This window comes from Domibacillus antri (genome assembly GCF_001936625.1).
Taxonomy (GTDB): Bacteria; Bacillota; Bacilli; order Bacillales; family Domibacillaceae; genus Domibacillus; species Domibacillus antri.
On sequence record NZ_MSDU01000034.1, the window covers coordinates 1 to 40,556 of the forward strand.

The following is a 40,556-nucleotide window of genomic DNA, read 5'->3' on the forward strand; positions in this document are numbered from 1 at the left end:
GGGCGTACTTACATTTTACAAGACGGCATCGCTTTTTTGGCGTGTATTTCTGGAAGTTTATTCATAATCAACACGCGTGCAATCCCGCCATTAATGGATGGGATTGTTTTTTATCCATGCATCGCTGTGTCTTGCATATAAAATGCACATATTATTGTTTGTCGTTTATTTTTGAAAGATTATTTAAGATCAGCATGCGTGGTATATTTTATCCGTTATATATGACCATTTGAAAAAAGACACGCACGAAAACGTTCATGTCTGAATGGATTTAAGCGTATAAATGAAAATTCGTCTTCCACTTTCCCGGCCATTATTGCCTGGAAACCGGCCCAAAATTAAATTTTTTGGATCTGGGAATTAATTATTAGAATCGGACTTTTTGACATGATGGTCCACATCACTTAGGATATCCAAGACCCCATCTTTAAATTAATGGTGATGATGGTGTCCTTTAGAGGAATTGGTAATAACAAATCCTTCTTGAGGGACAAAAAAGTACTGAACAAAGATACCGTCCAGAAATTCTTCTCTGCTGTCTAAAAGAATATCAATATCTTTGTCCGTTTTGACAACAACATCGTGTTCTTTTTGCTTATCCAATTTGATGCCGTAATGAGCATGGTTGCCGTGCAGCTCCGTCACCTCTACCCGGATCATCTTTCCTTCTGCTTCGGGAATTTCAAGCATTATTTTTAATGCTTTTGCCGCTTTTTGATTCACTTTGCACTTCATCGTTTCGATCTCCTATTCGTTTGTTTATTTCAAAAGCAATTTCTTCTTGTATTCTATACCTTTAAGATTCAATTTACCAAATTCCTGCTTAAGTTCATTATCCCTCTGCTTTTTCAGCTAAATACTCCCATCGCTCCAGCATATGATCGAGTTTTGCTTTCCATTCCGCTTCTTCCTCCATCAAAATCCGCAGTTTGTCAAAATCACTGCCTGCTGTGGTCATTTCCGCCGCAATCTCTGTTAAGCGCTGTTCGGCCGCCTCCATTTCATCTTCAATGGTTTCCCATTCTCTCGTTTCCGAATAAGACATCTTCTTTTTCTTTTCGGGACGAGACTGCGAAACAGGTGCCGTCTTCACTTCCGGTTCAGCCGGCGCTTCTTTTTCCTCCAAAAACTCGGAGTAGCTGCCGTAATAAAAATCGACGACGCCTTTCCCTTTAAAGACAAGCAGCTGATGACATACTTTATCGAGGAAATAGCGGTCATGTGAAACAGTAATGACAACCCCCGGGAAGGCCTCTAAATAGTCTTCAAGAATGGTCAAGGTTTGAGTGTCAAGATCATTTGTCGGCTCATCCAAAAGCAATACGTTCGGCGCGGACATTAAAATATTTAATAAATACAGTCTTCGTTTCTCCCCGCCAGACAGCTTGCGGATCGGAGTGCCATGCGTATGCATTGAAAATAAAAAACGCTCCAGCATTTGTGCCGCTGAAATGTGGCTGCCATCTTTCAATTGAATTGAATCTGCCGTCTCACGAATGTATTCAATCATCCGTAAGTTATCATCCATATCTGCGTTTTCCTGCGTATAGTAGCCAATTTTTACTGTCTGTCCTGTATCTACTTCCCCCGAATCGATTTCTTCCCGTTCGGAAACGATATTTAAGAGCGTTGATTTGCCGCTCCCATTTTGGCCGACGATGCCAATCCGGTCACCACGTTTAAATAAAAATGAAAAGTCATGTAAAATCCGCTGGTTTGCAAACGATTTCGAGATGTTTTTCAGCTCAAGCACTTTTTTCCCGAGCCGCGCCCCACTGAGTTCAATTTCCAGCGACTCTTGCTTCGCCTTATTTTTCACATCCTCATCAAGTGCTTCAAAACGCTGAATGCGCGCTTTTTGTTTCGTGGTCCGCGCTTTCGCCCCTTTTCGCATCCAGGCCAGTTCTTTTTTAAACAAACTTTCCTTTTTGCTCTGCTCAAGTGATTCATTTTCTTCTCGGATCGCTTTCGATTCAAGGAAGTCGGCGTAATTCCCTTTATATTCATACAACTTCCCGCGCTCTAATTCCCATATTTTATCGGTTACTTCATCTAAAAAATACCGGTCATGCGTCACGAACAGCACAGCATTCTTATACTTTTTTAAGTATTCCTGAAGCCATTTAATGCTGTCATAATCAAGATGGTTTGTCGGTTCATCCAAAATCAGCAGATCAGGCGTTTCAATGAGCGTTTTCGCCAGAGCAGCCCGCTTCTTCTGTCCGCCTGACAGCTCCGATATTTTTTTTGAAAAATCGGGGAGGCCAAGCTTCGTCAAAATGGTTTTTGCATCCGCACTCGTATCCCACGCGTTCAGCTCATCCATTTGCTGCTGGTGTTTCATTAATTGATTCTGTACATCCGGATCATTCGGATTTTCTTGCAGCTTCAAAAGTGTTTGTTCATATTGTTTGATCACGTTAAATACAGGCGAGTCACTTGCGTAAAGAAAATCCATAATGGTCGATTGTTCATCGAAATGCGGATTTTGCGGCAAATATGAAATGGAGTAATCATTCGGGTGGTCTTTAGAACCGGCATCGTAATCGTCCAGCCCGGCAATCACATTAAGCAGCGTCGATTTCCCTGTTCCGTTAATGCCGAGAACGCCGATTTTATCCCCTTCTGAAATAGAAAACGAAATATTGTTAAACAGCGTTTTTTCACCAAGCGTTTTGATGAGTCCTTCTATCGTAAAAACTTTCATTATGTGCTCCTTCATTGATATAGTCTCTTTATTTTACCATACCGCGGAGCAAAAAAAGCCAAGAGGAGAGAACGAATTAAGTTAAGTGTATAATTAGCTATGAGGTGATTCAATTGATTAAAACCGTGCTGCTGTCCGGCTATAAAAGCCACGAGCTTGGCATTTGGGATACAAAAAATCCCGGCATTTTCATCGTTAAAGCTGCGATCGAAAAACAGCTGCGATCGTTATTGGAAGAAGGGTTGGAATGGGTCATCATCGGCGGCCAGCCGGGGGTGGAATTATGGGGCGCCGAAGTCGTTTTAGCATTGAAAGATGAATTTGCCGATTTGAAGCTTGGCGTATTAATGCCTTTTTTGGAACAGGAGAAAAACTGGAAAGAAGAGCGGCAGGAGCATTACAATATGATCATAAGTCAAGCGGATTTTGTGGATGCAGTGTCAAAAAAACCATACATTGCACCATGGCAGTTTAAGGCCAGAGATGAATTTTCCCTCGATAATACGGATGCCCTACTGCTCGTTTATGATGAAGAAAAAGAGGGGTCGCCAAGGTTTTTAAAAGCCGCTGCTGATAAACGGGTGGAATCAGGAGAGTATTCACTATTCGAGATTACCATGTATGACTTGCAGACGGCAACCGAGGAAATGCAGGAAAGAGAAAGGCCGGACTGGTAAAAAACAAGTCCGGCACTTGAACTAAATCCCTGTTTTATCATATAATAAAATAAATGTAAACGCTTACTTTATTACGGAAAGAGGTGTTATTATGATTGAACATAAAAACTTGTCTCTTCACGTTTCAAAGGAGCAGTTAAAAAGCATGGTTCACGAAATGGCCCAGCAGCACTACTTAATTTTTTGGGGATTTGACCAAGGCACAATGATTTTAAATGTATATCACGCAAAAGCGAATAACCAGTTTGCTTTTATCCGCCACAAGAACACGATGGAAATGATTTATGCGAAAATTATTGATGAAGACATCTTACTTCTATTAAATAGAGATATTCAGTTTGAACTCCGTACAGAGCAAAATCATAAGAAAACGATGATGCTGACAAAAGAAATGCAGTATAAAGAAATTGATTATTATTTGAGCTTGCTCCATGATTATATGGAGCAAGGTGATGAGCAAAAAATAGCGGAAACGAAAGCGATTTTGAAAGCACTACAGTCAGATGCATCATAGAAAAAGGGGCTGTCTCAATAAGATTATTAAGACAGTCCCTTTCGCATTTCACCAATAATCAGAAATGGTAGTCAACTTTGATATAAGAAGCCGCTTTGTCAGCTTGTTGACGTGCTTTTTCTGTGGTTTCTGCTGCATTCAGCACAACAGCCATCCGGCGGCCGACTTTTGTTTCCGGTTTCCCGAAAACGCGCACCTGCGTATCCGGTGTCTCCAATGCTTTTTCGATGCCATTCACGCTGTAAGATGCATGTTCTTCCCAAGCTTTGATTGTACGGCTTGCTCCAGGTGAGATAAGCCGTATTGCTGGAATCGGATAACCTAAAATCGCCCGGATGTGAATCGCAAATTCAGAAAGACCCTGTGTCACCATCGTCACCATGCCTGTATCATGAGGCCGTGGTGATACCTCACTGAACACAATGCCGTTTGGTGTAATAAACAATTCCACGCCGAACAATCCGTAGCCGCCGAGGGCATCTGTAATTTTTTTCGCAATGTCTTCCGCTTCGGCAATTTGCGCTTCCGTCATATCATGCGGCTGCCATGACTCAATGTAATCACCGTCCTGCTGAATATGACCGATTGGCGCGCAGTATGTAGTTCCTGAAACAGAGCGGACGGTCAAGAGGGTGATTTCGGATTCAAAAGTAATAAACTCTTCAACGATTACACGTGTTTTCTTCGCCCGCCCCCCTTCCATCGCTGCATCCCACGATGTTTCTGCGTCATCGATTGAGCGGCACACACTTTGTCCTTTTCCTGAAGAACTCATAATCGGCTTAATAACACAAGGTGTGCCAATTTTCTCAACCGCATCTTTCAGCTCATCCAGCGTATCTGCAAATGCATAGTTTGCCGTTGGAAGGCCAAGTGTTTCACTCGCCAAACGACGGATCCCTTCACGGTTCATTGTTAAATTCGTCGCTTTTGCAGTCGGAACAACATGATAGCCTTCTTTCTCCAGTTCCATCAATGTTTCGGTCGCGATGGCTTCAATTTCGGGAATGATATAATCGGGCTTTTCCTGCTCCACAATCGCGCGCAACGCTCCCCCATCGAGCATATTGATCACATGAGAGGCATGGGCAGCCTGCATTGCCGGCGCGTTTTCATACCGGTCTACCGCAACCGTTTTCACCCCTAACCGCTGCGCTTCAATGATCACTTCCTTACCAAGCTCGCCTGATCCTAACAACATCACTTTTTTTGCCTGTAATCCACTCATTGTTCACTCTCCTCAACATCCGTTATTTGATCATAATATCGTATCATTTTAAACGTTTCAAGTACATTTAACATCAAAATAGCGAACGTAACAGAAATTAACGATATAATAATTCGTTTTTTAAGCAATGATGCATTATTCAAGTTCTAAATCAAAAAAGACAATGAACAGGATGAGTAATCAACTTGATGATTGGAGGCCAATCATGATCCATAGCGTTAAAGCTGGAGAAACTCTTTCATCCATTGCCGAAGATTATCGCGTTTTATTAGCAGCAATTATTACCGCAAATCCAAGTATACACCCGAACAGGATCTACGTTGGACAGAAAATAATCGTGCCAGGTTTTTCTTCTGCAGGCCAGATTCCTTATTCCATTATTATTTCTCTATCAAATAGAACACTGACTTTACGATACGACCAACAACTGAGAAAAGTTTATCCAATCGGAGTTGGCAGAATGCTTCACGAAACACCGACAGGAGATATCATTATTATAAATAAAGCACCCAATCCAGGGGGCTTATGGCACAATGTGGATGAGTTTATCCAAAAAAGGATATGGGATTCATGGAACAAAAAATCCAAGCTCAATCGGGAAATATGTTTCACTGAGGTGTGTCCGCATGTACAACAAGGATGTGGAGGAATTGGCAAGAATAGTTCCCGTCGGCACACACGTCCGCATCAGGCCATAGATTGCGGGGCTGCCAGACCTTATATTAAATCCCATTCACTAAAAAAAGTAGAGAATGATTTATTCCGTACTTCCCTCTCTATAGATTGATTTTCTGCTATTTAAAGATCGATTGAAAAAAACAGACCAAAAATCGTTATTTGGTCTGTTTTTTTATCTTTCTTTCCCAGTGAAAATCCGTTTTCTTTTTACAGCGTTCTCATAATCATTTGACAGCCGATTGATTTAAAACAAGGTTTTCTTTCGGTTCCATCCCTAGCTTATCGAAACTTCCGTATTTTTCTTGAATAAAAAGAAGCGCGATACCACCAAGTATACTGGGAACAGCGAACGCCATAAACGCATTTTGCGGTTCAAGATTAGCCGCAAGGAGGAATCCGACAAGAATCGGTGCTAAAATGGCTCCGATCCGTCCGAAACCAAGTGCAATGCCCATGCCGGTTGCCCGTACTTCTTTCGGGTAAAATTCGGAAATGTATGGATTTGCGAGGTTTTGTGTCCCAACTGTACACGCACCTCCAATAGCAATTAAAATGTATAACAACATTAAATTAGATGTCATACTCAGCGCAACAAAAGTGACAGCACCAATGAAGTACATGGAAACAAGCACTTTCCGGTGGCCGATCCGGTCTACAAGATAGCCGCCAAACAGTGATCCGCCGATCTGTCCGACACAGAGGACGAGAGTGAATGAAAGACTGGATGTCAATCCGTAGCCGGACGCCTGCATAATTTTAGGCAGCCACGTATTCAATCCGTACACCATAAGAAGGCAGCAGAATACGGCTGTCCAGAAAGCAAATGTGCTGATCATGCGGTTTTGCTGGAACAACTTTTTCACAGGAGATCCTTTTGCATTTTCTTTCGCACTGGCAAACTCATAATCATCTGTTGCTTTATAATTTCCTGTCGGATCCACTTTATTTAAAATGGACGCTAACTGTTCTCCTTGATTTCGGACAATGTAATACGATAAGGATTCAGGAAACTTTTTCATGAAAAACGGCAATGTGAAGAGCGGAATAATACCGATCCAGTACAAAACTCTCCAGCCAAATCCCTCCATAATATACATACCGATGAGAGAAGCAAGAATGCCTCCGATTGAATAACCGCAGTACATCGTTGCCACAATAAGTGCACGATTCTTTTTCGGTGAATATTCCGTCATTAATGAGATGACATTCGGCATAAGGCCGCCCATTCCCAGCGCAGCGATAAAGCGCATAATGGTAAATACCGTAATGGATGGGGCAAGTCCCGCCAAAAGGGTAAAGACGCTGAATAAAAACATACAGATGGCCAATACTTTTTTTCGGCCGATCATATCTGCAAGAGGGCCAAAAACGAACGCACCGACCATCATGCCAATGAGGGTATAGCTGCCCACCGCACCTGCTTCAACCGCTGTTAATCCGAAATCCTCCATCATCAGCGGGAGCCCGACACCATACATGGCGATGTCATACCCATCAAATGCAATAGCATAAACACACCATAAAAAAACCAATAAATGAAAACGATTAAACTTACTTTGAGCCATTACATCTGTTGCATTTACTTTCCGCACTTTGTCCTCCTCCTTTTATGTAAGCGTATTCAAAATACATTTTTAGCTTAAAGAATTTGAACTTGTTAGCCAATTTTATTATTCCTCTATATGGAACTTGAGAATATTTTTCTTATTTTAAACGTCTTGTCAATTGCGATAAAAATGTTCAGATGACAATTGTTTCCTTTTATAAGAAAAGTTTCCCCAACCGTAAAATAGCGTTCTTCAGCTGCGAAAGAACGCTATTTTACCACATCTCCTCTTTACTGCTCAACACATAAAGAAAAGGCATAAATAACTCACGATTAAGATAATGACGCTGATCCATGCCGGAAAATGAAAAGCAGACAATAGAATAAACAGTGCATACGGAATGACATATAACACACCGAGCCGCCATGGTTCATGGAGACGGTCATATTGAATGCGCTGACAAGTCGGACACGTCACTTTCCGTCAAAATGGCCAAAGCGATTTCATTTTCTGCCAGTATGTCAGCTTGTACCCGCAATGTTGGCAAACCATCTCATCCCTCCTTTCCCTTTATATTACATAGGATTGCTTTTTATGCAGCGGAAGGGTACAATAATAAAGTCAAGATAAGGATAAAGTATATTCATAGTCTTTTTCGGTGTTTTTAACTATTTTGTATATTATCAAATAATACTGTTATACCAACAATTATACCGAATATTAAGAACAGGTGTTTCAAGTGATTTTAATTGTTTGGTCACCTATTTGGTCACCTATAGTCACTCAGTAAACCGTTATCATCACTATGAATCACAGTTGCGTTCCTTCATTAATATAGAGAACTTATTTTTAAGAGGTAAAGAGTTGATTTATCGCGACTTTACGTATAAACAAAGGTCCTGCTATCTTTTACGTAAAGGAGCTGATTTTATGTGGAAGAAGAAAGAAAAGGCCGTTATGTTTTGTCCTCGTTGCCGAGAAGAAATACGGGAAACCGATCATGTGGGGATAACTTAAATGCACAGTGTCGTTCATTTATATTGTGGAGCCTGGCCGCGTCCTGGTGAGCAGATTGTTAATGAAGGTTCTTTCAAGGATATATCGAAAAAATATTTATGACTGGCTGCGGCCGGTCACACTTGTTTTGAAAGTTACAATGTTTAATACTTTAGAGACTGTCAGTATAGATGTATAAATATCATAACGGATGACCAAGAATCTTAAAGAATCATTCCCTCAAAACAGCTTCATATCACGGTTTTAAAATATTGACTCTGAATCTTAAATAAAAAAACGCCCAAATTAGGGCGGGGAAATGGCGGGGAAACTCGTCATTTTTTTATTTGGGTTGTATTGTTACTGTGTTGTTGACAATAGTGACTAATATGAGTTCGATTCCTATCGAGGACGTTACCACAAAAAGATACGTTCATTTTAAAAATCCCTGATTCCTTTAACAACAAGGTTTCAGGGATTTTTTTATTTTTTTTGATGACGAATGGAATGCGTTGATAATCCCCCCAGCTCCCCCAAGCCCCCAAAAACGCGTTTCTTCTATATATTTGATTCCGTTCGATTCAATTCATTTTCTTGCCGATATCTACATGCCTACATATAGACGTCGGCAAATAACAGTCGCAGCATTTTGCCAGGCATTAAATATCAAAGATGTTAGTGAACTTTTAGAATTTAGATAACCGGCTCCTTACTGTCGATATTTGTCGAACGAAAATGATAGATTTCTGATCTGCCTAATAGGAAAATAGAATCATGTTTAATTAACTATTTAATAAAGGGGTAGATTTTTTGAAGAAATCTTTAAAACAAAAAGTAGTAATATCATCGTTAGCTTTGTCTGTATTTGGATCTGGGGTATACGCAGGAACAGTAGTAAAGACATATAAAACACCTCGTGGGGACTTCGCTACAGTTGAAAAAGAAGAAATACATAAAAACCGAATTTCTCTTGAAGTGGATGGGGGAAAAGTCAAAAAACCAACTTGGTATGTAGATGGAACAACATATGTGCCATTACGCGATGCTGCAGAAATGTTGGGAGCAGAGGTTTTATATGATCCCATAACAATGGGTGCAAAAATCACCAACAAACCGCAGCATACTGAACAAGAGATCATTAAGAAAAGCGACCTTCCTTATACATTACATTCAAGTTTAACTGGCATGACGATCACTATCATTTCTATCAGTGAAATCAACAATACAACTGCTTTCAAAATCAAGATAACAAATAATGGAAATAGAAACGCTTTTTTAAGAGCAAGTTCTTGGAGTTTTTATGCTGATAACATGCTAGTTGATTATCTTGGAAAAGATGATTATCTCGACAGTTTTGATTATAACGGTATAAAAGTTGGTCAAACTGTTGAGGGGGAAATATACTTTGATTCATTACCTTCTGTCAATAATTCAATTATTTTGACTCCATATGTAAGTAATAACTACAACGATGAAAAATTCACTCTGCATTTAGATTTAGATTCATAACGAATTTGAGCCCCGATGTCGGGGCTCTTTCTATTTCATCTACTTTCGCTGTACGATTTAATTCTTGGGTTGTATCCATGCTCCGCTTCAATAAGCGCCCGTGCTTCTTCTGCAGATTCAAGCGATACATAAGAGATATTGTATCTACCAAATTTGTTGATTGATTTATCGTGATTTTACATATTAAGGTGCTTCCTGTTACCTTATTTGTAAAGGAGCTGATCGTATGTGGAAGAGGAAATTGTTATGGTGTGCCCGCATTGCCAAAATGTGATCCAGGCGAGTGATCGTGTAGGTATCACCCACATTCATAGCGTAGTGCACTTTACGTGCGGCGCCATGCCAATGCTGGGTGAAAGGATTATTGACGTTTGCTCGTTTGAGGAAGCTTTAGACAAATATTTATGAGCAAATGTTCAAGTCCCCTCTTACATACCTTCTATTTTCATAGTATTATAGATGGAAAAGGAGGGATTTTATTGAAAATAAAAGTGAAATTATTCATTATGCTGTCTGCGGTCTTCGCTTTGTGTTTTAGTACATATCACCCAGCAGAAGCAGCAAACCCGATCAAACCGAGTCAAAGCCGTGTAACGTACACAATTAAGGATGCAAACGGTAAGCCGTACACCATTTATTTTGCACCAAGCAGCAAAGAAACAAATGCGAAAGCATCAAAGAATCCGCAGTATAAATGGTCAGGATTAAGATTTAACACAAAAGAAGGCGATGTGCTTTATAATGCGAATTACAAATTATACACACGCGATCCGAAACTAAGTCATATTAAAGATGCTAAAATTGCATATAAAAACTATACAGTAAACACTCGTAATAAATCGGTCCATATCTACCCTGCGCAATTCAAAGGGCAACCGGATCTTTTGGCGATTTCTAACGACGACGGATTCGAATCGGAGTCGGCTGATCTCTACTATATGAGAAATGGTAAGTTAACGTATATCGTTGGTGCTACTTATACGAAAAGACCAATGATTAAAGGGAAGAATCTATATTTAATTGCAAACGATATACCGGGTTACGGACCGATGTTTTTTGAGCTTTACTTAGACCCTAAAACAGGTATCTGGGATGATTACGACGGTATACAGTTTAGTGACCCAGATTGGGTGCTTAGAAACTGGAAGAAACACTGGAGATAAAGAAAGGGCCCGGTACTCGTTTGAGTGCCGGGCTTTATGTTTAATTAGCTGTTTTTTCTCCTTTAATTAATCCGCGCTCAACAGCTACAAACAGCAAGCCTGTCGCATCAGATTCAGTCAGCGTTCCCTTATCCAATTTTTCTACCCACGATGGATCAATACCATTTGGATCTTTCTCTACTAGGCGAGTTAATACTGTACGAGTAGAATTTTTAATGGCGTTATTTGATGGAACAAACAATTTGGATTCCTCCTTTTTTGGTGCAGTACTTGTCGATGGAGTACCTGCTGGCGAAGTGCTTCCCGTATTGAAGGTGATACCGTAATGTTTGCACACTGTACGGGCTGTCACAAGGGCACAACGCTTGCGGTAACTGTCCGATTTAAGAAGGGCAAGGTCCTCTACGTTCGTCATAAACCCCCACTCAACTAACAGAAAAGCCGCATCTGTTTCCCGGCACATATGCAGGTTTGTCCATGTTCCCGGTACAGATGGAAAAAGTCCGGATCCCCAAATAGGAAGATCCGGAAACTCTTTTTTGTATTCCGATAAGAGCGATTCAGCCAGTGCTTTCCCCGTCTTACTTGTGTGCCAATAAAAAACACCGAATCCACGTCGTGACGGATCCGCGTTTGCATTGGCATGATGAGAAATACCAATAGCGGTTTTATCTTTGGCGTACTGAGCATTATATTGACGAGTCCGCTCATTCAGGGAAACGTCTAATCCCCCGAAAGGCTGCGCTTCATACGTGGAAACTTTACCGGTCAGCAGCCGTTTTACTTCCTGGCCAACCGCTGCATTAAAAGTGTGTTCCGGCAGTCCGGGCACTCCCTTGCTTGGCGGGTATGTGTTCCGGCCATGTCCAACATCGTTTAAGAGTTTACTCATCTTCATCCGCCCCTTTCGTGTATCCTGTCCGCTGATTAACAAGCTCAAAAAGACCGGTTGCAGAAAGACCGGCGAAAACGCCAGCCCACAACCGGTACACAATATCTAATGTTGTAAAAGGTGTAGCGGTAATACCAACCACTAAACCAACCAAAAGAGCAATTAACGGCACAAAATTTCTCTTTAATGCAACCGACCGTTTTATTAGCTCGACAAGACCGACGATAATAGGTGCGATAATCGTCGCTAATACCATAATTTCCTGCATTCCATTCATTCTGCAGTTCTCCTCTCACCCATGTTATCCAGGCGTTTATGTGCTTGCTTTGCTGATTCTTCTACCCTTGTTACACGCTCTGTTAAGTCCTCTACTCTTTGAACAGTTGCTTTGAAATCCACTCGAATGCTGTCCACCCCTGAGCTGATATGATCCAGCTTGGTGCGAATGGTAGCGGCATCTGCCGCATCCTGCCGTATATCTTTATCTCGGTTTCGGCCAAATGTGAGTATTCCGAGCAAAACACCCACGACTGTACAGACAAGTCCAACTAAAGCCATAGTCACTTTCAACACATCCTTTTAAATCGTTTATCTATTTAAAAAATGCCGCCCAGAGGCGACATGGTTTTTGACCATAAAAAATACACCTACGAGGGTGTTAGTAATTGATTTTATAATCACCACTTGCAAAGATCGTCACACGCAGCTGGTCATTAAAAGGGTATTCGTAATCGTAAATGGTCGGATGCGCAGCTTTTTTCCAAGTTCCCCGCATATCCATTTGCGAAACTAAATCTCGTACCTCCAGCGTGTCTGTCACTTCTTCTGCTGACAGCAGATAGGCAAAGCGCACGGTGTCGCTTGTTCCCCGCAGTTCTGTCCATTCCACCGTTGTAAGAGCATTTAATACAGCCGGTGTCATGCCGTCAGCTTTCATACTTGCTAAGTCCATCGGAATTACGGCCCATACGGTTCCTGACCTTGTGTACCATGTAACCCCGCTGTCGAACGATACGGCTGTTTTGACAATAGCTTGTCCGCTAATCAGAGTGTTAAGCGAAAAGGAGTCGATATTTTCAATACTGCGTATGTTAATGTCCCTTGTCATCTGGACAAGTTGATCTTGCGGTATTGCTGATTTGCTAACATTTCTAATCGCATTATCTTCATCTGTCCAGGTGACAACTTCAATATTACCTGCAAGCAGACTTAAAGCTGACCAGTCAGGAATTGAATCCATACCATCTGACTCAAACTGCGCCTGTGTCGGCGTGGTAGTTGAAACGGATACCCAAGATGTTGTTGCATCATCGTATTTCTTGTATTCTCCACCATTAAAAATGAGCGTTTTATTGGAGGTATTCAATTCTATATACCATTCTGAATCCATGCGTAACGCTGAACTGTATTCAAATCGATATTTCCCTTTAGGTAAATCTGAGATAGTTTTCTCCCATTGAGTTTCATTTATCGCAGTGATTGCTTGTGGATATGAAGATGTCACATCGTCATACACTAAAGTTGATTCATTCCATTTTTTTATTACAAAAGCACCCGTGTAAGTTGGCCATGTTGTTGTCCCACTTCTCCAAATGTTCACTTTATTCGACAGAATGTCAACTTCTACGTATGTGCCCGCCGCATTCCAATAAGCGACTTTATTCGTATTCCACTCATTAACTTGTGTTCCATCAAACAAACCGGAGCCTGTTTGAACATCATAAAGATCACCTCCAATATGAGTATATTGTGCCTCTTGTTTCAAACCACTCACAATAGGTTTTGCTGTACCAGCCATTTTTCCACCACCCTATTTCTAGATGAAAAGCATATTGTTTCAAGAAATAACAATTTTGTCGATTTTCTTAAAATTCCCCATATTAATTGCGCATTTCAGGAGCGTACCGCTCTCTACCCATGTTGCGTCTTCAGTCATCTGATAAGTATAATTTGTCTTCAGATTCATCGCCCCGTCAAAAATGACATATTCCGATTCGTCAAAATCAGCTGCGTCAGAATTATCAAATCCAACTTCTGTTTTTACAACGTTTTGTATACCGCCTTGAAATATTAATACTTCAAGCGGTGCACGCAAAAACGTGGATGTTGGCTCAATCGTAATATCATAAACGCGCGGGGCTGTTGAGCTGGCCACTACGCCAAGCCGTGTGATTTGCTGATAGATCTGCGCGCCGCCACCCCCTCCGCCGCTTCCGATCATTTCATATTCAAGCCCATCAAAATGGTAAATAGATGGCCTATTTTCATTTGTTTCGTCTATTTTCACAAGGTAGAGTGCATCTTCCTGCCCGGTCAACGGCAAAGAGGCGCGATTCGGTACGGTAATCACGCTGTTAATACCGGGCAGATCAATGTTTAATTGTGCTTTTGTCATATCCTCGCCCCTTAATCGTGTTCAAGATGGATGCTGAAGAATACCGAATCAATATTTGTGATGGCAGTGTTTTGCTGAATTCGAACCCAGAAGGGAACTGTCTGTACCCCATCTATTGTCGGGATGTTTAATATATCTGCATAGGTACCCGGAACGCCCGCATTATCCGGCGCTATGTCGGCCCATTCGGAGCCGAATTGACCTAGATATTGTTCAACCTTCATCACGATGTTCGTAACCGGTGAAGCTGTCGGATTATACAATTCCAGTTTCGCTTCCAGCACGCCTCCTTGTATACGGCCGAGTTCATTCGGGTCAGATTCTGACAGCGACACACCATTTTTACGTATTTCGAGGAATGTCCCGTAATAATAAACATCCCCGCCGACAAAATCTGCAGTCTGCTCGCCGATTAAAACGCCCTGATCGTCGTATAGTCGTAACGTGCCATTCATGATCAAATGAGGCAATGCTAATTCTACAGTGCCGGAAGTTCCCGCTAATGCGCTTAAAACGACTGTGCCGCTTGTCAGTTCAATACTATGTCCGCTCAAAAGGTTCTTTACCTGCAGACAGTCGTTCTTTGTCGCAATAAACCGATCCGCATAAAACGGAACATACCCGGATGAATTTCCTTTTTTAAGCACAAAGCCGATTTTTAAAAAGTTGTACTTTACCGTATCGATGAACTCAAATACGCCGCCACGCTCCATGTAAAAATCATAGGCATCCCCGTTTCGGACGACTTTTATATTGTCGAGAGGAGTTAAAGCAGCATCCGCCATTTCCAGTAGCTCTACTTTGCGGTTTGCCGCGTTAAATAAAGTTAATCCCCCTTGATCTCCTTCTACAGTCGGCGTATAATTGACGGTTGCTTCAAATGCATTCGCATCGGCCGGAACATCTCGTAAAACTGTTACATCGCGTATAGTCGAATGCAAAAGTTTAAGAGATCCATTTTCAATCGTCGTGTTGGCTGGATCGGTGCTGCTCCAATCCGGACCAAGACTATTAAAGTTCTCGTCAATTACCAAGCCGCTTGAATATCGATATAAGCGCATCGTATCCCTCCTATCTTGTTTTCTTCGTAAACCATTTACTGTACCAATTAGCCCGTGCGGGGATCAGCCATATTTTTTTCTTTCTTGTTGGATCTCTCATTCCATCGAGGTCTGATAGTTCACCTTCGATTGGCGGCCCGATCAAAAATTCCGCTTCAGTTAAATGGATGGCTTCCGTTTCGATCATTGGATTCGCAGCTAATTGGTCAAAATTTATCAAGTCCGCTGAAAATAATAGTTTCGATTCAAATGCTTCAGTATCCATCAAAACCGCGCTATCAACTGGATGGCTTTCAAACTGGTCAAGATCATTAAAAATTGTTTCGGCAAAAGAGCTGGATGTTAATTTGTCTTCTTCGCTCATATTCGCTTCAAAAATCATATTTGATAAGAGGACATCGTTCTCGCTTAAATGCAAATCAAAAACGGTACCTGCGTTCAGCTGCGCCGGCTCATCCAGTACGGCAGCAATTGAATTAACAGAGGTTAAATCGCTCGGTAAATTGATTTCAGAATCAAATTCCGTCACATCCAGTAGAAAATCTGACGTGTTTTCATCAGCTTCAAGCATAGTTCCATCTTCGAAAGCGTCATGCCTATATATGGATGACTCTATTTCCTGATCATTTGAAAAATCATCCTGGCCAGAAAGATATGTTTCGAGTATTTTTTGAGAAGAAGATGACACATCATTGTCTGTGACAATCAATTCAAGCTGCTTATTTCCCGCCGAAGCCTCAATACTTTCAATCTGCTCGTCATTTACTTCTGATGCAATGTATCCTGTTGCTTCGAAACCTATGTCTGTGGCAAAATATTCTTTTTCGTTAATTGATGTATCCTTATCAACAAAAGAAGCGCTTAATGTGTACTTATCCGCGCTGAAAGCATCAAGAATACTTTCTTCAGCTGGTAGTGCGTATAAGTTAAGACCGTCCAAAATTGTTTCATCAATAGTTATCGTCTGTATTTTGACTGATGCATGATCAAAGTTAGGTAACGTTACTGCCTCTTCAACAATTCGTTTTGATATGTCAGCAAGTGAAACAATATCAACCTCACCCAACCCGTTTTCCGTAAAAGAATCACTATTCGGTACATCTGCATCGATAATGAAAGTTTCTTTTAAAACTGCATCTTTTTCGGGTATGGCAGCATCAATTTGCTTTGGAATCCCTATCCCCTCATCCATTTCGGGCCCATATGTTTCATAAATGAACAATCGGTTTTTAAGCTGATTGGATGCCTTTTCCTGAACAATCATAACATGCGCTTCATTTGTTCCTGAGTCATTGCTGATTTCTGTTGATTCAATTGTTTCTGGAAGAACCGTAATGCTTGCCCTATCCGTTATTTCTGCATCTTTTCTTTGGTCAATCGAGAAAGATTCGTTCTCTCTTAATTCTCCCGAAATAGTACTATCTGCACTTAAATCGGCACCTTTACTCAGCTCTACAGAAAGATCAGGAAAAATTTTTATGAAGTGATTGTATTCAGCGTGAGCCGCCTCTTCTTCAGCTGTAGGCAATAATGCATCTTTTTGTGCGCCATCAACCTTCAGTATTGTCGCATCGGTTAAATCACTTGTCTGTGCCCATTCCACGTGAATGACGGTTGATATTCTAGCAAACTCAATCGGCACTAAAACGACTGGAATAACCTCGTCAATAATGACTTCAAACGGATACAAAGTTTCCTTGCCGAAAGCATAAACCGGATAGGCCGAAAATACATATTGTTTGGTATTGCGTGCTACATAAAACGGATACGATTGTATGATCCGTCGCGGTACCGTCGCCGCGAAATGATAAGTACGCCCATCTTTAACCGGCAATGTGGCAAATACATCATATTTACCGCTATTGACTTGATAGGCCGCCGAAAATGGATACCGGCGCTCATTAAGCGTCACCCGGAAACTATAGACGTACTTATTCATTCTTAATCACCTCACAGGCTCTCTTTAAATACACCCCATCCGATTGGCGCATACGGCGACGCCTCTTCCCTGCGCATGGGCGTTACCGGCGTCATTGCCAAGTTATATTGATAAAGTTCTTTGACTGTATATGAGGCAGTGACCTCTATTCCCGCAGCTGGCGCTATTGCAAATTCCACTGCTTTATATGCAGGATCATACGTAAAACCTGTCTGTTCGACGCAATCGAAGTAAATCATCGGGTTTAATTCCTGGCATTGATGGAATAAATGAAACATTTTCGTTTCCCCATCTCCGACACCGATCACTTGATGCACGACAGTTTTTGTTACTTCGAGCTCATCCCCTTGTTCAAGCCCCTTGGGATGGACAGCGTAAATACCATCCAGGACACCGATTTCTTTATCGAAAGGATGGACAATCGACATGAATGATTGATGATACTTGTCCGTGTAAATAGATGGACCATTTCCGACTTCCGGTTTCTCAATTTCTCTTGAATGTGTGATGAAAGAGAGATAATGCTTTTGATAATAAGCGCCGCCTACGGCCTGATGTAAATTGACAAAATCATTTCCATTCGTTGTATCAGGACCATAATCAACCGATGTTCCCCCGAGCATTTTTTCAGCAAACCATGTGCCAGTTACACCTGCTCTCGATCCTCCGATCAAAACAGTATTTTGACGTGGTTTTTTACCGCTGTTATTAACACGGCCGAGATAAAAAGGAACAACCCATACATTGTCCGGATCTGATGTCGCATCTGCTCTCATAAAGATAGCAATACGGTCTTTATTAATCGATCCCCATATACTCATGAGTGAATCACGCCCGAAGGATAAATTGAAGTTTTCCTCATTCGTGAATGTAAACACTGTCGGGATGGACGGTCGTAAATATGTTGCCGCCGCAAAAGCAAGATTGCCCATCCCGTCTGCAGTATCCGGCAGACCAGCTACTGATACGTCGATGTCGCCATAATCATAGCCTTCAACCGGCGTTTTGGAATACGCATAATCTGCCGTAATCGCACCAGATGCCGGCGCCGTATAAAAGGTTACGGTTCCTGCCGTATTATCAACAACATAAGACAGGTCATCCGCCGCTACCCCGTCGATATATACCGTGACCGAACCTGGTTTAATACCTGTTTGTCCGATGTTAAAAATAGTCGTCGTACCGTCACCTGTCCCTATGCTGATACCTGTTTCTGTTAAATCGAATGAAACAGAGTCAAACAAAAAGACACCCATTGCATTTGTCGGCTCAAAAGCCTTCGATGACAAATGATAGGATGCCTTGATAAGTCCGTTTGGTGCAACGGAAAAAGTAATCGTCCGCCCTTTTGGATCAATCGTGTAATCTGTATTAGCGACCGGTGTATCATTTACCGTGACCACTTCTGAGCCCGGCAATATATATTCGGCTGGAAATTCGAAAGCGGTCTGTGTACCATTTCCAATCCCGATAATTGCCAGCTTCGACGTATCCGAAATAAAACGATTATCCGGAAAGGTCGGTACGGCTAAGTCATAAGCATTGATAAGCCCGAATTGCCTCTTAACTTTATCGGAACCGGTCGCACGAAACAATCTTACTTCCGCACTTTTCTGACCATCTTTTGCCCGATATTTGGCGAATTCTTCCCACCCTCCGCTTTCAAAAATAGTCTTTAGTGTTGCCGGAAATCGCTGCAGTATCATCTGTTCATTAATCCACATACTTATACCCCCTCTCTTTCAAAAATGCCGAATCCCATTGGTCTGTATGGAACCGATGGCCGTTTTGTTAACGGAGAAACAGCATCGACAACAATATATTTATAGTATTCAAACACGTCCGGGCAGGCGGCTTTTTTCAGTTTCAGCCTTACGCCATTTCGTGGTCCCACGGAAGAAGCAACGATCATGTGTTTTAAATAGCCACGCTCTCTTTCTTCCGGATGCACAACCCATGCACGGCTGACAGTTGCCTTATTTGTGTATGAGCTCGTAGCAGGATACGTATATTCGTCATTCGCTTCATTCCTCCATGCAGAAGGAAACTGGCGACCTGCATCATCTTTACGGTCCGGCGGCATTTGCTCCGGTCCTGTACTGACGGACAAAGAGTATGCTTGATAATAGGCACCGAGTTTTGAGCGCTTGACGATAATGTTATCAATGCCGTTTCCCGGATTCTGCGGATACTGCTTTTCAGTAGGCAATAAAATAGCTGTATCCGCTATGAACGGCGTCGTCGAATCATATTGATAGGTCGGCAACCCGACTGCGCTCCCGGCAAAAAGCGATGCATGGTCTGTATCAGCAGGATCAAGAGGCACTAACGGACCGAAATAAACAGGAATCATCGGCACTTGATTGTCATCGTATGCAGCAGTGTTGTCTGCTCGAATTAGCAGAGATAATACTTCACCATCAATAAACCCTTCAACTTTTAATTTTGAGTCCGGCCACCAGTTCGTCATCCATCCATTATCTGATGTTCCAATATTTCGTGTTGAAACAGGCGTCATCGGCGACTGCATGATCAAGTGCTGCACGTCCGTCCGGATGATTTCGTAGCTGGTTCCCCCTTCGATTAATTTAGGTTCATACCCTAGCAGTTCAATATCCAGTACATCACGAATGGAAGCTGCAGACGTCGGGAATACGACTTCGTTGCTTACTGGTATGGTCGGCGCTGAATTAAGCATGTAAAAATAGATTTTTGATGTATCAACCAACTGCTCATTCCATTGATCATGCATCCAAGCGTGCAAGCTTTCTCTTAATACTGAATCTGTTCCGAGCTGTTCCTGATTCGGAAGTTCGCCGGTTTTAAATTCTGCCGGTATATCTCCCCACGTCAATTCTGGTTCACAGATGCGCGCAATCGCGTAAATGTCACCACGGCTATTTTTAAGTAGTGCATGATCGGCAATCTTTAATTCTAACGGGAGAGTCGATGGTTCAGGTATAGAATTTGTTCCGTAAAAAATATCAGTAAAAACATAAGTCACTTTTTTAAAGCGAGCGACTTCCAACCATCCATTCGCAACAGCTAAAGCGACGAAATCCGTCTGTAATGTCTGTTCCGTAAACATTGAGCTTATATATGGCATGTGTTCCCCTCCTTAATCCGTTAAAAATTGGTAGTTTACATATACATTTTTCGCTCGTCCTGATTCGTTTTTATATCGTAATTCGATAATGTCGGCAGGTACTAACTGATGTGCGACCATAAAAAAAAGCCCTTCTGGGAGCTCTTTTGTGTAAATGGATTCGACGATTAGCTGATTGTTTATCGCCAAATCCCAGTTATCCGGATCATCGTACCGTGAGCAAGCGATGGCGATACTGATTAACTCTGATTCACGGTCGATTGTGTGTTGGTGAATAGCGACCGTGGAACCTGCCAAGGCTTCTACACGGATGCCTTTGAAAAAAGGTTGTGATTTTGTCGGGTAAAAGGGCGCATCCAGTCTGCCGCCGCCAAGATAGGCAACATTAAACTGTGACATAACATCATTCCTTTATAAAATATTGTCAATGTTTTCGTTCACCGCCGGCGGTCCAGATGCTTCATGAATGATTTCGTAATTGTAACGGACGAGCTCGGTAAAATTTGGAGTCCATTCGAGCGACCATTTTTCCACTTTGCCGTTGATTCGATTAAGCACAATAAACACATGTAAAATCCCTTTTTCATTATAAAACAGCTCATATGTGAAGACATCCTCGCCTTCCACTTCAACAAGAAAGTTTCCTTTCCGTATGAGCTGTCCGCCTTCTTTTATATTTTCTAGTTGAATAGTTGAAGTTTTTTCACCAACGCTGTTTGAAATGCGCCGGCGCAGCCGCTTCATCATATATAGGACAGGCTCGTATAAATTGCGGTTGATTACGCCTTTACTCATGTTTGAATCCCCCTCACAACCCACGTAATGCGCGGCCGTACCCGATAATAACCGGTTTGCTCATCCACGTTCGTCCGGTCAAAATTAAGTGGGATCGTCGATGATTGAACACCAGCCGCATCAACAAGGACGAGGCTTGCATTCAGTCCGTTTTGTGTTCCGGCGGATATGCCTTCAATGATAAAGACGTTTTCTCCTGGGACGAGATCAAAGAAATAAGGCCGGCCTGTTGCAATCAGCTTCGCAAATGAGATAACAGGGTTTCCGTTAAGCCATACCGTTATGCGGTCGCCGTCCTCTAAGCCGGTATCCCTCAGCGTGATATATCCACGCCCAACAGCGGCATCAATTGTCGGTATATCACTGCCGTTCGGACTTTGCGGCGGCTGGTTAAAGCCGATATTGGAAAACATCTCAAGTGTCTGCGTGAATCCCTGCTCGTTAAATGTCGTCCGGATACCGCGGACATGATACGTCTGTGTTGCCGTTGAAATCTTTTCTCGGACGCTTATATTGTCCCATAATTCAATCGCTGGATTAGCTGGTATCGTCAATGAAACCCGGCGCCATCGCTGTAGCATTTGTGTAAACTGCGATTTTGCGACAAGCCGTCGGCGGGACGGGGAATTTGCCCACGGGATGTCAAACTCCAATGTGCGCCGCTGATAATCCAGCAAGTCCTGTTCGATATAAGCGGAAGTAAATGCGTTGACCGCATCACCGCATTTGACGTATATCCGGCCGGCCAGACCTATATCTCCAAATTCGTATTCAAGGCTTATGATATCTTTATAATCATCCACCATAACGTCAGCGGGTTCATCGCGGGTATACTCCGGGATTTCATGAAAATGAATGTTTCCGTGCTGATCTTCCGTTAAGGTCCATGCCACGGAATCAGCGATTTCTCTTACAACCGCATCATAGCTTTCGCCGCGTTTTCCGTGCGGGACGACCGCATAATATAGTTCGCCAGTGAACGGCACTTTGACCAAATCGCCTGTACAGGTTAATCCGGCATCAGTAAGCACTGCTTGCACAACATCACGCATATTTAAATTAGGATCTGTCGTAATGTACTCCTTGCCTGGATCCGGAACAATGTCATTCGAAATAGCCCTTTTGTATTTTGAGCGGCCATTGATTGCGATTGTCTGCGACTCAGCATCAATGCGGATGTCATCGATGTAACCAGTGAGCACCTTAACCACATGCCCATCATAGCCCCAGTGAATCTGAATTTCCGTGTTTGGATAAATCTGCCGGAACCAGCTGCTGTCACCGGAGCCGCGCCATTGAAAACCCGCCGGCCGTTTTGTTTTCGCGTAATCCGGCGAGAATAATCCGTCCTTATTTTCAATTGTGATCGTAAACGACTTCGCGGCCGTATCCACCGTTTCGTCAATGTCGATACTCAAGACATTCGGCAGGCGGGCCCATTCAATTTCAAACTGACTGTTTATCTGATCTTTGCCAAAGAAACGATTCCGCACCATTACATATTGCTCCGGCCTGCTTTGTATCGCATTCTGTGCGGCTGCTCTTAATTCATCACTAACCGTTCTCATGATCCTAACACCCCGACACCAGCACGCTCTGAGCTATGCATTTTGCATTTAACAATGTAAAGCGGTCCCTTTCGCTGTGAATCACTGTCCTGTGGAATCAGCAGCCCGCCAAAAACGCCGACAGAATATTTAAGAATACAGAAATTATCAACTTCAGCTATGAATGTGTTGTAATCTGCTGCGTTTGTAAATACAAGCTCGAAATCAATCTGTGAGCCGACTGGTCCCGTCCGCTGATAGCGCGTATAACCGTCCAATATAGAAAAGTTTGTAATTTGCTGAAGCGGTTTTGGTGGTGTGATGCCTCCAATACCAGCAATATAACTCTGCTCAATAAATCGTGTTAACACAATGTTGCGTATTTTGGCATAATCACCCGCCTGGTAAGCGGAATCTGTGCGGAATATGATCATATTCTCACCTGCACCTACAAACATATAATGCCGTGTCCATGTATACGATGCGCGAGCTCGGTACCGCTCAATGCCGTTTACCTCAACGATGAAGTGCCCCATGCCAAGTTCACCAGAACTGCTAAATGCGACATTCGTTAAAAAATCAAAAGACACCCAGCCTGGTTCGCTGAATGTCTGTGTAAGGACGTATGATTGATTCGGACCGGTACCGACCACAGTCTCCGCAGTATCACTGTAAAAATTCGTGCCTCGTCTATATAACTTTGCCATTTAATCACCTCATTCCATCTGCACTGCCCGTCTAAAGAAAACGTTCGTCGCTTGGTTTTGCAGTTCTTGTTTTAAATTTTCAAGCTCCTGTAATGTTGGCAGGTTTTGTACTTGTAAAATCAGCTGTTCAATCGTCATGCCACCATTTCCGCTGCTTTCTTGATTCGACTGTCTGTAAACCGGGTTAAAAGATGGATCAACCGGAATATTACCGGCAATCGCTTGTGCAAAATCCGTGTCCGGCTCCGGAATGTTCCATTTGAAATCTGCTTCCGCATTCGTCAGGTCTACCATATCGCTCATGGCCTGTTCGACAGCCGGCGCTCCATCGTCAATTCCTTCAGCAGCACCAACTGGCACCCATTTCGAGAGTGACTTCATGATCTTAGATGGGGAAGCGATGCCGAATTTCTTCTTGAATGAGCTGATCGCGCCATCGACAATGTCACCCATTGCTTTTTTAACCAGCTTGGCTCCTGATTTTATACCGCGGACAATCCCGCCGATGACATCCGAACCAAGCTGTTTGGCAACATTAATAAATTTCTTGGCTGCATTTAGCGCTGTTTTAAAGGCGTTGACAATGCCGGATATAATGGCCCTGCCCACGGCTTTTGCCGCTGAAATGATGCGGTTAAAGACACTGACAATGAAATTGCGCATGACCGTTAGTACCTGCACCACACCGTTTTTCAAAGCGGTGAAGGCTTGGACAACCGTATTTTTAATTCGGGCGGCAATGGTCCGCAAGAAATTAAAAATGACAGTCCAAATCATCTTGAGCCAGTTCCACAAAATGGTGATGATGTTAACGACCGCATTTTTCAACGCCAAAAAAGCAGACCGGATAGCGAAAAGGATTTTCCGTGCGGTTGCTGCTAAGTAATTAAATATTGAAGTCCATACAGATCGTAAAAATGAAGCGAGTGCTTGAGTGAGTGCCTTCAGTCGATTCCAGGAAGCGGCGACAAAACTGATCAAAGCATTTAAGGCTGTTGAGGCGGCGTTTCGCATCGTATTGAATAAACTGCTGAAAATGCCGGCTACAGCACCAATCAATGATCGAATGCCATTTATTAAACCCTGGATAATCCAGACGCCGAACTGGTGAAACAGCTTAGACGGGGAAGCGATGCCAAGGAATGATTTGAACGCCTCTATCCCTTTTCGAATTCCGTCTAAAAGCCATGTTTTGAAATTACTCAAACCAGAAAGCCCATTCTTCAGTCCAGCCACTATGTCTTTTCCAAAGAAGGTAAATAGTAAAGAGAACGCTGTGATGGCTAAACCGGCTGGTGTTAGTAGCCGCGGAATCATCAAAGCAAACCTAACGATCGCTGGTCCGATTCGGCCGAACAAACCAGGTATTCCCTTTAAAAATCCGAATGCTTTAGAAAAAGCGCCGGCCACTTTTCCGATCATCCCAATGAAACCACCAAACAGTCCAGCTATTCCACTGAAGGCACTAATAAACGCTCCCAGCCCCATCATGACAAAGCCAAGCACTGTCCCAAGACCAGCCAAAATACCAATGACAGCTGTGATGATTACAATATTTTTCTTAACTGCGTCTGGTAAGGCAGTGAATTTATTCGTTAAATCTGTAAGCCACTTAGCTGCCTTCTGAACATAAGGAACGAGTTGATCACCGTAAGTAATAAGAAAAGAATCAAATGCACCTGATAAATTTTCAAGCGCACCACCGATGCCTGCTTTCATTTCGTCCGCTGCTTTTTTTGATGCGCCACCGCTTTTTTCAAGGGAAGCGGTCATCTTATCAATCTTTTCTGGCCCAGCATCCATAAGCGATAGCATACCAGACACCGCTTCGGTACCAACTAAGGATGAAAGAGTTGCTGCTTTTTGTGCATCGGTCATCCCATCCATCGAAGAAGAAATATTTTCAATCAGTTGAGAAATCCCGACGAAGTTTCCTGAAGCATCCGTAATTGCAATACCCATTGAATCCATCATTTTAGCGTTTTCTTTTGATGGGTCTAATAAAGCAAGCAACGCGGCACGTAACGTTGTACCCGCCTGCTCGCCTTTCATACCTGCATTTGTCATTAAACCAACTGCCGCTGATGTTTCTTCAAGTGAAACACCCAATGCGGCAGCTGGGGGACCCGCATATTTCAACGCATACTGCATATCCGTAATACCTGCAGCTGTAGAGTTAGCAGTTTGCGCAAGTATATCGGCAACCTTATTCGCGTCGCTAGCTTTTAACCCGAAAATGTTTAAAGCGGATGCAACAGTGTCAGCCGCAATGGCTAAATCTTCACCAGATGCTTCAGCGGCAGAAATGACTCCTGGCATTGCAGAAATAACTTGTGTAGCAGTAAAGCCTTTAGCTGCCATTTCAGTCATCGCATTGGCGACTTCACTAGCGGATAAGGATGTTGTAGCACCTAAATTAAGTGCTGATTCACGCATCTTATCCAACTCTTCTGCTGAAGCATTGGCTATTGCTCCAGCTTTTCGCATAGCGGTATCAAAGTCGGCCGATTTTTTCACCGCTACTATTAAGGCACCGCCGATTGCCGCAGCTGCAGGTCCCATTCCATCACGCATGTTTTGCCCGGTCTGATTGATAGAGTCTCCGGTCTGCTGCATACGCTCCTGAACGCTTTTTGCTTTCTGTTCGACTTTATCGAGAGCTGCAACAATTCGACTTGCTCCTGTTTCAGCGCCCTTGCTGTCGATCGTCACTTTCGCTTTAACATCTTTTGCGGCGGATTCAACCTTTTTAATCTGCGAAATTACGTCATTCAGTTCCGCTTCAGCGTTGCCAACATCCAGACCAAGCCGCATATCTTTTTCAATCTGTTTGGCAAGATCCTTTGCTTGTTGCTCCAGCTTTTCTGTTTCTTTTAAAGCCTTCTTTACATCGATATCAACGACTTTTCCATCAAGCGATTTTAATTCCACACCGGTTTCTACTGCCGCTTTTTCGACTTTCTCCAGCTCTTTCAAGACGTCTTTGGCATCCATATCGACAGACAGATCAATATCTTTCAGGTGATCAGAGAGCTTATCAAATGCCCGCTCCATTTCTTTCGCGGTATCCTGACCAGCTTTTTCAACCTTCTCAAATTCCTTCATGACCGAGCCGGTGTCGACGCCGATCTTACCAAATAAATCAAACAGTTCTTGCATTTTTCTTCACCTCCTCCGCCATCGCGGCGAGGATGCTGTCTGCTGTTTTGTACGCTTCTTCTGCCGTAACGACTTGTCGCTTGTCGCCGAGTCCGAGTGTGTTCAGGAAGGAAGAGAAGTCCATGCCTTTTTGCGTTTTGGTCCGGTACGTAATCCATGCATTAAATGCCTGCTCTTTATACCGTTCCTGCTGCTCATCATGTCTATACTCTGTAATATCCTTAAAAAGCTGCATCACACGGGCAAGTGGAAGCTGATAAAGCACGTAATCATCTGTCCAACCGTATCGCGCTTGAATGCGGTCAATCGCCCGGCGTAAGACTCTTTCGTTTAGCTGTGCGTTACCGGCACTGTCATCGCTGCTGTGCTGTCCACTCCCGCGGCCTGCGGCATCACTTTGATTAGACCCGCGACCGCTTTGGTAAAAGCCTTTAAATCCGGATGTTCAAGAACTCCTTTAATAATTTCAACAAGCGCAACAGGCGGCATTGATTCGACTGTTTCTTTTTCTGTACCGAGCACTTTAGCGAAAAACGAAAACAGTTCTCCTTGTGCATCTTGAAGATTCAAAAATAGAGCAAGAGCGGCACCGATCATGGCGTCGTTGTCGCCGTCTTTTTTGTTTTGAGTGAAAGAAGAAAAAGCTGAGATAGAGCGAGCGAGGCCCACCTTTTTAATCACACCCAGGAACGTAAACGCATCTACGGTTGTGAGCCGCTTCATTGTGTATTCTTTTCCGTCAATCGTGATAACAGGTGTTTTTGCAATAATTGATTCCATCAAAAATTCCTCCTTGAATTAAATAAAAGGAGCCTCATTGGCCCCTTGAAATTAGACTGTATATGTGAACGAAACAACTGAAGATGAATCCGGTGCAACATAAGCAATTGCGTTGATCGTTGTGGTTGCATTGATCGTGATTGGACCGCTGTAGAGCGTGCCTGTTGCCGGCGTCGGTGTAGATCCATCTGTCGTGTAATAAATCTGAGCACCAGCTGTAGCTGTTAATGTAACCGTGGTACCGGCTGTTACTGTTCCCGGTGCCGGTGAAGCGGCTGGCGGCGCAACCGGCGAGCCGCCTTTCGGATAAAGAATGTAAAACGGGATGAGCGTCGGATTATCTTCAGTGTAAAGCGCCTGAAATTCCGCATCTGTTGTAACATCTTCTTTTCCGTCACCAAGGGGCAACTCAAATCCACTGATAACCCGGGCGTTTTCCAGAACAAAAATAACCGGCAAGTCACTGCCGATTAAGTTTCCTACAACCGCCAAGTTATTCGTTTCAGGCGGTGCAATGCTTCCGTTGTGACGGATGATGTCATAATCCGTATTGTGGGATGCTTTTTCAAATGACGGAAGCATTGACAAATAATTTTCTGGTGTCATTTCAAGCATGGTCACACCGAGCTTAGCTGCAGCACTGACCAGCCATGCCGCTCCCTGCACCTCGCCGAGTGTTCCATCGATTTCGACTACATGGTATTCGGTATCAACCGAAACCGTGCAGCCACCTTTCGTTGCGCCTACACGCTCCCCGAATCCGTTTGCTAAATTAGCCAGGTCAAAATTTCGGTACATGGCGCCCGGTCCGATCATAAAGTTCTTCGTTGATCCAGGCTTTAACCCAGTCTGATATTTATAACCCATGCTTCATTCCTCCTTTAAAGTACGTCCTCACGACTGTGATGAACGATGATTTTTACATTGCGACCTGATATTGATGGATCTCCGCTTTCAATCGGATATTGTCCATTCATAAAAGCAGCTGCCGCATAAGGCATTAGCTTCTCCCTGTGCAACAGCTGGTCAATTCGATTCGATATTTGTTTAACACCGGCTGGATCATTTTCCGCAAACACGTCGAAGCTAAGCGACAAGCGGTTCCGGTGATCGCCGTCCGGGACATCTGATTCTGTCCGAATAACGATATAAGGCATCGGGGTGCCTTCCGGTGCAAAATCCTGCATGATAGAGGGATACTTGACACCGGTCATTTGATCTTCCAATTCGGACACCCAGCCGCGGACGGTCGGGTCACTCTCTAAAATCGATTGAATATTATCGACAACGGTCATCTTATCCCTCCCTCATGATTTTTTTAATTTCGTTCCGTTGCTGTTCGTACGTGACATAAAAATAAGGACGAGGCTGCATGTTGTAAGCTCGCCCCAAGCTGTCTTTGCCGGTGAAACCTAATTCCAAGCGACGTGCATATGGCACACCGCGGACGCCAACATACGCCTGTATATATTTTTTATCTCGATCAAACTCTACAGCAAAGCTATTCCGTAACTGCCCGAATAAAACGGCCGGCGCTTCTCCTTCTGCAGACGCACGATGCTTAGTTTGCTTGGTACCAGGCACTTTATATTCAAGCCCATGCCCTTCCTGACTGACCGATTCGATCAGTTCGCCGCGTAAATGAAACGCCGCTTTCGCCACATTCTTTTCAACCTTCGAACGAATAAATTGTTCCAGCTTTTTTGTATCCATCTTAAATTGAAAATCCGAGCGGCTCATGATGACACCTGCATATAAACAGCTGTGCCGGAATTGACAAATTCTACTGTTAAGTTGATTTCTTCAAGCGGTGTTTCGTAATGATGATCGAGAAAAGATGGATTACGTGGGCTGGAAACCGCTTCGTACAGCGTATGTCCACGGCTATGGTAAAAAACAAACCGATCATCCGCTTTAATATCATCGGGCAGGCTGTATAGCGTGAATGGCGATAAAAAGCGCTGTTGATTTTCTGTCAGCACCTCATCGCCGGTCTTGCTTGGCGTGTTCGTGGATAAACGGCATTTGATCTTCTTTAGAAAAACAAATTCCTCTTTCCATACCGAGCCTTCACGAAAACGCTTCTTGCGATAGATTTCAACCTCATGAATCAGCTGCCGTTTGAAAATGCGCTGGCTTTTCGTAAGATTCATACGAGCACCCGCCGGTACATATCCAACGTCGAACGGATGTCATCAGGAATAAATCCCCCTGGTACCGCTCCTTTTTGGTTAATGCTCCAGTCGCCGATTTTAATGGCGGATGCTTCACCGATAAATCCGTCAGCATCCACATAAAGTGTATCAATCAGTTGCAAGCAGGCCCGCTCAATGTCGTATGGCAACGTGTGGGGATTGTCAGCTGTTTCATCTTTCGGAAGGACGTAGCCCGCAGTATAAACGATTTCCCCGCTTCTGCAGGTATCAATCAAGCCGCTGACTTTATCGATATAGACATCATCCGGCAGCGGATCACCGTTAAAAGACAAGACATTGATAACCGGATAACCATCCAGCCCGAAATCTTGATGTGAAATACGCTGACTGTATTCACGAACAGAGAATGAGCGCCGGCAATGTGTTTCAATTATCGAACTGGCCTCATTTATCGCCCGCTCAATGCCGGTATCCTCAGTCAATCCAAGGAACCGCCGTGCCTCTTCAACTGTTGTTAATGCGTTTCGCGCGAGCATAAACTCACCTCATTAAAAAAGGCGCCGATTACTCAGCGTCCTCATCTATTTTCTTTTTCGGCGTGCGCCGGCGAGTAGGCTTTTCATCTGCTTCTTTATCCTCGTCCGGCTTCACCATTTTATTTTCATGCGCCGGCTTTGCTTTTGATTCTGCTTGATCCGCTTCTTCTGCCAATTCTGCTTTAATCCAAGCGGCTGCCACTTTTTCTTCCAAGTCGACAATATGCCCAGGCTGATGAACACCATTAGCACTTCCAACGCTTTTTAGCATCTTCACTTTTACCATAAAAAAAGCGCGGCACCCTTTAAAAGATGCCGCTTCCTCCCTTCGAATTAGACTGCTTTCACTTTCAATACACGGAACGCTTTCGGACGAACAACGCCGCCACCCACACGCGCTTTAGCCTTAAATCCAACAAGACCTTCTTCAGCGTAAAGCTCGTTGATGCGAGTAAGCGTTAAGCCTTGACAGTCAAGGATTTGATACCCCGCCTTGAAATCACCGAATACCGCAATATCTGCACCCGCTGCCATTGCGTCAAAGTCATCCTGCGTATAAACCGGACGGCCGAACAATGTATTTGGTGTGCCCGCTTGAGCAGATGGCTGCCATACGTAGTCACCGTTTCCGTTTTTCAGTGTACGAGCTGTCATTTCAAGCTCAGATGGCATTAAGAAAACGCCTGTGTTGCGGTACTGGGCTGGTGTCGCGTACATAAGACGAATCACATCGTCAAGTGTCACAGCGCCCACAGCGGCTGTTTCAGTACGCTGTACATCGGCATTAGTCAGGATACCTTCCGGTTGTAAAGTCGTGTGTCCTGTACCGCGCAAGAACGCATAAGCTTCTTTCTCCGCGCGAGCCCGACCAAATGAATCCGCAAGGTATGCTTGTAGGTTCAAGTCGGTATCATCCAGCTCATCTTCACCGATCTTCGTCAAGCCGTAGAGGTTTTCAACATACAAGTATGCTTCATCAGGTGTAAGTGTGGACTCAAAATTAGAAAGCGTTTGGGTTGTCGACGTTTCAAGCTTACCCCATCCCATTGTGACTTCGTTCATTGAGCGGCGGCGCACACGGTTTGATGTTGTGTTGCGTGTGCCTGCCAATTGGCGCATCACCACAAGTTTCGGTAATTCGCGGTAAATGGTTGTGTCGAGGTCCTCTGGTACAATAATTTCACCTGTCGCATCCTCAACAAGTGCCTTTTGTTCTTTCGTCAATCCCGTTTTACCTTCACGCAAGAAGGTAAAGAAAGCATTCTTCTTTTCAAGTGCCTTCTCATCCGGTGTCCCTTTACCTTCGCCGCCATCCGGCTGGAATCCGCGGTTTGCTTTCACTTCAATTTCGTCAAGACGAGTTTTTGCTTCGTCTAACGCTTTATTGATTTTTTCAAGCTCTGACTTTGTTTCTTGTGTAACCGCACCGAACTTCTTGATTTCATCGTCCTGTTTTTCAGCAGCTGCTTTCATCGCTTCAAAACCAGATTTGATTTGATCGGCCAGCGATTTTGACTCATCTCCAGCACCAAAAAACTGAATGTCCAACTTCAACGGAAACTTCGGCTTCGTGATGCTTTCCAATTTATACTGTTCCATTCTCTTTCCTCCAGTGTATGTGTTTTATTTTTTTGCGGCTTTCTCATTTCACAAGTGCCGGAGCGGCTTGGTACTTTGCAGAAAGTGCATGAAAAAAGCCCCTCAAATGAGCGACTTAAAGTGTATATCCGATAATGCGAATGCCTTTCGCATGTTTGTGATTCAAGTTTTCGTCATAGGTTGCTTTGTAATATTCGAGCTTCTTAGGCAAATTAGCCGGCGGATTCGTAATTAATTCGGGCTGTTCAAATCCCGGCATTTCGATAAAGAGACCAAGACCGACACCTTTATCGATGCACTGATAGGTTACCCTCTCCAACTCATCAATTGTACTTAGTTGCGCGTTTTCATCACGCGGCGCCTCAGGCTGATCATTGTATTTAGCATCAAGCATCGCTTGCACATCTTGAATAAACTCGGCCTGCATGAAAGCTACAGATTCTGCACACATATCGGGCACCGGCATTTTTAATTCAACGCTGAACTCGACCATCTTATTTCGAATGTCGAGCGCATCTGTTTCGTAACCGGAAATATGAAAGTAATTCCTGTTTTTAATCTTCATGCTCATCGCTCACTTCCGCAAATGCCTTCATTTCTTCAATCATCGAAAGAATATCCTTCTGCTCATCGTCAGTGAAGTCTTTTCCTTTACCGTTATCATCGGGTTCATCCGGGTCCACAGCAGCAAGTAATTCTTCGAGCGGTTCGATCAAGGATTTCACAGCGTCAAGCACTCCTCGAACCAAGTTCTCATTTTGCTTCGACAGCACACGGCCCGCTTTTTGTTCCGGCGCATTTTTGGCGTTTGTGATTACCGCATTGTCGTTTGCCGGAAAAGTTACTGCGCTAATTTCGAACAAACGTATTTCTGTTAAAATACGGATATTATTCTCATTATCGTATTCTGACTTAACAGTGCGATAACCGATGGAAACGCGGTCAATCACTTTATCTTTCATCAACTGCATCGCTTCTTGCCCTTTTGTCGTGCTGCTAATCTTTGCTTTGAAATACAAGCCGATGTCATCTTCTCGCACCTCAACGACTTTACCAATCGGATGGTTCCAGTCATGCTGCCACAAAAACTTGATACGATCGCCGCTTTCCTGAATCGTTTTCGTAAATGCGCCTTTTTTGATGACATCACCGTATGCATCTGGATCGCCACCGAATGTGCTGGCATAACCTTCAATGATATTCGTTTCATCGTCCACCGCTTTGATCTCAAATGTCAGCGCCTTTTGTTCAATATCAATTGGAGCGGCGGCTGATTTTGTTTCAATAAATGCTTTCAATATTTTCACCCCTTCTTAAATCACATCATGCCTTTCAGCACAGCGGCATTTAATTCGTTCTTTCGCCGGAAGGCTTGGATCTCCAGGATACATCGCTTCTGCACCGCCGATGTCGTATGGCTCGTCCATTGGTCGTGTCTGACCATTTGCGGTCTTATGCGAATCCCTTGAACGTTTGTCACCGACGGAAATCCACTTTTTTTCAAGGTCCAGCCCCGTTGCCTTTGCACCCATTCGGTTCCCATAATTTGCGGCTGATATGACCTCAGTCCGCGCAATGGTAAGCGCCCGGGCTTTTCCGAATTCTTCGCTGTAAAGCTCCTCAATCCGCTTCGCTGTCTGCTGAATGGTTTCACCGGCAGCTACACTGTCCCCGATTACCGCTTTTAGTCGCTCAATAGAAAAGGTTGATATGAGCACGACAGCTTCAGCGACCTGCTCGGAAATGTATTCATGCATAAACGCAAGAATCTCTGGAAACTCTTCTTCAAAAATAAATTTCTTTTCGTGGACCTTACCTTTTGCCTTGGCCTGTTCTGCAAGTCTGCTATAGTTCGCTTCGGCAAATGCTTCAGACGCGGCAAGCCAAGCTGCTGTAAGTGTCTTTTCCCACTCCCGCTTTTGCTGATTGACTGCCTTCTCAGCGCCGCTCTCACCGTCTTTATTAAACGCGGAAAGGACTACCTTCTGCTCAGCAATAAAACGCTTTTTCACGAGGTTTTCAGCCGATTTAATGTAACCGGTGCGGCGGCGCTCAATTTCAGCAACGTAACGGGCATCTGACGCTTTCTGTTCAATATCAGCAGCAGCCTTTGTAAAAATGGCGCTAGCCCGCTTCATGGGATCTTCTTCGGCCGCTGGATCATCAGCCGGCTCTTCAATCACAGGAGCTTCCGGTGCATCTTCTCCTTCTGGATAAACACCAACCGGAACGTAACGTACATTGCCGCCATCAATTGCTTCATAGCCAATCGCCTCCCGTATTTCATTGACTGTCAGAATGTCTTTCATTCCTCCAAGCCGCGTCCATTTTGTATCTGAGATTTCCTGCAATGCTTCGATACGGTCAATGTCATAACTGATCACAAGGTTATCCCCGAACAGCGGTGCAAGCTTGTGATTCCAGCCGCTAATAAGTTTTTCCAGTGTTGGGAGAACCGTTTCCATATAGAAAGCGGTCCGTGCTTCCTGGTAGTTTGAATACGTCGAATTATCCTGTATTCCGACAATCTGCGGCGGCACTCCGAACACAGCACATATTTCTTCACGCGTCATTTTGCGAGAATTGATAAAGTCCATGTCTTTCGGTGACAGACCTAGTTGTTGCCACTCAAGCCCGCCTTCAAGCAAATGCGCTTTTCCGGCATTCTGCTTCCCGCCGAACATTTTACGAATCATCATCTTCAACCGGTTGTATTGCGGCTCAGATAAAGAGCTTGCCGTTTTTAAAAACCCGCTGGGTGCTGCATGATTCTGCGTTAATGACGTATTCCATTCAGCGGTTGCATTATCCATGTCAATGGTCTGCCGCGCTACTTGAATCGGGCCCATGCCGTAAAAATCATCAAGCGGTGCAAAAAACTTGCTGTGAACAATTTTTTCATACGGAATATCCGTCTCTTTACCACTAACCGAATAGCGGAACGCACGAATGTAGTCGCCGCCAGGCACGATTGTCACGCGATCCGGACGCCATGACCATAACTCTGTCGGCGCGCCACGGTTCGGCCCGTTCATCTCCATGTAGGCATTCCCCGACAACAACAAAAAAGCAATCAGCTTCTCACGGAAGTCGATTGCAGATTCATGGTTATTCGGTTTATTCAGCAATTCCAGAAGCGGGTGCTGTTCAATTTCAACAAGTTCCTTGCCTTTTTTCTGATACAGCAGAATCGGAATCGATGCAGCTGAACGCGCTGTTGCCATCACACATCGGTACACCCATACATTCCGCTCGAATCCTTCTTTCGCCAGTTTGTCAAATCGCACCGGTGTTTGAGCAGGCTGCCCATTGTACAGCATCAAAATAGCATTCGAGACCATCGACGCTTTGTACTGCATGCCTAACAGCATATTCTTATTTATGTCCATCACCCCCTTTAATCGTCGAATGGATTGCGGATAACAGGTACTGCTTCTGTTTCGCGCGTAAAAATCCCATAACGCACAGCATCAAGTGCATGATCGTGTTGTTTAACCGGCTTGTCTTCACCGCGCTGTGCCGCTTTTTCGTCCCATACGTATGAAGCAAATTCTCGTAAGAGATTTTTACATGAGCGGTGCACAAAATGCCGCATTTCAGACAACGTGGAAGCAACCGTCCGGATTCCATCCACCACATCGTTATTTGCGGTCGTGACACTCAGCTTCCCATCCTGCTGAATAACCGCGATTAGTGAAGCGGCTGACGGGTCAATGATGACATCCGTTGTTTTATCCCCGCAGAATTCAAGCAGGTCCTTATAATACTGCTCATCCGTTTTCTGTCTTCCTTCTTTGCGGCCGTCGTAATAATATTCCTTCAAATCATAATAGGTCCGCTTGCCGCTTTCGTCGTAAGTAATGCCCTGTAGAATAAAAGCTGTAGGGTTTTTTGTTCCATAGTCAATCACGACTTGATAATCAACTATATTCTCGGGAGCATTATCGATGACATGGTCATCTTCGTTGAACATATCGTAAATTACACCTTCAGCAAGAACCCAAAGCCCAAGAATATATCGTTTATAAAAGACGCCCGTGTACATCCGGTAATAACGCTGCTTTGTTTCTTCATCAAGAGAGAGATTGTCGTCCATAACAAAGTGGATATGGAGCAGATTCTTTTCTTGCTTCTGATCCAGCCACTTTTCTTTGAACCAGTGATACGGGCCAGCCGGATTACAGTTAAACCAAAACTTCGCTCCTTTGACAGAGCATCTGGCAGTTGCCTGAGAAACAAATGATTCCGGCATTAAAGCGGCCTCGTCAAAGAACATGCCAGCTAATGTGATCCCTTGGATAAGATCCTGTGAAGATTCATCTTTCCCGCCGAACACATAAAAATAATTGGTACGCCCTTTAAACGTGATCGTGAGCATGTTTTCCGAACGGTGGTCCTTCACTCTGTAGCCGCGTGACTTTAACATTCGTTTCAGCGGTCGGATAACATTTCGTCTAAAGGAGCCAATTGTTTTTCCGGCCATTCCGAAGTTTTCATCATCAAACCGATCCATTGCCCACATCACGTAAGAAAGTGACATCACAACCGTTTTCCCTGCACGAACAGATCCATCGCAAATGATGCCGTCTTTGTCTTTGTGAGGGGACTTGTCTCGCCACCAGGTAAGCACCTTTTTTTGCTTCACAGAAAACGGTTGGAATTTGAATGGTGCGCGTTTTTTCTTTCGTTTCGGATCAGCTGGAATAAGGAAGTTCAAGTCTTTTTCAAGCTGTTCACTCTGCTTCTGTTTCATCGTCCTCATCAGCCCACACCTCTTCCGTCACGCTATCCAAAGCGGCTTCAAATCCATCATCCTCATAGTCTTCTGTCTCGTCATCACCGCGAATCTTTGCGATTTCCGCATGCTTTTTGGCGATTTCTGCTTTTGCTTTCTCCTTCTCCAGTTGCTTCAATTCATCATCAGAAAGAAGGTTCGTGTATTTCGCGAGCATATCTAGCGCCTTCATTTTATCGGCTAGCTTAACGGACACCCCGTCTTTTCCTTTTTTTACTTCAGTGATAATTGTGCCGTCTACTTCGGCATCATCTTTTAAATTCACGAAACTGTACTTGTACATGACCGGATCACCATTTTCATCAAGCAGTGGTTCTCCTGTAACAATGCTGATGTCCGGCTGTTCTTTCTGGCCAAACTCAACAAAGTCAGTTATATCAGCAAAGGCGATGTCAATGTACTTTTGAAGCACATTTTTAGCATCTAATTTCAACTCATTGGTTTGCTCTAATTTCAATCGATCAATTTCTGAGGCAATCTTAGTATTTCTTAGTAAGCCATGACCGTTAACCATCGCTGTTGCATATGCACATTCGTATGCTTTCTGGTAAGCTTTTGTGGCATTAAAATACTTAATGTAATACAGGCAAAAAAGCCTTTGTTTATCGTTTAATTCATCCGATTCAACAAGGCTCTCCGTTTCGTTATTCGATTGTTTTTTATTTGGAGCACGCGCCTTTTTTGCAGGCTTTTTATTTGGAGTACTCCGTATTTTCTTTTGGAGTACTCCATTCAATTTATCGTTCCATTTATCTTTAGACTTCCATCCACTGATCGTTTTTTCCGGAACGCCTAATTGTTCAGCAAGCGCACGATTTGTTATTTCTCCGTTAAGTTGCTTCCAAAGTTGATAGGCTTCATCTCGTTTCGGATCTCGTTTTCTCGCCACGTCACATCACCACCAGCCTCCTTTATTTGTTTGTTTTGGAGCAAAGAAAAAAGCACCCCGAAAGATGCTTAAATTCTGCTATCGTTAGTACTCCTTCACTCTTACATAATCCACGTTAGTCATATTCGCTTGGATGAGCGCATCGTCTTTATCGACAAACGTGTACGCATCTCCATCTTTCAAGGACTTCAATGCAGTTTCGGGCGATTCGGCTTTTACTTCTTGAATAAGCTCTTTTCCTGATGAAAAAATAAATGTTAGTCTATATGTTTTCATTTTCCCCACCTCCCTTTCATTACCATTCAACAAAAGAAGGAGATTCCCTTCAAAATAAAAAGCACCGCTGTGGGTGCTTATATATAATAATCCTCATTTTTACGCCATTCGCCTTTGCCGTCATTAAACATTAATAGCTGCCGCTTAGCGTTGCTTAAAGCTTCGTCTTCGGATTCGAAGTTAGCGGCGGATGTAATATACACTCCCGCTTTGTCTTTACCTCTGTAATAGTGACTAGTTTCCATTTGATAGTAACCATCTGAATCTAAGTAGATTTTAATTCCTATTTTTTGATCCCCAACATAAAGCGAATATTCATTTATAAGCCTTTTAATCTCACTAATGCGTTCGCTACTTAATATATTAAAATCTTTATCCAAAACTCCTCATCTCCCTTCAATGCCTCATTTGTTATATTTCCGTAATACCATAATAACACCACCTATGACAAAATGAGCGCCATTATTCAGCCAAAAACACGCCAAAAGTTCGCCACTAATTAGCTTCTCCTTTCACCACTTCGAGCCGCAGCATAAAGGCGAGCTTGTAGAAGGCCCTTGCTTTCACTCTGCTATAAGTCCTACTGCTCATCCCTAACTCGTCATGCACCATGTAGTCATAAACGCTCTCGTCTTCCAAATAACGCTTTTGAATAACCGCCCGTTCGATTCTGGAAAGTCGATTCATGGCACGATCTACATTCATCTCAAGATTCTCAATTTCTTGCTCATGCTCTACATTCCATAAAGCTGTATCTTCCGCTGGACTACCGACATCGTATGTTTGTCCGTGATATCGGGGAGTATATGCCGGAGTCGTTTTCATTTCGCGTCTAACAAATCCGATCTGCTTGTAAATACGGATGCTTTCCAGCACCTCTTCAACTTTCTTTTGTGTCTCTTTTCGGTCGATTTCAGGTAAAAAAGATATTTGTTGAGTCATTGGAAAGCCTCCTTATTCTATCTAAATGCGCCGCCCTTGCCGCGCTTGAGTATTTGCCTATTCGTGCCCATTAAGTCCCGCAAAGCCCGCTCAGTGAGCTTCTCCGGCTGTCTGACGGGCTGTTTCTTCTTCGGCCTTTTCTTTGGCTTCACCGGCCTGGGCACATTGTTCACCTTGCACCATATGACCAGCTGCTCTTTCATCGTTTTCACGGAATCACTCCTCGGTTGCAAAAATAGGGGTAAAATTGTAGATTGGTTGCAACGACAGGCGCTGCTGAAACAACAAAAAAGGACACCAAACAGCACACGATTTTTCGTGTCTGTTCAGTGCCCTCGGGGTTTCCGATAAGCGTATTTACTTAGTTATATTATACCAAACTATCGTTCTTTTTGACGGACTGTTTATCGAGAACTAATGTGCACTAAGTGAAAATCCACCGATATTTCGTTTAGCGCTACTCTTTTAAAATCCTCGTTTTCGATTCTGCCTTTTTTACTAACTTCATAAGGTATGCCAGCTTCAAAAATAACCATTTCATTTTCATCAATCATATTATCCGCAAGATACACAAACCGCCTCTTCTTCATTTGGTCGCCCCTCTTTCACAATTTGATATTGACTAAAACCGCATATCCGTTTCCAGTTTGCCGTGACACGGTTTGTTTCCCTGCCAGCTAATAATCTGCTTCCCGTGTCCGCTATCGGGCTTAGGGACTTCTTGCAGCTTACCGTCCTTCACGATATACACCGCATTCTCCATCAAGCTAATTTCTACTGTCATAGTTTCATGATTTATTTTCATGTTGTAGAAGCCCCCAGTCTGTTAAAATAAGATTGTCCGTAATATTTTAAAGAGCTGGGGGCTTTTTTATTGTTCTTTCCAACGAAAATGCCGCTTACGATCGATGATGATTGATTCGCACCAATCACGATTCCAGTGTGCTTGTAACGTCGCAATGACAGACGGTTTCGGATTTGCATAGTGAGTTTCGCAGTGCTCAAGGATTTCATCAACCGTGAACCATTTCCCTTGAAAACTTCTCATTCGAAGAAACTCTCTTATGTTTTTTATAGTATTTGAGTACTCTGTTTCACCCTCGCCGCCTTTTACACCGCCAATGTTGTTTCTATGAAAATCTCTAGCATAATCCCGAAGACGTTTGCCTCCATATTTCCTCTTTTGGGCCAGTCGGTTATATCTCGCAGGCACCTCTATGTGCATCCGTCCTGTCCTTTCGCTGTACGTCATTAACCCAAGACCATGCTGCCTAATGATTCTTTGCGCCATATGGCTGATATTTTTCGGTTTAGGCACTGCAATCCAGCTGTACTGAGCATTGTGCAAATTATCATAAGCCTGCTCGATCACCTTAAAATTAAGAGACGTTTTCATTTCAACAGCAATGTCACAAGGGCCGCATACAGCAACTACATCAATGTTCAACAACTCTGCATAAACATCTGTGCAGCCCATTTCTTCTAACAGAAACTCTTTAACTGGCAGAAACAGATCTGACTCTCTCATACAAATCCCCATCGCTTCTTCGCCATTTCCAATCGTTCCGGCGTCAAATCCTGATAACGAGATAAAATGTGCTCATCGGATATGCCTTTTTCCATAAACCGCATGTACTGTGCCTTACTGAGATTCCCGTTTGAATTGACCGTTCGTTTTCCCCGTGAAGAAAACCTGTTTCCTACCCGTTCATCTGCCTCGCGTAAATATGCCGGTCGCTTTGATTCAAATTTTTCTGCGCAATAGGCTTTCACTTCTTCCGGCGTCCACTGCTGCTCAATTACTGCTCCGCGGTATGCCATTATTTAATATCCTCCAATGCGGCAGCTGCAATCTTTTGCAGCCGCGCGCGTGATTTGATGCTTCTTTGCCCCCATTTGAGATCGTCGATTGAAATCTGTGTAAGGTCCGATCTAAGGCGTTTATTTTCGTCACGGACGTCCA

43 protein-coding genes and 1 pseudogene are annotated in these 40,556 nt (G+C 43.6%); 5 read left to right on the plus strand and 39 right to left on the minus strand.

The window, feature by feature from the left end:
* Positions 1-432: 432 nt before the first annotated feature.
* Positions 433-735: an iron-sulfur cluster assembly accessory protein gene (locus tag BTO30_RS13365; protein WP_075399221.1), complete on the minus strand. Its 303-nt coding sequence runs from the start codon at positions 733-735 to the stop codon at positions 433-435.
* A 97-nt stretch (positions 736-832) separates the two neighbouring features.
* A complete protein-coding gene (locus BTO30_RS13370) occupies positions 833-2,707 on the minus strand; it encodes an ABC-F family ATP-binding cassette domain-containing protein (protein WP_075399222.1) in 1,875 nt (624 codons plus the stop codon).
* 113 nt (positions 2,708-2,820) lie between these two features.
* Between BTO30_RS13370 and BTO30_RS13375 the strand changes: the two genes are divergently transcribed.
* Both BTO30_RS13375 and BTO30_RS13380 read left to right on the plus strand, forming a co-directional pair.
* Complete coding sequence (locus BTO30_RS13375) at positions 2,821-3,384, plus strand: SLOG family protein (protein WP_075399223.1); 564 nt, start codon at positions 2,821-2,823, stop codon at positions 3,382-3,384.
* A gap of 91 nt (positions 3,385-3,475) precedes the next feature.
* A complete protein-coding gene (locus BTO30_RS13380) occupies positions 3,476-3,898 on the plus strand; it encodes a hypothetical protein (RefSeq protein ID WP_075399224.1) in 423 nt (140 codons plus the stop codon).
* Between the two features lie 58 nt (positions 3,899-3,956).
* Here the strand turns inward: BTO30_RS13380 and purT are convergent, their stop codons facing one another.
* Positions 3,957-5,126 carry a phosphoribosylglycinamide formyltransferase 2 gene (gene purT / locus BTO30_RS13385; RefSeq protein WP_075399225.1) on the minus strand — a complete coding sequence of 390 codons (1,170 nt, stop codon included), beginning with the start codon at positions 5,124-5,126 and terminating at the stop codon, positions 3,957-3,959.
* Between the two features lie 205 nt (positions 5,127-5,331).
* Here purT and BTO30_RS13390 point away from each other — a divergent pair.
* Positions 5,332-5,824: pseudogene (locus tag BTO30_RS13390) on the plus strand (L,D-transpeptidase family protein).
* A 204-nt stretch (positions 5,825-6,028) separates the two neighbouring features.
* Here BTO30_RS13390 and BTO30_RS13395 read toward each other — a convergent pair.
* Positions 6,029-7,396: an MFS transporter gene (locus BTO30_RS13395; protein WP_245796474.1), complete on the minus strand. Its 1,368-nt coding sequence runs from the start codon at positions 7,394-7,396 to the stop codon at positions 6,029-6,031.
* A gap of 1,761 nt (positions 7,397-9,157) precedes the next feature.
* On the opposite strand from BTO30_RS13395, the gene BTO30_RS13400 reads away from it, so the two are divergent.
* Complete coding sequence (locus BTO30_RS13400) at positions 9,158-9,856, plus strand: stalk domain-containing protein (RefSeq protein ID WP_075399226.1); 699 nt, start codon at positions 9,158-9,160, stop codon at positions 9,854-9,856.
* A gap of 479 nt (positions 9,857-10,335) precedes the next feature.
* On the plus strand, positions 10,336-11,019 hold the full coding sequence (locus BTO30_RS13410; protein ID WP_075399228.1) for a hypothetical protein: 684 nt from the start codon (positions 10,336-10,338) through the stop codon (positions 11,017-11,019).
* Between the two features lie 40 nt (positions 11,020-11,059).
* On the opposite strand, the gene BTO30_RS13415 is transcribed toward BTO30_RS13410, so the two are convergent.
* The 35 genes from BTO30_RS13415 to BTO30_RS13590 form a co-directional block, all read right to left on the minus strand.
* Positions 11,060-11,911 (minus strand): N-acetylmuramoyl-L-alanine amidase family protein, encoded by an 852-nt coding sequence (locus BTO30_RS13415; protein WP_075399229.1) that lies wholly within the window; start codon positions 11,909-11,911, stop codon positions 11,060-11,062.
* The gene (locus tag BTO30_RS13420; RefSeq protein ID WP_342743415.1) at positions 11,904-12,188 is read right to left on the minus strand and encodes a holin; all 285 of its coding nucleotides are present in this window, start codon (positions 12,186-12,188) and stop codon (positions 11,904-11,906) included. The genes BTO30_RS13415 and BTO30_RS13420 overlap by 8 nt, the downstream gene beginning before the upstream one ends.
* Positions 12,185-12,469 (minus strand): hypothetical protein, encoded by a 285-nt coding sequence (locus BTO30_RS13425; RefSeq protein ID WP_075399263.1) that lies wholly within the window; start codon positions 12,467-12,469, stop codon positions 12,185-12,187. Before BTO30_RS13425 ends, BTO30_RS13420 begins: the two co-directional genes overlap by 4 nt.
* A 100-nt stretch (positions 12,470-12,569) precedes the next feature.
* On the minus strand, positions 12,570-13,709 hold the full coding sequence (locus BTO30_RS13430; protein WP_075399230.1) for a hypothetical protein: 1,140 nt from the start codon (positions 13,707-13,709) through the stop codon (positions 12,570-12,572).
* Positions 13,710-13,748: 39 nt separating this feature from the next.
* The gene (locus BTO30_RS13435) at positions 13,749-14,306 is read right to left on the minus strand and encodes a hypothetical protein (protein ID WP_075399231.1); all 558 of its coding nucleotides are present in this window, start codon (positions 14,304-14,306) and stop codon (positions 13,749-13,751) included.
* Between the two features lie 11 nt (positions 14,307-14,317).
* Positions 14,318-15,367 carry a hypothetical protein gene (locus BTO30_RS13440; protein ID WP_075399232.1) on the minus strand — a complete coding sequence of 350 codons (1,050 nt, stop codon included), beginning with the start codon at positions 15,365-15,367 and terminating at the stop codon, positions 14,318-14,320.
* A gap of 10 nt (positions 15,368-15,377) precedes the next feature.
* Positions 15,378-17,279 (minus strand): hypothetical protein, encoded by a 1,902-nt coding sequence (locus BTO30_RS13445; protein WP_143331973.1) that lies wholly within the window; start codon positions 17,277-17,279, stop codon positions 15,378-15,380.
* A 38-nt stretch (positions 17,280-17,317) separates the two neighbouring features.
* Positions 17,318-19,030 (minus strand): hypothetical protein, encoded by a 1,713-nt coding sequence (locus BTO30_RS13450; protein WP_075399234.1) that lies wholly within the window; start codon positions 19,028-19,030, stop codon positions 17,318-17,320.
* 2 nt (positions 19,031-19,032) lie between these two features.
* Complete coding sequence (locus tag BTO30_RS13455) at positions 19,033-20,412, minus strand: hypothetical protein (RefSeq protein ID WP_075399235.1); 1,380 nt, start codon at positions 20,410-20,412, stop codon at positions 19,033-19,035.
* Between the two features lie 12 nt (positions 20,413-20,424).
* The gene (locus tag BTO30_RS13460; RefSeq protein WP_075399236.1) at positions 20,425-20,811 is read right to left on the minus strand and encodes a hypothetical protein; all 387 of its coding nucleotides are present in this window, start codon (positions 20,809-20,811) and stop codon (positions 20,425-20,427) included.
* A gap of 12 nt (positions 20,812-20,823) precedes the next feature.
* Positions 20,824-21,207 carry a hypothetical protein gene (locus BTO30_RS13465; RefSeq protein ID WP_075399237.1) on the minus strand — a complete coding sequence of 128 codons (384 nt, stop codon included), beginning with the start codon at positions 21,205-21,207 and terminating at the stop codon, positions 20,824-20,826.
* Positions 21,204-22,775: a hypothetical protein gene (locus BTO30_RS13470; protein WP_075399238.1), complete on the minus strand. Its 1,572-nt coding sequence runs from the start codon at positions 22,773-22,775 to the stop codon at positions 21,204-21,206. Before BTO30_RS13470 ends, BTO30_RS13465 begins: the two co-directional genes overlap by 4 nt.
* Complete coding sequence (locus tag BTO30_RS13475) at positions 22,772-23,461, minus strand: hypothetical protein (RefSeq protein WP_075399239.1); 690 nt, start codon at positions 23,459-23,461, stop codon at positions 22,772-22,774. The genes BTO30_RS13470 and BTO30_RS13475 overlap by 4 nt, the downstream gene beginning before the upstream one ends.
* 9 nt (positions 23,462-23,470) lie before the next feature.
* On the minus strand, positions 23,471-26,620 hold the full coding sequence (locus tag BTO30_RS13480; RefSeq protein ID WP_075399240.1) for a phage tail tape measure protein: 3,150 nt from the start codon (positions 26,618-26,620) through the stop codon (positions 23,471-23,473).
* On the minus strand, positions 26,604-26,885 hold the full coding sequence (locus BTO30_RS13485; RefSeq protein WP_075399241.1) for a hypothetical protein: 282 nt from the start codon (positions 26,883-26,885) through the stop codon (positions 26,604-26,606). The genes BTO30_RS13480 and BTO30_RS13485 overlap by 17 nt, the downstream gene beginning before the upstream one ends.
* Before the next feature lie 65 nt (positions 26,886-26,950).
* On the minus strand, positions 26,951-27,400 hold the full coding sequence (locus BTO30_RS13490) for a hypothetical protein (protein WP_075399242.1): 450 nt from the start codon (positions 27,398-27,400) through the stop codon (positions 26,951-26,953).
* Between the two features lie 51 nt (positions 27,401-27,451).
* A complete protein-coding gene (locus BTO30_RS13495; protein WP_075399243.1) occupies positions 27,452-28,267 on the minus strand; it encodes a chitobiase/beta-hexosaminidase C-terminal domain-containing protein in 816 nt (271 codons plus the stop codon).
* Positions 28,268-28,281: 14 nt separating this feature from the next.
* Complete coding sequence (locus BTO30_RS13500) at positions 28,282-28,695, minus strand: gp17 family tail completion protein (protein ID WP_075399244.1); 414 nt, start codon at positions 28,693-28,695, stop codon at positions 28,282-28,284.
* Position 28,696: 1 nt separating this feature from the next.
* Positions 28,697-29,140 carry a hypothetical protein gene (locus BTO30_RS13505; protein ID WP_075399245.1) on the minus strand — a complete coding sequence of 148 codons (444 nt, stop codon included), beginning with the start codon at positions 29,138-29,140 and terminating at the stop codon, positions 28,697-28,699.
* Positions 29,137-29,553 carry a hypothetical protein gene (locus BTO30_RS13510; protein ID WP_075399246.1) on the minus strand — a complete coding sequence of 139 codons (417 nt, stop codon included), beginning with the start codon at positions 29,551-29,553 and terminating at the stop codon, positions 29,137-29,139. The genes BTO30_RS13505 and BTO30_RS13510 overlap by 4 nt, the downstream gene beginning before the upstream one ends.
* Positions 29,550-30,092, minus strand: a complete 543-nt coding sequence (locus BTO30_RS13515; RefSeq protein WP_075399247.1) for a hypothetical protein — start codon at positions 30,090-30,092, stop codon at positions 29,550-29,552. Before BTO30_RS13515 ends, BTO30_RS13510 begins: the two co-directional genes overlap by 4 nt.
* 28 nt (positions 30,093-30,120) lie before the next feature.
* On the minus strand, positions 30,121-30,378 hold the full coding sequence (locus BTO30_RS13520; protein ID WP_075399248.1) for a hypothetical protein: 258 nt from the start codon (positions 30,376-30,378) through the stop codon (positions 30,121-30,123).
* Between the two features lie 47 nt (positions 30,379-30,425).
* Positions 30,426-31,691 (minus strand): phage major capsid protein, encoded by a 1,266-nt coding sequence (locus BTO30_RS13525; protein ID WP_075399249.1) that lies wholly within the window; start codon positions 31,689-31,691, stop codon positions 30,426-30,428.
* Positions 31,692-31,806: 115 nt separating this feature from the next.
* The gene (locus BTO30_RS17100; RefSeq protein ID WP_143331974.1) at positions 31,807-32,262 is read right to left on the minus strand and encodes a hypothetical protein; all 456 of its coding nucleotides are present in this window, start codon (positions 32,260-32,262) and stop codon (positions 31,807-31,809) included.
* Positions 32,246-32,989, minus strand: coding sequence for an HK97 family phage prohead protease (locus BTO30_RS13535; protein WP_075399250.1), 744 nt, complete (start codon positions 32,987-32,989; stop codon positions 32,246-32,248). Before BTO30_RS13535 ends, BTO30_RS17100 begins: the two co-directional genes overlap by 17 nt.
* Before the next feature lie 15 nt (positions 32,990-33,004).
* A complete protein-coding gene (locus tag BTO30_RS13540) occupies positions 33,005-35,080 on the minus strand; it encodes a phage portal protein (protein ID WP_075399251.1) in 2,076 nt (691 codons plus the stop codon).
* Between the two features lie 8 nt (positions 35,081-35,088).
* The gene (locus BTO30_RS13545; protein ID WP_083632430.1) at positions 35,089-36,444 is read right to left on the minus strand and encodes a PBSX family phage terminase large subunit; all 1,356 of its coding nucleotides are present in this window, start codon (positions 36,442-36,444) and stop codon (positions 35,089-35,091) included.
* Positions 36,425-37,375 (minus strand): terminase small subunit, encoded by a 951-nt coding sequence (locus BTO30_RS13550; protein WP_075399252.1) that lies wholly within the window; start codon positions 37,373-37,375, stop codon positions 36,425-36,427. The genes BTO30_RS13545 and BTO30_RS13550 overlap by 20 nt, the downstream gene beginning before the upstream one ends.
* Positions 37,376-37,459: 84 nt before the next feature.
* Positions 37,460-37,651 carry a hypothetical protein gene (locus BTO30_RS13555; protein WP_075399253.1) on the minus strand — a complete coding sequence of 64 codons (192 nt, stop codon included), beginning with the start codon at positions 37,649-37,651 and terminating at the stop codon, positions 37,460-37,462.
* Positions 37,652-37,728: 77 nt separating this feature from the next.
* Positions 37,729-38,031 carry a hypothetical protein gene (locus tag BTO30_RS13560; RefSeq protein WP_075399254.1) on the minus strand — a complete coding sequence of 101 codons (303 nt, stop codon included), beginning with the start codon at positions 38,029-38,031 and terminating at the stop codon, positions 37,729-37,731.
* 115 nt (positions 38,032-38,146) lie between these two features.
* Positions 38,147-38,593, minus strand: a complete 447-nt coding sequence (locus tag BTO30_RS13565; protein WP_075399255.1) for an ArpU family phage packaging/lysis transcriptional regulator — start codon at positions 38,591-38,593, stop codon at positions 38,147-38,149.
* Positions 38,594-38,997: 404 nt separating this feature from the next.
* Positions 38,998-39,183 carry a hypothetical protein gene (locus BTO30_RS13575; RefSeq protein WP_075399257.1) on the minus strand — a complete coding sequence of 62 codons (186 nt, stop codon included), beginning with the start codon at positions 39,181-39,183 and terminating at the stop codon, positions 38,998-39,000.
* A gap of 32 nt (positions 39,184-39,215) precedes the next feature.
* Positions 39,216-39,398, minus strand: coding sequence for a DUF3954 domain-containing protein (locus tag BTO30_RS13580; protein ID WP_075399258.1), 183 nt, complete (start codon positions 39,396-39,398; stop codon positions 39,216-39,218).
* 66 nt (positions 39,399-39,464) lie between these two features.
* Positions 39,465-40,121 carry a hypothetical protein gene (locus BTO30_RS13585; protein ID WP_245796476.1) on the minus strand — a complete coding sequence of 219 codons (657 nt, stop codon included), beginning with the start codon at positions 40,119-40,121 and terminating at the stop codon, positions 39,465-39,467.
* Positions 40,118-40,414 (minus strand): hypothetical protein, encoded by a 297-nt coding sequence (locus BTO30_RS13590; RefSeq protein ID WP_075399260.1) that lies wholly within the window; start codon positions 40,412-40,414, stop codon positions 40,118-40,120. Before BTO30_RS13590 ends, BTO30_RS13585 begins: the two co-directional genes overlap by 4 nt.
* Between the last annotated feature and the right edge of the window lie 142 nt (positions 40,415-40,556).

Coding starts and splice junctions, on each gene's coding strand:
- BTO30_RS13365 (WP_075399221.1), bottom strand. CDS start 735: ATGAAGTGCAAAGTGAATCAAAAAGCGGCAAAAGCATTAAAAATAATG.
- BTO30_RS13370 (WP_075399222.1), bottom strand. CDS start 2,707: ATGAAAGTTTTTACGATAGAAGGACTCATCAAAACGCTTGGTGAAAAA.
- BTO30_RS13380 (WP_075399224.1), top strand. CDS start 3,476: ATGATTGAACATAAAAACTTGTCTCTTCACGTTTCAAAGGAGCAGTTA.
- purT (WP_075399225.1), bottom strand. CDS start 5,126: ATGAGTGGATTACAGGCAAAAAAAGTGATGTTGTTAGGATCAGGCGAG.
- BTO30_RS13415 (WP_075399229.1), bottom strand. CDS start 11,911: ATGAGTAAACTCTTAAACGATGTTGGACATGGCCGGAACACATACCCG.
- BTO30_RS13420 (WP_342743415.1), bottom strand. CDS start 12,188: ATGAATGGAATGCAGGAAATTATGGTATTAGCGACGATTATCGCACCT.
- BTO30_RS13425 (WP_075399263.1), bottom strand. CDS start 12,469: ATGGCTTTAGTTGGACTTGTCTGTACAGTCGTGGGTGTTTTGCTCGGA.
- BTO30_RS13430 (WP_075399230.1), bottom strand. CDS start 13,709: ATGGCTGGTACAGCAAAACCTATTGTGAGTGGTTTGAAACAAGAGGCA.
- BTO30_RS13435 (WP_075399231.1), bottom strand. CDS start 14,306: ATGACAAAAGCACAATTAAACATTGATCTGCCCGGTATTAACAGCGTG.
- BTO30_RS13440 (WP_075399232.1), bottom strand. CDS start 15,367: ATGCGCTTATATCGATATTCAAGCGGCTTGGTAATTGACGAGAACTTT.
- BTO30_RS13450 (WP_075399234.1), bottom strand. CDS start 19,030: ATGTGGATTAATGAACAGATGATACTGCAGCGATTTCCGGCAACACTA.
- BTO30_RS13455 (WP_075399235.1), bottom strand. CDS start 20,412: ATGCCATATATAAGCTCAATGTTTACGGAACAGACATTACAGACGGAT.
- BTO30_RS13460 (WP_075399236.1), bottom strand. CDS start 20,811: ATGTCACAGTTTAATGTTGCCTATCTTGGCGGCGGCAGACTGGATGCG.
- BTO30_RS13465 (WP_075399237.1), bottom strand. CDS start 21,207: ATGAGTAAAGGCGTAATCAACCGCAATTTATACGAGCCTGTCCTATAT.
- BTO30_RS13470 (WP_075399238.1), bottom strand. CDS start 22,775: ATGAGAACGGTTAGTGATGAATTAAGAGCAGCCGCACAGAATGCGATA.
- BTO30_RS13475 (WP_075399239.1), bottom strand. CDS start 23,461: ATGGCAAAGTTATATAGACGAGGCACGAATTTTTACAGTGATACTGCG.
- BTO30_RS13480 (WP_075399240.1), bottom strand. CDS start 26,620: ATGCAAGAACTGTTTGATTTATTTGGTAAGATCGGCGTCGACACCGGC.
- BTO30_RS13490 (WP_075399242.1), bottom strand. CDS start 27,400: ATGGAATCAATTATTGCAAAAACACCTGTTATCACGATTGACGGAAAA.
- BTO30_RS13495 (WP_075399243.1), bottom strand. CDS start 28,267: ATGGGTTATAAATATCAGACTGGGTTAAAGCCTGGATCAACGAAGAAC.
- BTO30_RS13500 (WP_075399244.1), bottom strand. CDS start 28,695: ATGACCGTTGTCGATAATATTCAATCGATTTTAGAGAGTGACCCGACC.
- BTO30_RS13505 (WP_075399245.1), bottom strand. CDS start 29,140: ATGAGCCGCTCGGATTTTCAATTTAAGATGGATACAAAAAAGCTGGAA.
- BTO30_RS13510 (WP_075399246.1), bottom strand. CDS start 29,553: ATGAATCTTACGAAAAGCCAGCGCATTTTCAAACGGCAGCTGATTCAT.
- BTO30_RS13515 (WP_075399247.1), bottom strand. CDS start 30,092: ATGCTCGCGCGAAACGCATTAACAACAGTTGAAGAGGCACGGCGGTTC.
- BTO30_RS13520 (WP_075399248.1), bottom strand. CDS start 30,378: ATGGTAAAAGTGAAGATGCTAAAAAGCGTTGGAAGTGCTAATGGTGTT.
- BTO30_RS13525 (WP_075399249.1), bottom strand. CDS start 31,691: ATGGAACAGTATAAATTGGAAAGCATCACGAAGCCGAAGTTTCCGTTG.
- BTO30_RS17100 (WP_143331974.1), bottom strand. CDS start 32,262: ATGAGCATGAAGATTAAAAACAGGAATTACTTTCATATTTCCGGTTAC.
- BTO30_RS13540 (WP_075399251.1), bottom strand. CDS start 35,080: ATGGACATAAATAAGAATATGCTGTTAGGCATGCAGTACAAAGCGTCG.
- BTO30_RS13545 (WP_083632430.1), bottom strand. CDS start 36,444: ATGAAACAGAAGCAGAGTGAACAGCTTGAAAAAGACTTGAACTTCCTT.
- BTO30_RS13555 (WP_075399253.1), bottom strand. CDS start 37,651: ATGAAAACATATAGACTAACATTTATTTTTTCATCAGGAAAAGAGCTT.
- BTO30_RS13565 (WP_075399255.1), bottom strand. CDS start 38,593: ATGACTCAACAAATATCTTTTTTACCTGAAATCGACCGAAAAGAGACA.
- BTO30_RS13575 (WP_075399257.1), bottom strand. CDS start 39,183: ATGAAGAAGAGGCGGTTTGTGTATCTTGCGGATAATATGATTGATGAA.
- BTO30_RS13580 (WP_075399258.1), bottom strand. CDS start 39,398: ATGAAAATAAATCATGAAACTATGACAGTAGAAATTAGCTTGATGGAG.
- BTO30_RS13585 (WP_245796476.1), bottom strand. CDS start 40,121: ATGAGAGAGTCAGATCTGTTTCTGCCAGTTAAAGAGTTTCTGTTAGAA.
- BTO30_RS13590 (WP_075399260.1), bottom strand. CDS start 40,414: ATGGCATACCGCGGAGCAGTAATTGAGCAGCAGTGGACGCCGGAAGAA.